The following is a 56652-nucleotide window of genomic DNA, read 5'->3' as shown; positions in this document are numbered from 1 at the left end:
GACACGGATGAGCAGGTCGTCCTGCATCAGCTCGCGGTCGACCTGTTCCAGCAACGGCTTCATGGCCTGCCTCTATGCGCGCGGTCGCGGCGAACGGCGATCGTCACCCGGATTCGTGTCGGGAGCTCGGCGTAGGTTCGACGCTGCGATCGCTGTCCGGTCCGCGGCCACGGCGCCGAGCCTTCCGGTCTCTAATTGTCGAAGGTAGCATTCTCCCGCCCGGGGCGCCGGCGCGCTCTTCGCTAGCCGATCCTATTGTCTCGTTCGTTGTCACAGACACGTCCTATGCTGTTCACCCCGTTCGTCACCGGGCCTTGGTGGACCTGCAGGCAGCCAAGCGCATCGAAGTCTCATAGGACGGGCTCGGCAGAGTGGAGTCCGAGATTGTGATGGGGATGTAGTTCGACCTCGCGGCGACCGTCGCAAGTTCGGACTCGTCTCCTGCGTGAAGTGAGCGGCAGCGAAGTCTGGGCAGGCTGCACTGCATTGGAAGGCATGTTGGCAAACCCACCGTCATTGCGAGCGCAGCGAAGCAATCCAGAGCTCTGCGCGTGACTCTGGATTGCTTCGTCGCTTCGCTCCTCGCAATGACGGTGGAGACACTTCGCGAGACATCAAAAGGATTCCCAATCGAGGTTGCGGTCACGATGAGCAGGTGCGGTCGGCCGGCCAAGGCCGGCGAGCGCGCTGCGCCTATCCCTTGTACCCCATCAAGAGCCGCGGCAGCCACAGCGAGAACGCCGGGACGTAGGTCACGAACATCAGGGCGGCGATCAGCGCGGCGTAGAACGGCAGGATGGTGCGCATGACGGCGCCGACCGAGATGCCGCCGATGGCGCAGCCGACGAACTGGGTGGTGCCGACCGGCGGGGTGTTGAGGCCGAGCGCGCAGTTGATCAGCATCAGCATGCCGAACTGCACCGGATCCATGCCGGCCTTCATCGCGATCGGCAGGAAGATCGGGGTGCAGATCAGGATGGTGGCCGCCATGTCCATGAAGGTGCCGAGCAGGAACAGGATGACGTTGATCAAGAGGAAGATCATCCAGGGCTGCGTCGAGACCTTGCTCATCAGGTCGCCGGCGAAATCGGCTACCTCGTAGAGTCCCATCAGGTACTGGAACATGGTGGAGACGCCGATCAGCAGCAGCACGACGCCGGTGGTCTTCACCGCCTTGGCGGCGGCGCGCAGGAAGTTGGCCAGGGTCATCGTGCGGTAGATGAAGAACGTCAGCAGGATCGTGTAGGTCACCGCGACGGCCGCGGACTCCGTGGCGGTGAAGACGCCGGACAGGATGCCAGTCAGGATGATGCCGACGATCAGAAGGCCGGGCAGCGCCGCCGCGAACGAGCGGAAAACTTCGGGCCAGCCTGGAAACTTGCCGGCGGGATAGCCGCGCTTCACGGCGACCGCGTAGGCGGCGACCAGCATGCAGACCATCAGCACCAGCGCCGGCAGGAGACCGGCGGCAATCAGGGCGCCGATCGACACCTTGCCGCCGGCGGCGAGCGCATAGATGATCATGTTGTGACTGGTCGGCATCAGCGCGCCGACCAGCGAGGCGTGGGTGGTGACGTTGACGGCGTAGTCGGTGTCGAACCCCTCCTTCTTCATCATCGGGATCATCACCGCGCCCATCGCCGAGACGTCGGCGACGGGAGAGCCGGAGACGCCGCCGAACAAGGTGCAGGCGACGACATTGGACATGCCGAGTCCGCCGCGGATGTGGCCGACAAGGCTCTTGGCGAGCTTCACGATCTTGTCGGCGACGCCGCCATGCAGCATCAGCTCGCCGCTGAAGACGAAGAACGGGATGGCGAGGAACGAGAAGATGTTCATCCCCGACATCATCTGTTGGAAGATGACGGCGACCGGCAGGCCTTCATACAGAATGGTGCAGATCGCGGAGAGGCCGATGGCGAAGGCGACGGGAACGCCGAGGATGAGAAAGCCGAAGAACGTGACGCCGAGAATGATCAGTTCCATGACGGGATGACCTCTTCACCGCGCAGGAGAGCAATGATGTGCTCGATCGAGAAGGAGACGATCAGGAGCCCGGAGACGACCAGCGGGACGTAGCGGACGAGCTCGGGCAGGCCGAGATTGGCGATCTTCACGGTGCCGACGGAGGCGCCGAGGATCCAGCCGTTGTAGGCCATGGCGATGCCGAACAGGGCGACCAGCACGTGAATCACGATCTCGATCTTCTCGCGCGTCGAGTCCGGCAGCATCACGAGGAGACTATCCATGCCGATATGTCCGGCGTCGCGGACGCCGACGGCGCCGCCGATCAAGGTGACATAGAGGATCAGGACCAACGCCAGGTTCTCGGTCCAGGTCGGGCTGGAGTTGAGCACGTAGCGGCCGAACACCTGGTAGAACACGATGGTGACGATGACGAGCAGGCCGGCGACGGACAGATACATGCCCAGCCGCGCGATGACGGCGTTGATCCGCGTCAGCGGGCCGCGTGACGGGCGTCCCTCCCCATGCTCGTGGTCGCCGACATGTGGGTCTGTCATTCCCGTCCCTCCCCTGGCCTTCCTCCGGCGCCGCCTGATGGCGGCGCCGGACCGTATGATTGTTGTTCTTGGTAGATGTCTTTGAAGTCGCGATTGTTACGTCGCCACTCTTACTTGGTATCCTGGATGCGCTTGACGAGACTCGAGAGCTTCTCGTCGCCGGCGAACTTCTGGTAGACCGGCTTCATCGCGTCGACGAATTCCTGCTTGTTGGCGATCGTCACGACCTGGACGCCGGCGGCCTCGACGGCCTTGCGGGAGGTCTGCTCGCGCTCGTCCCAAAGCTTGCGCATGACCGGCACCGACTCCTTGGCCGCCTTGCGGATCATCGCCTGATCCTCCTTGCTCAGGGTGTCCCAGACCTTCTTGGACATCACGAGGACTTCGGGCGCCAGCGAGTGCTCGGTGACGTTGTAGAACTTGGCGGCCTCGAAATGGCGCGAGGATTCGTAGGACGGCCAGTTGTTCTCGGCGGCGTCGACGAGGCCGGTCTTGAGCGCGGTGTAGACCTCGCCATAGGGCATCGGCGTCGGGTTGGCGCCGAGGCTCTGGATCATGCCGACCCAGAGGTCGGACTGCTGGACGCGGATCTTCAGGCCCTTGAGGTCGGCGAGCGACTTGACCGGCGCCTTGACCGTGTAGATCGAGCGCGCGCCGCTGTCATAATAGGCGAGGCCGATCAGGCCGGCGGGCTCCATGGCGGCCAGGATCTCGTCGCCGATCGGCCCGTCCAGCACGGTGCGCATGTGCTGGGTATCGCGGAACACGAAGGGCAGGCACAGCGCGACGGTTTCGGGCACGAAGTTGTTGAGCGGCGAGGAGTTGATCCGCATCATGTCGAGCGCGCCGATCTTGAGCTGCTCGATCGTGTCCTTCTCGGAGCCCAGCGCCCCGTTCGGAAACACCTTGACGCCGAGCTTGCCGCCGCTCGCCGCCGCGAGCTGCTTGCCCATGAACTTGACGGCTTCGACGGTCGGATAATCGGCGGGGTGCACGTCGGCGGAGCGGAAATCGCGCGCGGTCGCCAAGGGCGACGAGACCGCCAGCACAGCGGCCGCAATGATACCTGTAAGTGCCTTCATCCTGGCTTCCTCCTCATGTGATTATGTCGTTGTCGGCAGATGCTGCGGCCGCCTTGGGTCGCTGCACTTCAGATGCGAAGTCATGCGACAATATCACGCGTACGGCCAGGGGCATTTTCTGTCCAAGCCAAAGGCGGCATCGATCAATGCAAGAGTTGCATCGATCGACGGGGTGCGATCTGGCGCGATGCAACCGGCGGGTCGACCGCCTCATGAGGAGGGCGTCGCCTCGACCGGCCGCGTGGCACCTGCCGGCGCCAGCTCGGATGCGATCACCTGGCCCCGTCCGGCCCTTGCGCCGGGACGGCGGGGCTGGCATTCCCACGGCTGATCTCCGGACCGGCCCGGCGCGTTTGCCGGTTGGTTACCAGCGCCGGGCTAGAGCCGGTTCCCGAGCGCTTCCCGCGGCGTTGCTCCGGCCCGTCGCGTCCGATTTCGATTCGACCGAGGTTTTGACAGCCATGACCGTACGCCTGCACCGCGGCGACCTGCCCGATCTTTCCCGCTACACCTCGTCGGTCGCGATCGACACCGAGACGATGGGGCTCAATCCGCACCGCGACCGGCTGTGCGTGGTGCAGCTGTCGCCCGGCGACGGCTCGGCCGATGTGGTGCAGATCCCCAAGGGGCACACCGACGCGCCGAACCTGAAGGCGCTGCTCGGCAACCCGGACATCACCAAGATCTTCCACTTCGCGCGCTTCGACGTCGCGGCGCTGTTTCATGCCTTCGGGGTGATGCCGCAGCCGGTGTACTGCACCAAGATCGCCTCGCGGCTGGCGCGCACCTACACCGACCGCCACGGCCTCAAGGATCTCGTGCGCGAGCTGCTCAATGTCGATCTCTCCAAGCAGCAGCAGTCGAGCGATTGGGGCGCCGAGCAGCTCAGCGAGCCGCAGCTCGCTTATGCCGCCTCCGACGTGCTGCACCTGCATGCGCTGCGCGAGAAGCTCGACGTGATGCTCGCGCGCGAAGGGCGGCTGGCGCTGGCGCAGGCCTGCTTCGCGTTCCTGCCCCACCGGGCCACCCTCGATCTGGGCGGATTCGAGGCCGAGGACATCTTCGCGCATTCCTGACGGGGGCGAATCGCAGACGTGTTCACGATCATTAATGTCTCGTAATGATCGCGAGGCCCTTGCGTCGCGATTTCGCGCCAGTTCCAGGCTGCAATGGTGGGGCCCCCCATGGTAGGATGGGCGCTGTTTCGCGCGCATCCCGTGTCCGTCGGAGCCCTGGTGAACTCGGTCCACAACCCCGCCTATGATCCCACCCTGCAGGCGCGCTTTGCGGTCGCGGCGCGCCACAGCCGTTTCGTGCGCGTGCTGCGGGTCGCGGTGCCGGCGGCGGTCGGACTGGCGATGGCGGTCGTGATCGGCATCGCGCTGTTCAATCCGTTCCACATGGAGATCAACACCCCCAATCTCACCGGCAACCTCGTCATATCCGGCCGCAAGATCACGATGGAGACGCCGCATCTGACCGGCTTCACGCCGGACCAGCGGCCCTATGATCTCGTCGCCCGGAGCGCGGTGCAGGACCTCACCGATCCCGATCACGTCGAGCTCAACATCCTCCGCGCCAAGGTGCTGATGGAGGATCAGTCGACGGTGACGTTGAAGGCCAATACCGGCGTGTTCGACACCAAGCAGCAGCAGCTCGAGCTGAAGAAGGACATCCTGCTGACGACGTCGACGGGCTACGAGGCGCGGCTGAGCCGGGCCTCGGTCGACATGGCCAAGGGCACCGTGAGCTCGGACGAGCGCGTCGACGTCAAGCTCACCAACGGGACGCTGTCCGCCGACCGCCTGCGCATCACCGACAATGGCGAGGTCATCCGCTTCGAGGGCAACGTGATGATGAACCTCGACAACATCAATGCCGCTCCGGCCACGACCGCGAGCGCCGATCCCGGCCGTCCGGCCCGCAACGTGAAGTGAGCTCATGACGACGTATCGTTTGATTGCCGCGGTCCGGCGCGGCGCCTCGTTCGGTGCGCTGGCGCTGATCGCTTTCGCCGATCCGCTGCAGGCGCAGAGCGCGACCACCGGGGTGCCGAACGCGCTGCAGGGATTTTCGCAGAACCGCGACCAGCCGATCCAGATCGAGGCCGCTGCGCTCGAGATGCGCGACAAGAAGAAGGAGGCGACCTTCACCGGCAACGTCAAGGTCGTGCAGGGCGATACCACCATGACCTCGAAGTCGCTGGTGGTGTTCTACGACGGCGGCGCCCAGCCGGGCGGCGCCAAGTCGAGCAAGGCCACGCCGGCGGCGACGCCTGGGCCGGACGGCAGCTCGGCGATTCGCCGGTTGGAGGCGCGCGGCGACGTCAAGGTGACCCAGAAGGACCAGGTCGTGACCGGCGAGACCGCGGTCTACGACACCAAGACCAACATGATCTCGATGCAGGGCGGCGTGGTGCTGACCCAGTGCAAGAACGTGATGCGTGGCGACCGCCTGACGGTGGACATGACCACCGGCGTGTCGCGCGTCGAATCCGACAGCGGGCGCGGCGTGCAGGTGCTGCTGCCGCAGGCCGGCGCAGGCGCGGGCGGCGGCTGCGGTCCGTCGACCGCCTCGGCTCCGGGCAGCGCTGCGCCGCTGCAGCTCGGTCCAGGCAAATCGAAGTGACTTCAATTATTTAGCAAAACGCCGGCGGCCCAGTTGAACCGCGCCGCTGCTGCCTCTATCTAGCGGGCGGGCGGTTCTGTCGCAGGACCGATGTAACGGGAGGCCGTGGAGCCCGTTGCATGGCTGCGAAAGAGTGATGCCGGACACGATTGCGATCTTGCGATCGGTCGCCTGCGTGGCGACCGCGACTTCGCCGTCAGACGACAAACTCCGAAGCGCGGCCTGCCGCGCTTTGGCCGGCCTCGCGCTCCCTGTGATCCGCGAGAGAGGTGAGATGCGTTCGCTCGCGGTGAGCGGGCGAGCCAGCGCTGCGGTCGGTGACGGGCAGCCTCGAAGGGCGTAAGCGAAGCGGGGATGGTGGATCTACTCGGCATGTTTCGTGGGCGTCCCGCCAAGCGCGGCCAGCGAGGCTCCTCGCGCCGGCGCGACGACATCACGGCCATGGACGATCCGTTCGGCAATTCCTACAGCGATGATCCGCTCGCCGCGCTCGCCGACTCCGTGCGCGATGAAACGGTGCCACGCATCAATCCGCGCTCGCCGCAGAACACCGAGCAGATCCAGCGCAAGCGGCCGGCCTCACAGCCGGGACCGGCCAAGCCGCGCAACAATGGCGCAGGCGGTGGCCCGCAATTGCTGCGCCGGCCGGGCTTCCTTGCCGTGCATTCGATCGAGAAGAGCTTTGGCAGCCGCCAGGTCGTGCGTGGCGTCTCGATCTATGTCCGCCGTGGCGAGGCCGTCGGCCTGCTCGGGCCGAACGGCGCCGGCAAGACCACCGTGTTCTACATGATCACCGGCCTGATCAAGGCCGATCGCGGCGCCATCGAGCTCGACGGCCATGACGTGACGCGGCTGCCGATGTATCAGCGCGCGCGGCTCGGCATCGGCTACCTGCCGCAGGAGGCCTCGATCTTCCGCGGCCTCACCGTCGAGCAGAACATCCGCGCCGTGCTCGAGGTGGTCGAGCCGTCGCGCAAGAAGCGCGAGCGCGAGCTCGACGCGCTGCTGGAAGAGTTCACCATCACGCGGCTGCGCAAGTCGCCGTCGATCGCGCTGTCCGGCGGCGAGCGTCGCCGCGTCGAGATCGCGCGCGCGCTGGCGACGCGCCCGAACTACATGCTGCTCGACGAGCCGTTCGCCGGCATCGATCCGATCGCGGTCGGCGACATCCAGCAGCTGGTGCGCCATCTCACCAACCGCGGCATCGGCGTGCTCATCACCGACCATAACGTCCGCGAGACGCTCGGCCTCACCGATCGTGCCTACATCGTCTATGCGGGGCAGATTCTCACCGAAGGCAGCCCGGAGGAGATCGTCGCCGATCCCGACGTGCGCCGGCTGTATCTCGGTGAGGAATTCCGGCTGTAGGGTTGCCGACGCGCTGTTTGTCCGCTTTGTCGGACACAGGACGGGTCGCGGAAACGCTGCGAATACCGCTGTTTCCAACTGCTTTGCGAGGGCCGGTAACCTCGTCTTCCGCGCGCGCCATACTCCCTTTTTCTTATTCGTCAAGCCGTGTACATCGCGCGCAGATTAGGATAAGCAAGAATTGGACCAGTAAGGGAATGTTCTTGCTCCCATGGCGTTGACGCAGAGATTAGAATTCCGCCAGTCGCAGTCGCTGGTGATGACGCCGCAGCTGATGCAGGCGATCAAGCTGCTGCAACTGTCCAATCTCGACCTCTCCACGTTTGTCGAAGAGGAGCTGGAGCGCAACCCGCTGCTGGAGCGCGCGAGCGACGGTCCGGAAGCGCCGGTCGCCGGCGAGCAGCAGATGTCCGAGCGGGCCGAGTTCTCGGAAGGTGGCGAGGCCGGCGGCGACGATTTCGGCGAGGGCGCGAGCGGCGGCGAGAGCTTCGAGGGCGCCCAGGACGACTGGATGAGCCGCGATCTCGGCACCCGTACGGAGATCGAACAGACGCTCGATTCCGGGCTTGAGAATGTGTTCTCCGAAGAGCCCGCCGAAGCGGCCGCGCGGACCGCGCAGGACGCCGCGCCGACCACCTACACCGAATGGGGCGGTGGCGCCTCCGGTGATGAGGACTACAATCTCGAAGCCTTCGTCGCGGCCGAGACCACGCTGTCGGATCATCTCGCCGAGCAGGCGGCGGTGGCCTTCACCGCGCCGGCCGACCGCATGATCGGCCAGTACCTGATCGATCTCGTCGACGAGGCCGGCTATCTGCCCGCCGATCTCGGCCAGGCCGCCGACCGGCTCGGCGCCGAGCAGGCCGACGTCGATGCCGTGCTCGGCGTGCTGCAGACGTTCGATCCGCCCGGCATCTGCGCCCGCAATTTGAGCGAATGTCTCGCGATCCAGCTGCGTGAGCTCGACCGCTACGATCCGGCGATGCAGGCGCTCGTCGAGCACCTCGATCTCCTGGCCAAGCGCGACTTCGTCGCCCTTCGCAAGCTGTGCGGCGTCGACGACGAGGACCTCGTCGACATGATCGGCGAGATCCGCAGGCTTGATCCGAAGCCGGGGCTGAAGTTCGGCACCACGCGCACACAGACCATGGTGCCCGACGTCTACGTCCGCCCGGGTCCCGACGGCGGCTGGCTGGTCGAGCTCAACAGCGACACGCTGCCGCGCGTCCTGGTGAACCAGCACTATTACTCCGAGCTGTCGAAGACGATCCGCAAGGACGGCGACAAGTCCTACTTCACCGACTGCCTGCAGAACGCGACGTGGCTGGTGCGTGCGCTCGATCAGCGCGCCCGCACGATCCTGAAGGTCGCGACCGAAATCGTGCGCCAGCAGGACGGCTTCTTCACCCACGGCGTCGCGCATCTGCGGCCGCTCAACTTGAAGGCCGTTGCGGATGCGATCCAGATGCATGAATCGACGGTTTCGCGCGTCACCGCCAACAAATACATGGCGACCAATCGCGGCACGTTCGAGCTGAAATATTTCTTCACCGCCTCGATCGCATCGGCCGATGGCGGCGAGGCGCACTCGGCGGAAGCCGTGCGCCATCACATCAAGCAGCTGATCGATGCGGAAGATCCCTCCGCAATTCTCTCCGACGACACCATCGTCGAGAAGCTGCGGACCGCCGGCATCGACATCGCCCGCCGCACGGTCGCGAAATACCGGGAGGCGATGCGGATCCCGTCCTCGGTGCAGCGCCGCCGCGACAAGCAGAGCATGCTGGCGCATGCCCTGTCGGCCCCCGCCAGCGCCGACCGCACCCGGGATGCCGCGTCAGTTTGACCGCTGCGCAAGATTGCGCCTTAACCAAATAGGCTTAGTGTCACACTTGGTTCACATGAATCGAGGCGACACATGACCCTGCGGATTTCCGGAAAGAGCATCAGCGTCAGCGAAGCGCTGCGTGGGCGCGTCAGCGAGCGCACCGACGAAGTCTTGCGAAAATACTTCGACGGCAACTATTCCGGCCATGTCACGCTCTCCAAGGACGGTTTCGGGTTCAAGACCGATTGCGCCCTGCACCTCGATTCCGGCATCACGCTCGAGGCCGAATCGAATGCGCCGGACGCCTATGCCAGCGCCGACCAGGCGCTCCTGATGATCGAGAAGCGCCTGCGCCGCTACAAGAGCCGGCTGAAGGACCGTTCGGGGCGCAAATCCCATGCGGCCAATGCGGCGCTCGCCAATCTCGACGGCGCGGTGCTGGATGCGCCGAGCTATGTGATCGAGGCGCCGGCCGAGGGCGACGAGGAGATCACTGGCTACAGTCCGGTGATCATTGCCGAGAACACCACGGCGCTGAAGCGGCTGTCGGTGTCGGAAGCGGTCATGGAGCTCGATCTTTCGGGGGCGCCCTGCATGGTGTTTCAGCACGGCTCCAGCGGCCGGGTGAACATCATCTACCGCCGCGCCGACGGCAATATCGGCTGGGTCGATCCGCCGGCGGTGACACCGTAGTCGCGCGGATGCGTTCCAGGGATCTCCTGGCGGCGCGAAAACCGGTTCCCGATCAGGCGGTTGGCGGACGGGTTGCGACGTCACGCCACGGCAATGAAGGGATGCGACCAAGCGGTTGGGGCGCTGGCGCCTTCAGGCCGCCACGCTCCGGCGATCTTTAAGGATAGGCTGCGGGAACACGCTTGCGGGTGTTGGCACGGCCGTTGCGTTGGGGTAGAAGCCCCACCCATCGGACACGGGTTAAGCCCGCCTGCCGCCTCAGCTTCTTGACGCCGGTCTGTCCCGACCTATTTCGCACCCTGACGGTTCAATCACCTCGGAACGCCCTATGCCGATTACCGATCTGGTCGCACCCGAGGCGATCGTGCCGGCTTTGAAGGTCATCAGTAAGAAGCAGGCGCTGCAGGAGCTTGCCGCCCGCGCGGCTGCGCTGACCGGGCAGAACGAGCGCAACATCTTCGAAGTGCTGCTGCAGCGGGAGAAGCTCGGAACCACGGCCGTCGGGTATGGCGTGGCGATTCCCCACGGCAAGCTGCCGAAGCTGGAGAAGCTGTTCGGCCTGTTCGCCCGGCTGGAGCGGCCGATCGATTTCGAGGCCATGGACGGCCAGCCGGTCGATCTGGTGTTCCTGCTGCTGGCGCCGGAAGGCGCCGGTGCCGACCATCTGAAGGCCTTGGCGCGGATCGCCCGGCTGCTCCGCGACCAGGATGTCGCCAAGAAGCTCCGTGCCTCGCGCGACGCCCAGGCGATCTATTCGGTGCTGGCGCTGCCGCCCGCCTCCGCGGCCTGACGTCGTATCGCGCCGCCGCCCTGCAAGGACCGGGAAAGCCTGCTGGCGAGCTTCCGCGCCGCACTGAACCCGCTCGTCCGCGCGGGTGGGTGCAACGGCGTCGGCTCGTAGCCGAACTCGACGACGAGCTCCTGGAAGGCCTCGCTGCGGAGCAGGTCGAAATGATGCGGCATCATTCGCTCCTTGTAGATGCCGACCTTCCGGCCCCGTCCCGACGACGTCAGACCGCGGCCGAGCACATCGAGCTCCGCGGCCGTCTTCCGCGGCAGCCCCAGGTAGTCACAGATGCCGTGAAGGACGGGAAACGACGACCGCGCCACATCGTCGGCCGCGAGCTCTGCATAGAGCTCTTCGAACCTCACGGTCAGGCAGGCCGGCGAGTCCAGCCAGCTCATGAAGTTCTTGATGCCGGACCGGGGCAAAGAGAGGAGGGTCGACGTGATTCGGGAGGCGTCGTCGGGGTGAGCAGCCGATCCGGCCGCCCGCAGATAGGCGTTCCACTTCCGCATCTTCGGGTAGGCCGCCGAATGGTAGACGAAGTCGACCCAGCTCACGACGATGTCGCGGGGGTCGCGGACGATGAACAGCATCTTGTGGTCCGGTCTGCCCAGCAGATATTGCTCGAGATACGGACAGTACTCGGTGTGCGAGGCGCAGGAGTAGCCGGAGCTCAGGGCCGACGCCCAGAGCGGCGCCGGGAGCGCGCGTCCGTAGTCGAGCGAGCCGTCGGGATTCAGCCTGCTGATCGATGACGTGTAGGTGTGATAGCCGACATCGACGTGACCACCCAGCGCTCTGACGAGTTCGACCAGCAGGTACGTTCCTGCTTTCGGCACGCTGTTGCAGATGACGTAGTAAGGGCTCGGTCCCGGCGGAGGACTGTCCACAAAGACGTGCCGGTTGGGGAGGGTCCCGCGTGCAAGCTCTCGATAGACGCCGCCTGCATCAAGCCGTGATCCATGCATTTGCCATCCCTACACATGCTCGTCACACATCGGACTAGCGCGTGCCGCAACGGGGACAACTTAAGGATTGGACACCTTCGCCTTAAACCCGGTTGGATTGTATCTGGTTGTCAAATCGACCGTTCCAGACATCGATGGAAACAAATTTCTCAAAGGCGCTTTCAGCAGCCGCGTCGTCTGACGCCGGCTATCGCAACGATCTCGCCATGTAGCGCACCATCTTGGCGCCGCCATGGATGCCGGCCGTCGCCAACGGCGCGAAGCCGAGCGCAGCATGAAACGCGTCCGACTGCGGATTGGGCGGATCCAGATTGACCTCGCAGACGATGTGGTCGTGGCCCGCCGCGGTCGCCTCCCGAATCAGCTCCTCATAGAGCTGCCGCGCCAGGCCCCGGCCGCGGGCGGCCGGCGCCACCACGATGCGGTCGACATAGACGAACCGATCGTAGCGCGCCCGGAACCAGCGGTGATTCGGATTGTCATAGGCGGCGGCGTGATCCAGCGCGATCACCAGCGCGTCGGCCCAACCAACGCGCCGGGCGCGCCAGGCTCGATCGGCCAGCTGCTCCAGCGCATCGGGCGAGAGCCAGGACAGCTCCGAGGCATGCGCATTGTTGAGCGCGAGCAGTGCGTCCGCGAGCGCACGATCTGCGCTCAGCTCTGCGGCGCTCAGGGGTGTTGTCGGCAACGTCATGTGCGGCGCTCGCTCCGGGCAGAAAAAAGGGCCGCCCCCGTTTCCGGGGACCGCCCTCGTGTCAGTGCGTGAGCCACATGGATCTCGTGAGCATCAAGTCTCACGAGACGCGGTTGCCGCAGGCGCTGCGGCGCGGCCTTTGCGTCAGTGCACGCTCACGGCCTGGAGTTCGTGGCTCCAAGCATTCGCAATCGCGGCTTCGCGGCTGTCGGTGAGCATGATCGGCGTGCCGTCAGCGGCATGCAAGGCGAACAGCTTCAGTCCCGGCGCGATGTGCGGTGCCTGCGGAAACAGTCCCGGTACGTCCTCGGAGCGGATCTGCTTCACATAAGCAATGTGGCCCTCGCCCAAGGTAGCCAGCGACTCCAGGGAGACGGGGGATTCCGACGCAACATTACCTTCAGTCATGGTCTCGACTCCTTCTGAGACTCAAGCGGTCGAGTCCGCTACTCGTTCCATCAAACCATTATTCGTGTTCATTGATCGCTATTGTCTTAACGATCCGCTCAGGCTCCGGCCTGGCCAGATCGACCGACAACAACCCGTTCTTCAGGTCCGCACCGAGCACATGCATTCCCTCCGCCAGCACGAAGGTGCGCTGGAAGTGGCGCGCGGCAATGCCGCGATGAATGTATTGCCTGGTCTTGTCGTCCTGCTGCCGGCCGCGGATGACCAGCTGGTTTTCCTCAATGGTGACATCGAGTTGGTCGCGGGTGAAACCCGCCACCGCCAGCGTGATCCGCAGACGCTCGGGCTGGCCATTGGTGCGTTCGAACCGCTCGATATTGTACGGCGGATACCCGTCGGCACCTTTGACGACGCGGTCGAGCACGCGCTCGATCTCGTCGAAGCCCAGCAGAAACGGACTGGAGAGCGAAGGAACACGAGACATGGTTTACAAAGTCCTCTCGAAGCGACTTTGATGTATCAGGGCCCTGTCGGCACCCCTTGAGCAGCAATATGGGCACGATCCGGGGTGCGTTCAAGCACCCCGAATGCGCCGGAACGGTCAGCCTGTGGAAGGGCTTAAGCCGATAGCCGCTGCCGGCCGTCGGCCGAGAACAGGTGCAGCTTGGCCCGCGGCGCCACGGCGCGAATCCGCGCGCCGATCTCCGGCGCGGCCGTGCCCGGCAGCCGCACGATGATGTCGTTGGCGGTGGCGGAGAGCCGGTCGTCGCTGCCGGCGTCCTGGCGCGCGCCGTAGACATAGGTTTCGGCGCCGACGTGCTCGATCGCTTCGACGCGGAGGTCGAGCCCGACCCCGCCCGCCGGAACGGTGTCGCCGAGCTCGAAATCTTCAGGGCGGATGCCGAGCTGGCCGGCATCGGCGGGAACCGCGTCGGCACCGTGCAACTGGGGACGGAGGCCATCGACCGGCATCAGGTTCATCGGCGGCGCGCCGATGAAGGATGCGACGAAGGTGGTGGCGGGCTTCTGATAGATCTCGAGCGGATTGCCGATCTGCTCGACCTTGCCGCCGTTCATCACCACCAGGATGTCGGCGAGCGTCATCGCCTCGAGCTGGTCGTGGGTGACGTAGATCGCGGTGGTGTTGAGCCGGCGCTGCAGCTTGCGGATCTCGACCCGCATCGCGATGCGCAGCTTGGCGTCCAGGTTGGAGAGCGGCTCGTCGAACAGGAACACCTTGGGCTGGCGCACGATGGCGCGGCCCATCGCGACGCGCTGGCGCTGGCCGCCGGAGAGCTGGCGCGGCTTCCGCTCGAGCATGGTGCCGAGCTCGAGGATGCGAGCGGCGTCCTCGACGCGCGTCCTGATCTCCTTCTCGGCCATGCCGCGATTGCGCAGGCCGTAGGCCATGTTGTTGTAGACGGTCATATGCGGGTAGAGCGCGTAATTCTGGAACACCATCGCGATGTCGCGATCGGCCGGCTCGATCGCATTGACGATGCGGCCGCCGATGTCGATCTCGCCCGAGGTGATCGTCTCGAGCCCCGCGACCATCCGCAGCAGGGTGGATTTGCCGCAGCCCGACGGGCCGACCAGCACGCAGAACTGACCGTCGCCGACATCGATATCGACGCCTTTGATGGCTTCGAAACCGCCCTGGTAGACCTTGCGGACGTTGCGGAGGGTGACGTTGGCCATGGAATGATTACCGGTAGAGGTTGAGCAGCGGGCGGTGGCAGGCGAATGGTGAATGGGGTGTGGCGAGGAGGGGAAGGCGAACGGCTTCTGATACCCGGATGTCTCTATTCGCTATTCGCCACTCCCTATTCGCTGTCCTCACTTTTCCGTCTCCACCAGCCCCTTGACGAACAGGCGCTGCATGACGACGACGACGAACACCGGCGGCAGCATCGCGAGCACTGCGGTCGCCATGACGATCGGCCACTCCGTCAGCGCGTCGGTCGTCGTGATCATCTTGCGGATGCCGATCTGGATGGTCTGCATGTCGTCGCGCGTCGTGATCAGCAGCGGCCAGAGATATTGATTCCAGCCGAGGATGAACAGGATCACGAATAGCGCCGCCATGTTGGTGCGCGACAGCGGCAGCAGGGTGTCCCAGAAGAAGCGGAACGGCCCGGCGCCGTCGATGCGGGACGCCTCCAGCAGCTCGTCCGGCACGGTCATGAAGAACTGGCGGAACAGCAGCGTCGCAGTGGCGGACGCGATCAGCGGCAGCGCGAGCCCCGCATAACTGTCGAGCATATGGAGGTCGGCGACGATCTTGTAGGTCGGATAGATGCGCACCTCGACCGGCAGCATCAGGGTGATGAAGATGAGCCAGAAGATCGGCATGCGGAACGGGAAGCGGAAGTAGACGACCGCATACGCCGAGATGATCGAGATCGCGATCTTGCCGACGGCGATCGAGAGCGCCATGACCAGCGAGTTCAAAAGCATGGTCGCAACCGGCTCGCGGGTCGAGCCGCTCGTGCCGACGAAGATCGTCTGATAGTAGGTCGACAGGAAGTGCCCGCCCGGCAGCAGCGACATCTGCCCGTTGGCGATCACCGCATTGTCCTGCGTCGAGGCGACGAATGCGAGATAGACCGGGAACGCGACGATCGCGATTCCGATCCACAGGATGACATGCGCGACGTAGCGTCGAATGCCTTCTTGCTCGACCATCAGTAGGTCACCTTGCGCTCGACGAAGCGGAACTGGATCGCCGTCAGCACGATGACGATGACCATCAGAACGACGGATTGTGCAGCCGAGGAGCCGAGATTGCCGCCGAGCAGGCCATCGGTGTAGACCTTGTAGACCAGCGTCTCGGTGGACTTGCCAGGACCGCCGCGGGTCATCGTGTCGATGATGCCGAACGTCTCGAAGAAGGCGTAGACGATGTTGATCACCAGCAGGAAGAAGATGGTCGGCGACAGCAGCGGGAAGGTCACGGTCCAGAACCGCCGCATCGGCCGTGCGCCATCGATCGCGGCGGCTTCGAGCACGCTCTTGGGGATGCTCTGCAGCCCGGCGAGGAAGAACAGGAAGTTGTAGGAGATCTGCTTCCAGGCGGCCGCGAGGATGATCTGCAGTGCCGCCTGGTCGCCGTCGAGCAGCGGATTCCAGTCGATGCCCATGGCGCGCAGATAGCGCGAGATCACGCCGAGCGAGGGGTGCAGCATGAAGATCCAGAGCACGCCCACCACCGGCGGCGCCACGGCATAGGGCCAGATCAGCAGCGTCCGGTACAGCGTCACGCCGCGCAGCGGCTTGTCCGCCATGACCGCGAGCAGCAGCGCGACCGACAGCGACGAGAATGCGATGGCGAAGGAGAAGCCGAAGGTGCGGAGAATGGCTTCAAAATAGTCCGGCTGGCTGAGCAGGTCGGCGTAGTTCTCGAACCAGACGAAGCTCGTGGACAGGCCGAACGCGTCCTGCAGCAGGAACGACTGGATGACGGCCTGGATGGCGGGCCAATAGAAGAAGATCAGCACGATCGCGAGCTGGGGAGCGACCAGCACGAACGGCAGCAGCTTTGACTGGAAGATGGCGTTCTTCTGCATGATCGGTCGGCGAGCCGGCAGGCCGCGGGTGGCCTGCCGGCTCTTGGCCTTATTTCACGGCCGTCTTTTCGAACTGGCGCAGCATCTGGTTGCCGCGCTCGACGGCGGCGTCCAGCGCCTGCTTGGCGGTCTTCTTGCCGGCCAGAGCCTGCTCGATCTCCTCCGACCAGACGTCACGCAGCTGCACCATGTTGCCCAGGCGCAGGCCGCGGGAGTTCTCGGTCGGCTCCTTGTTGGTCAACTCGAGCAGCGGGGTCTCCAGATAGGGCTGATCCTTGTAGAAGCCCTCGGCCTTGGCCTTGGCATAGGCGGCCTTGGTGATCGGCAGATAGCCCGACGCCTTGTGGATGTAGACTTGGCGGTCGGTGTCCGAGAGGAAGGTCAGGAACTTGGCGACGCCCTTGTACTCATCGGCCGACTTGCCGCCCATGACCCAGAGCGAAGCGCCGCCGATGATCGAGTTCTGCGGCGCGCCCTTCACGTCGGGGTAATACGGCATCGGCGCGGCGGTGAAGGCGAACTTCGCCTGCGCCTTGACGTTGCCGAAGAACGCCGACGAGGTCAGGTAGATCGGGCATTCGCCCGAGGTGAAGCGGCCCTCGCCGGTGTTGGTGCGGCCGGCGTAGTCATAGGTCTTGTCCTTCTGCAGCTCGACCAGGTTTTCGAGATGCTTGACCTGCAGCGGACCGTTGAACTCGAGCACGGTGTCGAAGCCGTCGAGGCCGTTGGCCTTGCTGGCGAGCGGCACGTTGTGCCAGGCGGAGAGCTGCTCGAGATTGACCCAGGTTACCCACGAGCCGGAGAAGCCGCAGGTCGGGTGGCCGGCCGCGTGGAGCTTCTTGGCGGTCTCGAACAGCTCGGGCCAGGTCTTCGGGATCTCGGCGTTGACCTTCTTCAGCTCATCGAGATTGACCCACATGACGGTGGAGGACGAGTTGAAGGGGAAGGACAGCATTTCGCCCTTCGAGGTCGAATAGTAGCCGGTGATGGCCGGCAGGTAGCTCTTGGGATCGAACTTCTCGCCGGCGTCCTGCATCAGCTTGTAGACCGGCTTCACGGCGCCGGTGGCGGCCATCATCGTGGCAGTGCCGACCTCGAACACCTGCATGATATGCGGCGCATTGCCGGCGCGGAACGCGGCGATGCCGGCATTCATCGTGTCGGCGTAGTTGCCCTTGTAGGTCGGAACGACCTTGTAGTCGGTCTGCGAGGCGTTGAAATCATTGGCGAGCTTGACGATGACGTCGTTGTTGGCGCCGGTCATCGCGTGCCACCACTGAATCTCCGTCACCGCGTGTGCGGGTGCGGCGGCGCCAAGGACCAGCGTGGCTGCCGCAGCGGCGGCTGTCCAGAATTGTCGAAGTGACATTAAAAAAATTCCTCCCATGGAACGTCATCGGCGTCGCGGCCGTAGCAGCGCGAGATGACAGTTTTGTGAATGTATAACCGGTTGGATCGTCAGCGGAAAGCGCGTTCATCGCCGCGGAACGCAGCGACTTGCGGGAGACGGTAGCGGCGCCGGGGTGATGCCCGGGCGGCGCTAGCGTTGGGAGACGACAGGCTGATGGCTCCTCAGCGCTTGCGCTCGGCGCAGACCGTGCCCTCGGAGAGCAGGGCCTGGATCTCGGGCTCCGAGTAGCCGAACTCGCTGAGCACCTCCTGGGCATGCTGGCTGAACTTCGGCGGGGTGGAGCGCAGGCTCGGCTTGGTGCGTTCGAGCCGGATCGGCGAGGCGACGCCCTTGTACCAGTCCTTCTCGATGACATCGCCGCGGTGGATCGTGTGCGGATTGGTCAACGCCTGGTCGATCTTCTGCACGGGTCCCGCCGGCAGGCCGGCTGCGAGCAGCCGGTCGCACAGCGGCTCCGCCTCGAATTGGCTGAACACGGCGGCGAGCTCGGCGCGCAGCGCCTCGCGATTGGCGACGCGATCCTTGTTGCGCGCGAAGCGCGGATCGGTGCCGAGTTCCGGCCGGCCGATTTCCTTGGCGAGCTTGCGGAAGGTGCCGTCATTGCCGACGCCGATGAAGATATCGTCGGTCCTGGTCGGGAAGATCGCATAGGGCACGAGGTTCGGATGCTCGTTGCCGGTCAGCGACGGCGGCTTGCCATGCATGAAGTAGTTTGCGGTATGCGGATGCATGATCGCGAGGCCGGTCTCATACAGCGTGACCTCGAGGAACTGACCGAGCCCAGAACGCTGCCGTTCCGACAGCGCCATCAGGATGCCGATCGCGGCATAGAGGCCGGTGGTGATGTCGACCAGCGGCACGCCGATCCGCATCGGCCCGCTTTGCGGCGATCCGGTCGCGGCGATCATGCCGGTCATCGCCTGGATGATCGCGTCATAGCCGGGATTGCCGCCGCGCGGCCCGTCGGCACCGAAGCCGCAGATGCGGCAGTGCACCAGCTTCGGGAATTTCTCGCGCAGGGTGTCGCTGCCGATGCCCCATTTCTCCAAGGTGCCGGGCTTGAAGTTCTCGATCAGCACGTCGGCGGTCTCGAGCATCCGCATCAGCACGACGCGTCCGCCCTCGGACGCGAGATCGAGGCCGATCGAGCGCTTGTTGCGGTTGATCCCGACGAAATAGGCGGCGTCCTCGTCGTGGAACGGAGGGCCCCAGTCGCGCACTTCGTCGCCGGCCGGCGGCTCGACCTTGATCACGTCGGCGCCGTGATCGGCCAGGATCTGCGTGCAATAGGGCCCGCCGAGCACGCGCGTCAGATCGATCACGCGCAGTCCGGCCATGGCGCCGGGAGCAAATTGAGGTGTCATCGGATGTCGCGAGGTTGGTTACAGCTCGCGATCATTAAGCATTGCTGCGGCGGTGGCGCAAACGGGGGCTGCCATGCGGCAGGACAACGGAGGTCGTCCTGCCGCACGACGGAATTGAAGCTCAGACGACGGTCAGCTTGACGTCGACATTGCCGCGCGTGGCGTTGGAATAGGGGCACACCTCATGCGCCTTGGCGACCAGCGCCTCGGCGTCAGCCTTGGCGAGGCCGGGCAGAGAGACGGCGAGCTCGACGGTGATGCCGAAGCCGCCTTCCGAGCGCGGCCCGATGCCGACGGTGGAGGTCACCGACGTGTCGGCGGGAACCTTCGGGCCGCCCTGCGAGCCGACGAACTTCATCGCGCCGATGAAGCAGGCGGCGTAGCCGGCCGCGAACAGCTGCTCGGGATTGTTGCCGGCGCCGCCGCCGCCACCGAGCTCCTTCGGGGTGGAGAGCTTGACCTTGAGCGAGCCGTCGAGGGTCGCCGCCTCGCCGTCGCGGCCGCCGGTGGCCTTGGCGCTGGTCGTGTAGAGCACGTTCACGGACATGGAGTGTCTCCTGGTTGGACGAATTCAGTGAGTCCATGTTGCACACTATTATATTGTGCACAATATAATTGTTCGGTAGAAAATTCGTGATCGGTGCGCCGGGCCCGTTGTCGATGCGAGGCGTGCGGGCTCAAGATGCCGATGGGATCGACCTGTGGTGACCTCGATGCGAAAGAAGTCCGCGGCAGACCTGCCGCTCCAGCTCGGCAACCAGCTCTGCTTCGCCGTCTATTCGACCGCGCACGCCTTCAACCGCGTCTACAAGCCGCTGCTCGACCGCCTGGGCCTGACCTATCCGCAATATCTGGTCATGCTGGTGCTGTGGGAGCAGGACGGCCTGACGGTGAAGGACATCGGCGCCCGCCTGTTCCTCGATTCCGGCACGCTGACGCCGCTGCTGAAGCGGATGGAGGCTACGCATCTGGTGAAGCGGACCCGGTCGGCCGAGGACGAACGGCAGGTGCTGGTCACCCTGACGAGCCAGGGCGCGAGCCTGCGCGACAAGGCAAGAGCGATCGTGCCGCCGGCGATCCTGGACGCGACGGGATGCTCGATCGCGGAGCTCACGGATCTGCACGGCAAGCTGGTGAAGCTGCGGGAGCGGCTCGATGCGGCGGCGGAGGGGTGAGGATGGCCGTTCAGACCGGACCGAGGAGGCGCTTCTTCGCGAAGGCCCGGCCGGAATGCGATTTCAAGTAGGCCTCGAAGGCCAAGGCACGGTGTTTGTCCGGAAAGGCGCAGTACCAGACGAGCGTCCACGGCATGAACTTGGATGTGTGCGCTGAGTGGCCGGCGTTGTGATCCTTGAGGCGCTGCCGGATATCCGCGGTCGCGCCGATGTATTCCTGCTTGGGAAAGGCGACGCTACGGATGATGTAGACGTACCACATGTGAGGGGCTCGCCGCGAAAGATCGCAGGCGCGCATTCTGCAGTTGGAAAACGGAGTTGTCAGCCGAGCTGCGTCAGGCGTTACACGCTGGCTAAGTTCGAAGGTCGGACCTGAGCGTGATCAGCAGGCCTGCGGGCATGGAGAGGCGGCATCTCGTCGAGCCCGGGCTTCGCCAGGTGCCACGATTTTCGGAGAGAGTTTGCTTCCGAGTAGCCCGGCTTCGCCAAGGGGCTTCGCCGGGCACCACGCTTCGCCCTTCAGGCTCCGTCGTGGCTGCGCCACGCGTAGCCTGAAGGGCGAAGCGTGGTGGAGCCAGGCGGGATCGAACCGCCGACCTCTTGCATGCCATGCAAGCGCTCTCCCAGCTGAGCTATGGCCCCTGAACCGAACCGGCGGTCTGGGTGACCGCCGGGGAGCACCGTGAACCACAGTTCGCGGCTGATCTCAAGTGTCTTCGACGATTATTCTTCGTCGCCGCCGACATCACCGATGATGTCGGTCACGTCCTCGTCGCCTTCTTCCTCGTCGGCGATGAAGGTCGAGTCATCATCCTCGTCATCGTCGAGGGTCTCGTCGATCTCGATGTCGTCCTCCGATTCGGGAACGACGGCCTTGACCTTGCCGGAGTTCTCCTCGGCATCGGCCTCCTCGAGCGACACCAACTCCTCGGCCTCGGCGGGCTCAACCACGTCGGCCGCCGCAGCGGCACGCGCAGCCTCGCCGCGCATGGCGCGGGTCGGAGCCACGGGCGCGATCGGCACGACCTCGCCGGTGTAGGGCGAAATCACCGGGTTCTTGTTGAGGTCATAGAACTTTTTGCCCGTGGTCGGGCAAATGCGTTTGGTTCCGAGCTCGGATTTGGCCACGTGCAGGCGTCCTGGCAATGTCTGAAAAGCGGTGTCTCACTTGGCTAGTTGCCGCGCCGCTGTCAATAGCGCTGTCAACGGGAAAATCACCGCTCGTGACGGAGGGCGGGGGCTGTGATACCTGCCGCGTCCGAAACACGAGGATCCCGCCGTGAGCACGTCAGCCGCCCCGACTCCCCTGGAATCACGCGCCTCCGGGCCCCTCTCGGGCACGATTCGCGTGCCTGGCGACAAGTCGATCTCGCACCGGGCGCTGATCCTGGGGGCGCTGTCGGTCGGCGAGACCCGGATTTCCGGCCTGCTCGAGGGCGAGGACGTCCTCAACACCGCCGAATCGATGCGATCCCTGGGTGCCAAGGTCGAGCGCACCGGCGACTTCGCGTGGACCGTCCGTGGCGTGGGGGTCGGCGGCTTCGCCCAGCCCAGCACACCGCTCGATTTCGGCAACTCCGGCACCGGCTGCCGGCTGGTGATGGGCGCCGTCGCCGGTTGCCCGATCACGGCCGTTTTCGATGGTGATGCCTCGCTGCGCAGCCGTCCGATGCGGCGCATCCTCGACCCGCTGGCGCTGATGGGCGCGAAGGTGGTGTCGATCGCCGAGGGCGGCAAGCTTCCGTTGACCCTGCAGGGCGCCGGCAACCCGGTGCCGATCGAGTATCGCACGCCGGTGGCTTCGGCCCAGATCAAGTCGGCGGTGCTGCTCGCGGGCCTCGCCGCGCCCGGTGTGACCACCGTGATCGAGCAGGAGGCCAGCCGCGACCATACGGAGCTGATGCTGAAGCATTTCGGCGCGGAGATCGTGACCACGCCGGAAGGGTCTCATGGCCGCCGCATCGCACTGACCGGCCAGCCGGAGCTGTGTGGTGCCCCCGTGATCGTTCCCGCCGACCCGTCCTCGGCCGCGTTCCCGCTGGTCGCCGCGCTGATCGTCGATGGCTCGGACCTCGTGCTGTCGGACGTGATGACCAACCCGCTGCGCACCGGCCTGTTCACGACCCTGCGCGAGATGGGCGCCTCGATCGAGGAGGACGACGTCCGCGGCGATGCCGGCGAGCCCATGGCCCGGCTGCGCGTGCGCGCCTCGAAGCTGAGGGGCGTCGTGGTGCCGCCCGAGCGCGCGCCGTCGATGATCGACGAATATCTCGTCTTGGCCGTCGCCGCCGCCTATGCCGAGGGCACCACCGTGATGCGCGGCCTGCATGAGCTGCGCGTCAAGGAATCCGACCGGCTGGAGGCCACCGCGGCGATGCTGCGTGTCAACGGCGTCAAGGTCGAGATCAGCGGCGATGACCTGATCGTCGAGGGCCGCGGTCACGTGCCGGGCGGCGGCATCGTCGCGACCCACATGGACCACCGCATCGCGATGTCCGCCCTCGTGATGGGCCTCGCGTCCGACAAGCCGGTCACCGTCGACGACACCGCCTTCATCGCCACCAGCTTCCCGGATTTCATCCCGCTGATGTGCAAGGCGGGCGCGGATTTCGCATGATCATCGCCATCGACGGCCCGGCGGCCTCGGGCAAGGGCACCATGGCCAAGCGTCTCGCGGCGCATTACGGCCTCAGGCACCTGGATACGGGCGTGATCTACCGGGCCGTTGCCCATGCGCTGCTGACCGCCGGCATCGACCTCAAGGACGAGGTGCGGGCGGCGGACGTCGCCATGAGCCTGGATCCCTCGACCTTCGACAATCCGGCGCTGAGGTCGCACCAGGTCGGGTCCGCGGCCTCCGTGGTCTCGGCGTTGCCGAAAGTGCGCGAGGCGCTGGTGGCCTTCCAGCGTCAGTTCGCAAGCCAGCCACCCGGTGCCGTGCTCGACGGCCGTGACATCGGAACCGTGATCTGCCCGGACGCCGAGGTGAAGATCTACGTCGTCGCCGATCCCCGCATCCGGGCGCATCGCCGCACGCTCGAGGCGCTTTCGCGGGGGGAACCGGCCGACGAGGCGGCCATTCTGGCCGACATCCTGGCGCGCGACGAGCGTGACCAGAACCGGGCCGTCGCGCCTTTAAAACAAGCCCCGGATGCTTACTTGCTTGACAACTCCCATTTGGATATAGAGAGCGGCGTCCGGGCCGCCATCGACATCGTCGAGGCCGTTCGAGCGGGCCGCCAGCGGGTTTGATTTCCGCCGGCGTCATTGGAGGAAAGCCCGCTCCCGCCCTTGACCGTCGATAGCTCGATTGCGGTTCAATCGAGTCCGATCAGCCGGACGCACTTCATACGTATCGCATGTGCAGGCACTGCCGGCCCGCGCCGTTTGCGCTTATCGCGCTGACAGCGCGGACGTCTGGGGATTTGTGGACCTCCAGGCACTGTCCATTCGATGCGCCGATCAACCCAAGCTGGCGAGAATGTCCGCATCTGGAGAACAAATGGCTTCGAGTACCTCTGCTTCTTCCTACAATCCCAGCCGCGATGATTTCGCCGCGATGCTGGATGAGTCCTTCACCAAGGGCAACCTGCAGGAAAGCTCTGTCGTCAAGGGCAAGGTTGTTGCGATCGAGAAGGACATGGCCGTCATCGACGTCGGCCTGAAGACCGAAGGCCGCGTGGCGCTGCGCGAATTCGCCGGGCCCGGCCGTGACAGTGAATTGAAAGTCGGCGACGAGGTCGAAGTGTTCCTCGATCGCATCGAGAACGCGCTCGGCGAAGCGGTGCTGTCGCGCGACAAGGCGCGCCGCGAAGAGAGCTGGGGCAAGCTCGAGAAGGCGTTCCAGAACAACGAAAAGGTCAACGGCGTCATCTTCAACCAGGTCAAGGGCGGCTTCACCGTCGACCTCGACGGTGCCGTGGCCTTCCTGCCGCGCTCGCAGGTCGACATCCGTCCGATCCGCGACGTCGCGCCGCTGATGAACAACTCGCAGCCGTTCCAGATCCTCAAGATGGACCGTCGCCGCGGCAACATCGTCGTGTCGCGCCGGACCGTGCTGGAAGAGACCCGCGCCGAGCAGCGCCAGGAGCTGGTGCAGAACCTCGAAGAGGGTCAGGTGATCGACGGCGTCGTCAAGAACATCACCGATTACGGTGCGTTCGTCGACCTCGGCGGCATCGACGGCCTGCTGCACGTCACCGACATTGCCTGGCGCCGCGTCAACCATCCGACCGAGGTGCTGAGCATCGGTCAGACGGTCAAGGTCAAGATCATCAAGATCAACCACGAGACGCACCGCATCTCGCTGGGCATGAAGCAGCTGCTCGACGATCCGTGGCAGGGCATCGAGGCGAAGTACCCGCTGCAGGCCCGTTTCCATGGCCGCGTCACCAACATCACCGACTACGGCGCGTTCGTCGAGCTCGAGCCGGGCATCGAAGGCCTGATCCACGTCTCCGAGATGTCGTGGACCAAGAAGAACATGCACCCCGGCAAGATCGTCTCGACCTCGCAGGAAGTCGAAGTGCAGGTGCTCGAAGTCGACAGCGTCAAGCGCCGCATCTCGCTCGGTCTCAAGCAGACCATGCGCAACCCGTGGGAGGTCTTCGTCGAGAAGCATCCGACGGGTTCGGTGGTCGAGGGCGAGGTCAAGAACAAGACCGAGTTCGGCCTGTTCCTGGGTCTCGAAGGCGACGTCGACGGCATGGTCCATCTGTCGGACCTCGACTGGAAGCAGCCGGGCGAGCAGGTCATCGACAACTACAAGAAGGGCGACATGGTCAAGGCCGTGGTGCTCGACGTGGACGTGGAGAAGGAGCGCATCTCGCTCGGCATCAAGCAGCTCGAAGGCGATCCCTTCGCCGAGCCGGGCGATGTCAAGAAGGGTGCGGTCGTCACCTGCGAGGTACTCGACGTCAAGGACGGCGGCATCGACGTCAAGATCACCGGCACCGACTTCACCACCTTCATCAAGCGCTCCGAGCTGGCGCGCGATCGCAACGATCAGCGCACCGAGCGGTTCGCCGTCGGTGAGAAGGTCGATGCCCGCGTGATCCAGTTCGACAAGAAGGCCCGCAAGGTCCAGGTGTCGATCAAGGCGCTGGAAGTCGCTGAAGAGAAGGAAGCCATCGCGCAGTACGGCTCGTCCGATTCGGGCGCGACGCTGGGCGACATTCTGGGCACCGCGCTCAAGAACCGCGACTCGAAGTAAGCCTTCGATCCGCGTGACGAGATCAAAGCCCCGGCTTCGGCCGGGGCTTTTTTGTGCCCCCAGGGCATTTCGACCCGCCCCTCGCCATCGCATATGTGGATAGGGTCGAACCTGCAACTTAGTTGCTCCGTCGTGGCCGGGACAAGCCCGGCCATGACGACGTGGAGAGATGAGAGCAAGACTCCGATCATCGAATACGCTAGCCCTGCGGCCTGCTCGGAGCCCGTCGACCCTTTGACGGCTTCGTGGCGGAGCCTTCCTTTCTTCAAATTGCGCCGCGATTGATGTAATCGGATAACGAGATATTCAGGCTGCGGATGCAAAACGCGCCGAGACTTCCAGGAGCTGTCCATGTCGCTTGATTCGGATGTGATCGTCGATCGCCGCAGGCTGCGCCGCAAGCTGACGTTCTGGCGGGTGGTCGCGGTGCTGATCGCGGTCGCGGCTCTTTCCGCCATCGGCCTCGCCATGTCGCCGCGCGGCCGCACCGTGCTGTCGACCACCGGCTCGATCGCCCGCGTCAATATCGAGGGCCTGATCCGTAGCGATCATGAGCGCGTCGAGGCGCTGGAGCGGCTCGAAAACTCCTCGGCCGAAGCCGTCATCGTCCACATCAATTCGCCGGGCGGCACCACCGCCGGCTCCGAGCAGCTCTACGATTCGCTGGTCCGGCTGAAGGCGAAGAAGCCGCTGGTCGTCGTCGTTGAAGGTCTCGCGGCGTCCGGCGGCTATATCGGCGCGATCGCTGCCGATCACATCGTCGCGCAGCAGAGTTCGCTGGTCGGTTCGATCGGCGTGCTGTTCCAGTACCCCAATGTCGGCGAGCTGTTGAAGACGGTCGGCGTGAAGATCGAGGAGGTCAAATCCTCGCCGCTGAAGGCCGCCCCCAACGGCTACGAGCCCACCAGCCCGGAAGCGCGTGCGGCGCTCGACGCCCTGGTCAAGGATTCCTACGCCTGGTTCCGCGGACTGGTGAAGGATCGCCGGGCCATGAATGATGAGCAGTTGGAGAAGGTGGCCGACGGCCGCGTCTTCACCGGCCGGCAGGCGATCGAGCTGAAGCTGATCGACGAGCTCGGCGACGAGAAGACCGCGGTCGCCTGGCTCGTCGCGAACAAGAACGTCAAGAAGGACCTTCCGGTGCGTGACTACAAGCTCACGCCGCGGTTTGGCGACCTCACCTTCCTGCGAACGGCCACCTCGATCGCGCTCGACGCCGTCGGCCTGTCCGGAATCGCCCGCCAGCTCGAGCACACCGGCGTGGTCCAGGCGGTCGATCGCATCGGCCTCGACGGCATGCTCGCGCTCTGGACGCCCGCGCCGGGCAATTGAACTCGCCAAGACCATCCTCGGGACGATCTTCCCGTTTCGCGTGTGCCATGGCGAGGCCCCGTACCCGGCCTCGCCCCCCGATTCACGGCCGCGATGAATGATTTAGCGTCTTGACAGTCCAGCATATTTTCACGGAAATGGGACCTGTCTCCCCGGGTACATTTTCTCGATGATCAAATCCGAGCTGGTTCAGCGTATCGCCGAGCACAACCCGCATCTCTACCAGCGGGATGTCGAGAACATCGTCAACGCGATCCTCGACGAGATCGTCGCGGCGCTCGCCCGCGGTGACCGCGTCGAGCTGCGCGGCTTCGGCGCCTTCTCGGTCAAGCATCGGCCGGCCCGCGCCGGTCGCAACCCGCGGACCGGGGCGCATGTCCCGGTGGACCAGAAGAGCGTCCCGTTCTTCAAGACGGGCAAGGAAATGCGCGAGCGGCTGAACCGGGACAATCCCGCGGGCGCTGCGGCTGACGACTCAGACGATTGAAGCATCTCGCGCCGGCCGTGCTAGTCGTCGGCGGCTGATTTCGAGGCGAATCCGGCCTGACTGACACGAGCGAGCGCATGCGAAAATTCTTCACTGTCGTGGTCGTCCTTCCGCTGCTGGTGCTGTTCGTCATCTTCGCGGTCGCCAATCGGCATTTCGTTACCGTATCGTTTGATCCGTTCAACGCGACCGATCCGGCGCTCGCGGTATCGGTCCCGTTGTTCGCCTTGATCATCGCCGTCGCGATCCTGGGCGTGATCGCAGGTGGTTGTGCCACCTGGATCGGCCAGCGCCGCTGGCGGCGGGCCGCGCGCCGTCATCAGGCCGATGCCGAAGCGGCCCGTGCGCAGGTGGTGCAGTTGAGCGCCGCGGCGCGTGAAAATCAGGGCTCGGCACAATCTCTGGTTCCGGCGGCGCCGGCGCGGCTTTTCGCCCCTTATGGGCGAGACAAGCAGGGCGCCGCGTTGTAGAAGGCGCCCAAGCTCGGCGGCCTTGGAAGCCGCCGGCTTCTGGTGATCCTTTCCGCCCGGACGTGCGTTGTTCATCGATGTCCCTGCTCGTCAAAATCTGCGGCCTGACCACGCCCGATACCCTCGCTTCGGCGCTCGACGCGGGCGCCGACATGGTGGGCTTCGTGTTCTTTCCGCCGTCCCCACGCCATGTCGACCTGACGGCCGCGCGTGAGCTGGGCCGTGACGTCAGGGGGCGCGCGCTCAAGGTGGCGCTGACCGTCGATGCCGACGACGCGATGATCGAAAATATCGTCGAGACGCTGCGGCCTGATCTCCTGCAGCTGCATGGCCGCGAAAGCATCGCGCGCATCCGCGACCTCAAGCAGCGCTTCGGCCTGCCCATCATGAAAGCCATTCCGGTCGCGACCGACGCCGATCTTGCGCCGCTGGCGGGCTACGCCGATGTGTGCGACCGCATCCTGTTCGACGCGCGGGCGCCGAAGGATGCGACCCGTCCCGGCGGACTCGGGGCTACCTTCGATTGGCGTCTGCTGCAGGGCCTGAAACTCGATCGCCCGTTCATGGTGTCCGGCGGCCTGAGCGCCGACAACGTCGCCGAGGCCGTGCGGATCACGCGCGCCGGCGGCGTCGACGTGTCATCCGGCGTCGAGCGAACGCCGGGTGTGAAGGATTGCGACATGATCCGGGATTTCATTCGCGCGGCGCGGGCCGCTGAAGAGTTGAGCGTTCAATGACGACAGCCATTCCCAATTCCTACCGCAGCGGTCCTGATGACCGCGGTCACTTCGGCATCTTCGGCGGCCGCTTCGTCGCCGAAACCCTGATGCCGCTGATCCTCGACCTGGAAAAGGCCTATGCGGAGGCCAAGGCCGATCCGGCATTCCATGCCGAGATGAACGGCTACCTGAAGAACTACGTCGGCCGGCCCTCGCCGCTGTATTACGCGGAGCGGCTGACGGAGCATCTCGGCGGCGCCAAGATCTACTTCAAGCGCGAGGAGCTGAATCACACCGGCTCGCACAAGGTCAACAACGTGCTCGGCCAGATCATGGTCGCGCGCCGGATGGGCAAGAAGCGCATCATCGCCGAGACCGGCGCCGGCCAGCATGGTGTGGCCACCGCAACGCTGTGTGCGCGTTTCGGATTGGACTGCGTGGTCTACATGGGCGCGGTCGACGTCGAGCGGCAGCAGCCGAATGTGATCCGCATGGAGATGCTCGGCGCAAAGGTGGTGCCGGTGCAGTCCGGCGCCAAGACGCTCAAGGATGCGATGAACGAGGCGCTGCGTGACTGGGTCACCAACGTCCACAACACGTTCTATTGCATCGGCACCGTCGCCGGCCCGCATCCCTATCCGATGATGGTGCGCGACTTCCAGTCGGTGATCGGCAGCGAGACGCGCGCGCAGATGCAGGAGGCCGAAGGCCGCCTGCCGGATTCGCTGATCGCCTGCATCGGCGGCGGCTCCAATGCGATGGGCCTGTTCCATCCGTTCCTCGATGATCCCTCCGTCGAGATCTACGGCGTCGAGGCCGCGGGCCACGGCCTCACGCAGCTGCATGCGGCATCGATCGCCGGTGGCCGTCCCGGCGTGCTGCACGGCAACCGCACCTATCTGCTGATGGATGAGGACGGACAGATCGAGGAGGCGCATTCGATCTCGGCCGGTCTCGACTATCCCGGTATCGGACCGGAGCATTCCTGGCTGCACGAGGTCGGCCGCGTGAACTATTTGTCGGCGACCGATGAGGAGGCGCTGGCCGCGTTCCAATTGCTATCGCGGCTCGAAGGCATCATCCCGGCGCTGGAGCCGGCGCATGCGATCGCCAAGGTCATGGACCTCGCGCCGAAGAAGCCGAAAGACCACCTGATGGTGGTCAACATGTCCGGCCGCGGCGACAAGGACGTGCCGCAGGTGGGGGACATCTTGCGAGGAAGGGCGAAGGCATCGTGACCAGCCGGATGGATGCGCGTTTCGCGCAATTGAAAAAGGAAGGCCGCTCGGCGTTCGTCACCTTCGTGATGTCAGGCGACCCTGATCCTGAAACCTCGCTGGCGATCGTCAAGGCGCTGCCGCAGGCTGGCGCCGACATCATCGAGATCGGCATGCCGTTCACCGATCCGATGGCCGACGGTCCGTCGATCCAGGCGGCGGGCCTGCGCGCGCTCAAGGCCGGCATGACCTTGAGGAAGACGCTGCAGCTGGTGCGCAGCTTCCGCGACAGCGATGCCGACACGCCGATCGTGCTGATGGGCTACTACAACCCGATCTACATCTACGGCGTCGACAGGTTTCTCGACGATGCCAAGACCGCCGGCGTCGACGGCCTGATCATCGTCGACCTGCCGCCGGAAGAGGACACCGAGCTCTGCATCCCCGCGCTGAAGGCCGGGCTCAACTTCATCCGGCTGGCGACGCCGACCACCGATGACAAGCGGCTGCCGGCGGTGCTCGCGAACACCTCCGGCTTCGTCTACTACGTCTCGATCACCGGCATCACCGGCGCGGCGGCCGCGGATTCGTCGGCTGTGGGCGCCGCCGTGGCGCGCATCAAGCGCCATACGGCGCTGCCCGTCTGCGTCGGCTTCGGCATCCGGACACCGGAGACAGCCCGCGCCATCGCAGCCCATGCCGATGGCGCCGTGGTCGGCACCGCCCTGGTCGACGCACTCCGCGCCAGCCTCGATGCTGAGGACCGCGCGACCGCCAAGACCGTCAGTGCGGTCGCCGATCTGGCCGCCGCTCTCGCCCAGGGCGTGCGCGGCGCGCAACAGGCCGCGGAATAGGCCGTCAACCACTATCCGAGCGGATGTCGCGGCCGTCTTGCCGTGACCCCGCCGTCCCGCCATATATCCGGGCGACCGCAACACGGAGCGACACATGAACTGGCTTACCAATGTGGTCCGGCCGAAGATCCGCAACATCCTGCGCCGCGAGACGCCGGAGAACCTCTGGATCAAGTGCCCGGATTCCGGACAGCTCGTGTTCTACAAGGACGTCGAGGCCAACCAGTTCGTCATCCCCGGCTCCAACTACCACATGCGCATGGGCGCGGTGGCGCGGCTGAAGTCGATGTTCGACAACGAGACCTGGTTCGACGTCGCGCTGCCCGAGGTCACGCCCGACCCGCTGAAATTCCGCGACGAGCGCCGCTATGCCGACCGCATCAAGGATGCGCGGGCGCGGACAGGCATGAACGATGCGGTGAAGGTCGGCTTCGGCAAGCTCGAAGGCATGGGCGTCGTCATCGCCGTGCAGGATTTCGATTTCATGGGCGGTTCGCTCGGCATGGCCGCCGGTGAGGCGATCGTACGTGGCCTGGAGCTCGCGGTCGAGAAGAAGTCGCCGTTCATCGTGTTCGCGGCCTCCGGCGGCGCGCGCATGCAGGAAGGCATCCTGTCCCTGATGCAGATGCCGCGCACCACGGTCGCGGTCCAGATGCTGCGCGAGGCCAAGCTGCCCTACATCGTCGTGCAGACCAATCCGACCACCGGCGGCGTCACCGCGTCCTACGCGATGCTCGGCGACGTCCACATTGCCGAGCCCGGTGCGCTGATCGGGTTCGCCGGCGCCCGGGTGATCGAGCAGACCATTCGCGAGAAGCTGCCCGAAGGTTTCCAGCGCGCGGAATATCTGCTCGACCACGGCATGGTCGACATGGTCGTGCACCGTCATGACCTGCGCCCGACGCTGGCGCGGCTGTGCCGATTGCTGACCAAGGCGCCGGCCATCGAACACGCCAAGCCCGCGCCGCAGCTGCCGCCGCCGGCCAAGCCCGCCGAAGCCGCGGAAGCGCCGGCGGTCGCAACGAGCGCGTGAACGATTCTGCCGCCCAGCCAAGACCGTCGCTCGACGAGCTGATCACGCGGCTTTCTGCCCTGCATCCGAGCCGGATCTCGCTCGGGCTGGATCGCATGCACCGGCTGCTGGCGCAGCTCGGTCATCCCGAGCGCAAGCTGCCGCCGGTCATCCACGTCGCCGGCACCAACGGCAAGGGCTCCACGGTCGCATATCTGCGCGCAATGCTCGAGGCCGCGGGGCTGCGCGTCCACGTCTTCACCTCGCCCTGGCTGGTGCGCATCAACGAGAGCTATCGGCTCGGCCGCGCCGGCGGTGGCGTCCTGGTCGAGGACGACGAGCTGATCTCCGCGCTCTTGGAGTGCGAGCGGGTCAATGCCGGCGCGCCGATCACCTTCTTCGAGGTCAAGACCGTCGCGGCCTTCGTGCTGTTCGCAAGGCATCCAGCCGATGTCGTGCTGCTCGAAGTCGGCCTCGGTGGCCGGCTCGATTCCACCAATGTTGTCGAGCAGGTCGCGGCCTCCGTGCTGACGCCGATCAGCATGGACCACATGGAGTTTCTCGGCGACACCCGCGCGCTGATCGCGGCCGAGAAGGCCGCCATCATCAAGCGCGGCTGCCCGGTGATCTCGGCGGCGCAGGAGCCCGATGCGATGGCCGTGATCGAGCGCGAGGCCAGGCGACAGCGCGCGCCGTTGTTTGCCGCGGGCGAGAGCTGGCACGTCAGTGTCGAGCGCAACCGGCTGGTCTATCAGGACGACCGTGGTCTTCTTGATCTTCCGGCGCCAAAACTGTTCGGCCGGCATCAGTTCGACAATGCGGGCCTCGCGATCGCGACCTTGCGCGCGGTCGATCAGTTCAAGCTCGCCACCAAGGCGTTCGAGGATGGCATCGTCGGCGCCGAATGGCCGGCGCGCATGCAGCGGCTGTCGAGCGGCGCGCTCACCGCGATCGCGCCGCAGGGCGCGGAGATCTGGCTCGACGGCGGCCACAATGCCGAAGGCGGCCGTGTCGTCGCCGCGGCGATCGGGGATCTCGAGGAGCGCGTGTCGCGGCAGCTCGTCGTCATCGTCGGCATGATGGGCAACAAGGATGCCGCGGGCTTCCTGGTCAACTTCGCCGGCCTGACGCGCCACATCATCGTCGTGCCGATTCCGAACGAGAGCAAGGCGATGGCACCGGCTGATCTGGCCGCCGCCGCGCGCACGCTCGGCATGCGCGTCGAGATCGCCGATGGCGTCGCGTCGGCGCTCGCCGGCATCGCGCGGCTTGCCTATGAGGTCCCGCCGCGTATCCTGATCACGGGGTCGCTCTATCTCGCGGGCCACGTGCTCGACCTCAACGGCACCCCGCCGACCTGAGAGGAATGGCGCATGCGCTTTGCCGCGATCGCAGATGTCCACGGCAACCATCTCGCGCTGGAGGCCGTGCTCGCGGATATCAGTGCGCAAGGCGTGACCGAGATCGTCAACCTCGGCGACATGGCGAGCGGCCCGCTCGACGCGCGCAAGACGATGGACATGCTGATGCCGCTCGAGGCGGTGCATGTGCGCGGCAATCACGATCGCTGGCTGATCGATCGACCGCCGGAGAAGATGGGCGCATGGGAGCGGCCTGCTTACGCCCAGCTCGAAGCTGATCATCTCGACTGGCTGCGCACGATCCCGGCGACGGCCGTGTATCAGGACGAGGTGTTTCTATGTCACGCGACGCCCGATGACGACAACATCTACTGGCTCGAGCGCGTCGCTCAGGACGGTGCGATCACTTGCGCGCTGCTCGACGACATCGAGCGACTGGCCGCCGGCATTTCGCAATCATTGATCCTGTGTGGCCATACCCACACGGCCCGTGCGGTGCGCTTGCGCGACGGTCGGCTGATCGTCAATCCGGGCAGCGTCGGCAGCCCCGGCTATTCCTATAACGCGCCGCATCCGCATGTCGTGCAGGCCGGCACGCCTGATGCGCGCTACGCGATCCTTGAGCTGACGTCGTCCGGCTGGAGCGTGAGCTTCCGCCACGTGCCCTATGATCACCGATCCATGGCTGCGCTCGCGCGCGCCAATGGCGACGAGGAATTTGCATCGGCGCTTGCGACCGGCTGGATCCGCTGAGCTCACGCGAGCAGTTTCCAGGGATCGGCGACCCTCTGCTCGAGCTGCTCGAACGTGCATTGCCTCGGCGATTTGTCGGGCCGCCAGCGCAGGATCGAGGTGCCGTGGCGAAAGCGCTCGCCGGAGAAATGGTCGTAGCAGACCTCGATCACCAGCTTCGGTTTCAGCGGACACCACTCCGCGGAGCGCTCGGTCGACCAGCGGCTCGGCCCGCCCGGCGCATTGCCGGTGAAGCCGGGTGGCGAGATCAGCGGCTCGAGCTTGTCGGTCAGCGCGGGCTTCTCGTCCTTCTTGAGCGCGGAGGTGAAGCCGACGTGATGCAGCAGGCCGTCATCGTCGTAGAGCCCGAGCAGCAGCGAGCCGACCAGCTTGCGCCCCTGGGCGCCCTTGTTGGTGGCGTAGCGGAAGCCGCCGATCACGCAATCGGCCGAGCGATAGCGCTTGATCTTCTGCATGCCGTCGCGGTTGCCTGCCTGGTAGGGCAGGTCGATGCGCTTGGCGATCACGCCATCCGAGCCGCCGCCGGATTGCGCCAGCCAGTCTTGCGCGGTCGCAAAGCGCGTCGTCGCCGGCGACAGCCGAAACGTCGGGTGCCCGGCGAAGTTCGCTTCCGCAAACGCCTCCAGCGCCGGCCGCCGCTCGTGCAGCGTGTGCGTCACGAGCTCCTTCTTGCCACTCGCCAGCAGATCGAAGGCGAGGAACAGCGCCGGCGTCTCCACCGACAGCTTCTTCACCCGGCTGGCGGCGGGATGAATCCGCTGCAGCAACGCATCGAACGAGAACGACTTCACCTGCGGCACCACCAGCTCTCCGTCGAGGATGAAGCTGGTTGCCTTCAGTTGGCGTGCCGCAGCGACCACCTCGGGGAAGTAGCGGGCGAGATCTTCGCCGGCTTTCGACTGCATCGTCACCTGAGCGCCCTCGCGCGCGAGCAGGCAGCGGAAGCCGTCCCATTTCGGCTCGTATTGCCAGTCCTCGCCGCGCGGGATTGCATCCACCGAGCGCGCCTCCATGGCCAGCAAACCGGCTTTGCGGGAGGGCGAACGATGGGCGCGGGCGGGCATGGCGACATCCAAAACGTTGAAACACACCCCCTCAACGCAAACGGCCGGCGATTCCGCCGGCCGTTCGACAAAAATCCTGGATCGTGGAGCGTCAGACCGCCGACGAGATCCACTGCTGCAGCTTCGCCTTCGGCGCAGCGCCGACCTGGCGCGAGGCCATCTCGCCGCCCTTGAATACCATCAGGGTGGGGATCGACATCACGCCATACTTCGAGGCCGTCTTCGGGCTCTCATCGACGTTGAGCTTGACGATCTTGACCTTGTCGCCCATCGCGCTCGAGATCTCGTCGAGGGCGGGCGCAATCATGCGGCACGGGCCGCACCACTCGGCCCAGAAGTCGACCACGACCGGGCCGTCGGCCTTGAGCACTTCGCTTTCGAAATCGGCGTCGGAAACCTTGCCAACGGCCATGGGATTACCTCGTTCGGTTGGAGGGAGCGGCGCGGACGCGCCGCCTCAGCGTGGGTGTGAAAGTAGGAATGGCGTGATGCCGGGTCAAGCGGGCTCACTCAGACGTGCTGGGATGGCAGCATGGCGTCCAGCGCGGAGGCCGGAAGCTCCATGAATTCAGCGGCTTCGGTCCAGAGCAACGCGGCGCGGACGTTTCGTCCGGGGTACAACTGGCCGAGCACGGCGCGGTACAGCGCGAGCTGCCGGACATAGGCCGGGGGCACGTCGGCGAGTCCCGAGGGCGGCTGCTGGTTGGTCTTGAAGTCGACGATCAGCACCTCGACCTCGGTCACCACCAGTCGGTCGATCTGGCCGGAGACCAGCGCCGGAGGCTGGCCGGCCAGTGCGAGGCGGCCCACGATCGAGACTTCCGCCCGGCTCCCGGCCGCGAACATCGCGGCAAAGCGCGGGTCTTCGACCACGGCGAGCACGCGTTCCGCGAGTCCCGCGCGCTCGTCCTCCGGCCAGTCGGCGGCGTTGCGAATCAGATATCGCAGCGCGGCATCGCGCCGCCGCTCCGGCGGCACCTCGGGCAGCGACTGCAGCAGGCGATGCACCAGCGTGCCGCGCTGCATCGCGAGGCTGCGCGCGGCCAGCGATTCGCCCGTGCGCACCGGCCGCTCGTCGGCGGACGGATCGGATGGCCGGAGCACGGCGACCTCGCCGGGCGCCTCCGCCGCCGCCGTGCGCAGCCACGCCGGCAGCTCGACGGCCGTCTCGACCATGCGCTGCGTTTCGTCAGCAGCGGTTTCCGCGATGTCCTCGGCCCGCGCGTAGCGCTTGACCGGCCCGTCCTCGGTTTCGGTCACCTCGACCTGCAGGCCCGCCGCGTCAAGGCCGCGCGCCATCAGGTCGTACCAGCTGCCGCCGCGGACGTTGTTCATGTTGCCCGGCATGCAGCCGCCGATGACCAGCCGATCCGCGGCGCGCGTCATCGCGACATAGAGAAGCCGCCGATATTCGTCCTCGGTTTCCTTGAGCATCGCCGTGCGCGCCGCAGCCACGGCTTGCGGATCGTCGGCCTTGCGGCCGGCCCAGACCACGATCTCCTGCTCGCCATGCGGCACGTGGATCAGCCGCAGCCGCTGCGAATCCGCCGGCGATGACGTCGTGTCGACCAGGAAGACGACGGAGGCTTCGAGGCCCTTGGCGCCGTGCACGGTCATGACGCGCACCTCATCGCGCGAAATCTCCATGTCGCGCTTCACCTCGGTGTCGGCGGCGCGCAGCCAGGCGATGAATCCCTGCAGCGAGGCCGGCGCCTTGCGCTCATAGGACAGCGCCAGCTCCAGGAATTCGTCGAGCGCGTCATTGGCCTCGTGGCCGAGTCGCGCCAGGATGCGGCGCCGGCCGCCATCGCCGCCAAGCAGCCAGGCATAGAACGCGAACGGCGTGTCCTCAGACGCACGGCGCTCGCATTGCTGCAGGCGTCGGACGACCGCCTGCAGCCGCTCGTCGTCAGCGGCATGTGCTGTGAGAGCATCATGCAACGAGCCGCGGCGCTGCCACGCCAGCTTGAACAGATCGTCATCGTCGAGGCCGAACAGCGGGCTCTTCAGCGCCGTGGCCAGCGCCAGATCGTCCTGCGGCAGCAGCAGCGCGTCGGCGAGGTTCATCAGGTCTGATATCGCGATGTGCTCGGTCAGCTTGAGCCGGTCGGCGCCGGCGACGGGGATGCCGGCGTGCTTCAGCGCCTGGATCACGGCATCGAATGCGTTGCCGCGCCGGCGCACCAGGATCAGCATGTCGCCATAGCTGAGCCGCCGCCGCGCGCCGTCATGGCCGGTCATCGTGCCTGTCAGGATCAGCCGCTTGATCTCGGCCTGGATGCGGCGCGACAGCTTCACCTCGGGGCTGGTGACGGAGACGCCGTCGAACGGCGCCCGCCAGCCCTCGATCTCCTTGCGGTCGTCGCGTTCGCACAGGCTCCAGAGCTCGACCATGCTCGGCCCGGCATCGGTCAGCGCGTTGTGGATGGGATGGCCGATGTCAGGCGAGTGGATGCTGCTGTAGACCTCGCGCTCGCGGAATACATGGTCGACCGCGTGCAGCACCGTCGGCCCGGAGCGGAACGAATAGGTGAAGGACACCGGATCGAACAACAGCCCGGCGTCGGTGAAGCGCTTCTGCAATTGCCGCCGGCGCGCATCGAACTCGTGCGGGTCGGCGCCCTGGAACGAGAAGATCGACTGCTTCTCGTCGCCGACCGCGAAGATCGTCCGCGTCAGGCCGTCGCGCGCGCCGGCGCCGGCGGTGAACTCCTCGATGATGTGGGCAACGATGTCCCACTGCCGTGGGCTCGTATCCTGGGCCTCGTCGATCAGCACGTGATCGACGCCGCGGTCGAGCTTGTAGTGGACCCAGCCGGCGGAGACACGGTTGAGCATCGCCAGTGTCTTGTCGATCAGGTCGTCATAGTCGAGCAGCCCGCGCTCCTCCTTCTCGCGGCGATAGTTCGCGGCTGCCGCTGTCGCGATCTGCAGCAGCGCCTCGGTGCGGTCGCGCACGACAGCGGCGCGGCGCTTCTCGATCAGGCGGTCGAGCCGGGCGGCCTCGGAATCGAACAGACCCGCCAACCCCGGATTGGCGTCGGCGAACTTCTTGGTCAGCAGCGATTTGCGCGGCTGCTTGTCGTCGGTGAGAAACAGCCGGAGATATTCGTCGACCTGATCGGCTCCAGAGAACGCCAGTGCAGCGCGAAGTTGCTCCGCCTGCTTCTGGTCGGTCTTGGCGCCGCCATCCAGCCGACCGGCGATCTCGGTCCAGTCCGCACGCGGCAGGTTGGGACCGTCAAGAATGTCGCGCTCGATCGCCTCCAGCGTCTCATCAGCGCCGATGCCAAGTACTTCGCCGAGATGCTGCGCGGCGATCTCGACGCGGCCGGCGCCATCGGTCCAGGCCATGAAGTGATCGCGGCTGAGACAGGCCTCACGGACGACGTCCTTGAAGGTCGAATCGGCCGCATTGGTCATCGCCACCTGCAGCGCGCGGCCGACCGCGCTGTCGGGGGCCCTGGAGGCATCGAGCAGCACCTTGAGATTGGCGCGCTCCATCATCTCGGTCTGGTCGCGCTCGTCGAGCACCGAGAACCGCGCGGGAACGTTGGCCTCGAATGGAAACTGCTGCAGCAGCCGGGTGCACAGCGCGTGGATGGTCTGCACCTTCAGCCCGCCCGGCGTCTCCAGCGCGCTGGCGAACAGCTTCCGCGCCGAGGCGCGCAGCTTCTTGTCGGGGTTTGGGATGCCGGTGGATTGGATCGTGCTGTCGAGCGCGTCGTCGTCAAGCGTCACCCAATGGCCGAGCGTCGAGAACACGCGCTCGGCCATGTTGGCGGCGGCGGCCTTGGTGAAGGTGATGCAGAGGATCTTCTCCGGCGGCACGCCGTCGAGCAGCAGCCGGATCACGCGCTGCACCAGCACATGCGTCTTGCCCGAGCCGGCATTGGCCGACACGAACGCCGAGGCCGCCGGGTTCGATGCGCGCGTCTGCGCCTCGCGCACGGCCTGCGGAATGGGGCGGGGCGCCTTCACCATTCCTCCACTCCCAGGCCGCCGGCCGCCGACCATTCCTTGATGCGGGCGAGGTCGTCATAGCTGCCGTAGCGGTTGGCCCACATCGACAGGTTCAGCGAGGTGTAGCCCTGATTGACGTCCTCGAAGCTGCGGATCAGCGCTTCGAGTTTTTCGCGCGCCTCCTGCGCGGCCTGGTCCGGATGCTGCGGCGGGTCGCTCTTGTTGATCTTCAGCTCGAGAATGCGCTCCTCGCCCGGCGGGTTGTTGCCGGACAGCCGGACATAAACGAGCTGGCTGATCAGGCTGCCGGCCGGAATGCCGTCGAAGCCGCCCTCGCGGAGGATCGCGGCTTCAAGCGTGAGCTGCGGCGACAGGCCCATGCGCACCTGCTTGGCCGTTGGTGGCTGCCCGGTCTTGTAGTCGAGAATGGCGTAGGTGCCCTCGGCACGCTGCTCGATGCGGTCGGCGCGCGCCGACAGCATGAAGGTACGGCCATTGTCGAGCGGAATGCCGATTTCGCCGCGGATCTCCGCGGTGATCGCGCCGATCTGCGCGCGTCGCGCACTCTCCCACGCCGCAAACCAGCCGGCGATGCGCTGGAAGCGAGGCCACCACAGCGCCCGCGCCTCGGGACGCTCCATCAATGGTGCAAAATGCTTCTCGCCGATCACGCGTAGCGCATGCGCCGGATGCAGCGGCAGCGCATCGGCATAAACTTGCGTGAACTCGCCGATCGCCTCGTGGATCGCCGAGCCGCGATCGGCGGCCGACAGCGGCATGTCGACGGGATCGAGCGGATCGAGCCGCAGGATGTAGCGCGCGAAGATGGTGTAGGGATCGCGCAGCCAGTCCTCGATCGCGGTCACCGACATGCGCAGCGGCCGTGCTGCCAGCGGCGGCTTCGGCGCCGGCTGCTCGATCGGCTTCACGGTCGCGGGCTGGTCGAGCACCTCGGCATAGCGGACGTAGATGTCACCGCGCGCCTCCGCCGCCTTCCAGCGCTCGGCGCCGGCGACGGCTTCGAGCCGATGCAGGAAGCGCGAGGCCACGGCGGGCGCGCCGCCGGACTTTGCGGCGTGGGTCAGGATCACCTCGGGCGCGCCGAGCAATTGCGCGAAATCGTGTGCTGATAGTCCGATGCGGCGCTCGGGCAGGTCGAGGCCGAGCTGATGCCGCATCGGGCGGCTGAGCCAGGGATCGATGCGCGGCGCCGGCGGCCAGATGCCCTCGATCAGGCCGCCGACGATCATGCGGTCGGCCTGCATCAGCCGGGCTTCGAGCGGACCGTAGATCTGCAGCTGCGCGCCGTGGCGCTCGGGGCGGCGCACCGCGCGATCGGAGAAAGCGGTATGGAACAGATCCGGATAATCCGCCAGCGGCGCCATCAGGCCGCAGCGCTCGCCGGACGCGAGCAGGTCGTCGAAGCAGCGCGCCAGCGCGGCGCCGTCGCGATCGGTGAAGGCGGTGCTGAGGCCGACATCGTCGGTCGACAGCGCAATCAGCACCTCACGATGCCGCGCCGCGAGCTCAGCGAAATCCTGCGGGCGCGGCGAGGCGAGGTTTTCCAGCGGCGCCAGCGCCGTCTGCAATTGCGCGATCAGCGCGCCGGCGCGGTCGAGCTGCTCGGGACTGAGGCGCGCGCGTGGCTCGGCCTTGTGCAGCGATGATACCTCGCCCTGGTGCAGCTTGGTGTGCTCGTCGCGGAAGCGCGCGAAGTCGCGCGCGAGCCCGCCGGTTCCGGCTTGCGGCCGCGTGCCGCGCAGCACCGCGAGCTCCAGCGTCTCGATGGCACTCTTCCAGCCATTCGCGGCGCGGCCGAGCCGGCACAGCGGATGCTTGAGCAGCGCCAGCAGGGTCGGCGGCTCCAACCCGCGCGCGGCGGCTTCGGCGGCGAGGCGCGCGAAGATGCCGGCGGGCGTCTCCAACAGCGCATCACCGCCGGAGTCGTCGAAGGTGAGGTGCCAGCGCGCTAGCGCCGCCATCACGCGGCGGGCCAGCGCGCGGTCCGGCGTCACCAGCGCGGCCGATTTGCCGAGATGGCGCGCCTCGCGCATCGCGATCGCGATCGCCAGCGCCTCCATCTCCGGATTGGGCGCAGCGACGACCGCGAGGTTGTCCATGGCTTCCGCGATGTTGGCGGCGATGTCGAACTGGCGCAGCCGCTCGTGCCAGACGGCGGTCGCCTCCGACGGCCGCATCGCCTCTGAGATCAACACCTCCCGGCCGCCGCGGCCGGTTGGGACGAGACGGACCACGTCGCGCCGGTCCAGGCCGAAGCGCTTGAGCAGCAGATGCATGGCATATTGCGGATGGTTGACCGCGGGCGGCGTCAACACGCGGCCGGCGCGGTCCCTGGCACCGCCGATCGAATTCCACGCGGCTTCGTCGAGATCGGTGTCGAGCCCAGGCAGCACCACCGCGCCATGCGGAAGCTTGGCGACGGCGAGCAGGAATTTTGCCGTCGCCGGCATCGAGCCGGTGGAGCCGGCGGCAATGACGGGACCATCGGCATGCGCCGACAGCCGCGCGGCTTCGGCCGCGATCAACAGATCGCGCCGCGCCGCCGGCTCGATGCGCTCGATCTCCTGCAGATAGGCCGGCCACGCGGTCCGCGCGATGCGCAGGAACTCGAGCGAATACTGCCAGTATTTGTCGAGCTGATCCGGCACCAGCGCGTCGAGCGCGTCCCACGACACGCCGCGCGTCACCATGTCGTCGATCAGCCGTGCGAGGTCGCCGGCCAGCGCGAGCGTCGAGGCGGGCCCGCCGATCACCAGCGGCGCCGACACCGGCGTCTTGGCCCAGGCCGCCACCAGCCGTGCCAGCGTAAGCCGGCGCTGCAGGTCGTCGAGCCGTTCCGGGATCTCCAGCGGCGCGGGCCCGAGGAACGCGTCGCGATCCTCGGCGAAGGCAAGCTCGTCCTCATCGATGTCGCCGAGCGCGACGAGGCGCGGCAGCACCGCGGCATCGGTCTTCAGCTCGTCGAGGAACATTTCGCGCGCGACACGGAGCGAACGGCGCGTCGGCAGATACAGCGTGGCGGTCGCGAGTCGGGCCGGATCGCTGCGCGCCTCGAAGCCGTCGACCAGCCGGCCGTCGACCAGCGCCGCGATCACGCTGCGCAGGAACGGCGCCGAGATGGGAACGGTGAAGACGCGCATGGCCTGCGATTCGGGTTGCCCAGGCCGTCTATATAGGGAGCGATCGGGCGGAGGTCATATCCGGGGTGTGGATGGGTGTTGATAGCGCCGCGACCGCTCCGATGTTGGACGCCGCACGCGGGGAGCCGCTCTGCGGCCGCGATCTCAGCTGTCGTAACCCGCTTTCGCGGGCGGTGAGAGCTGAGTTGCTGGAACCATCCGCCCACCTTCATCGTCACCGACAGCGCGGCGAAGCAATCCACGGCTGAGCACGGGACTCTGGATTGGGTCGCTGCGCTCGCAATGACGGAGAAAAGCCGCTGCGCTCCGGATGACACCGAGTGTGAGGTGATGGCTTCGCCCCGGGGGTCTACGCCGCACTCTCCAGCAGCGCCTCTTCGGCTTCCATCACAGCAGCCGGCGTCCCGACATGCATCCACACGCCTTCGAGGCGGAGGCCGAACAGGCGGTCCTGCTCGTTCGCCTTGTCGAACATCTTCGTCAGCGAGAACTCGCCCTTCGGCGCGCCGTCGAAGATCGCCGGCGAGATGATCGCGGCGCCCGCATAGACGAACGGCACCACCTGATGCTCCCGCCGCTTGCGCAAGGTGCCGTCGGCGAGCATCGCGTAGTCGCCTTGACCCGCGTAGCCGATCGAGGTCGCGGTCGGCGCCATCAGCAGCATGATGTCCATGCGTTCGGGATCGAACGCGTCGGCGAGCCGGGACAGGTTCTGGCGCACGCCCTCGATCCACATCGTGTCGGAGTTGACGTGGAAGAACGGCTCATGGCCGAGCAGCGGCAGCGCCTTGACGACGCCGCCGCCGGTGCCGAGCACCTGGTCGCGCTCGTCGGAGATGATCACGCGGGGCGTGCTGCGCGCGGCCGTGTGCTCGATGATCTGGTCGGCGAGATAGTGGACGTTGACGACGGCTTCGGTGACGCCGGCTTCGGCGAGGCGGTCGAGCACATGGTCGAGCAGCGGGCGGCCGGCGACGCGCACCAGCGGTTTGGGCATCGTCTCGGTCAGTGGGCGCATGCGCAATCCGAGACCGGCGGCGAGGACCATGGCTTTGTGCGGTTTGACGGGCATCTTCAGGGCATCTCGATCAACGGTGGTGCGAATCATACCACGCAAGAACATCTATCGTCTCGGCCGGTTGCGATAGCCTGGGCCGATGACGAATATGCGACGGCTGCCCGGCCGTCGTGATGCAAGATGCCGCAGGCTGTCGTGGCTCGGTCAGGCTTCGGCCGTGGCGCGCTTGTTGGTCTTCTTCTTGCCCTGCTTCAGGAAGGTGACGCCGATCTGGTCGCCATTGACCCAGGCCAACTCGCAGCGCCGGTAGGCCAAGCCGGTCGACGACAACAGCAGGAAGAACTCCTTCAGGTGCAGGCCTTCGACCGAGCCCTCGACCGTCAGCTTCGCCCCGGTCTCCGAGACGTCCTCGATGGTGCAGTTGCGGCGCCAGGTGCCGTCGATGCCCATCATGAAAGCCGGGATGCCGCGCTCGAAGACGACGCGTTCGCCCTTCATCCGCTCTGCCATCGCAACCTCCATTCACGCGCGGTGCGCAACCGGCGCCGCGGGCGCAAGGTAAGGGGGGATGGCTAAGAACCGGTAAAGCTACGGTGTGAGAGCGATGGTGCGAGCTTGCCATGGCGACGGTCGGCTCCCCTGCCCGCATGGGGGAGGGGAGTGGACCGTCGGTGCCATGAGAGGATGCTTCAAGCTATGCCCGCCGGCGGCGGCACGTTCGCCGCGTACCAGTCGCGCAGCGGCTCCAGTGCGGGATGGGCCAGCGACCGGTGGAGATAGTCCCAGATGCGGGGCTGGTGCTTGAGGTAATGCGGCTTGCCGTCGCGGCGGTTGAGGCGGGCGAAGGTGCCGAGCAGGCGGGTGTTGCGCTGGGCCGACATGATCGCGTAGTGCGCGCTGAATTCGTCGGCGTCGAACTCCGTCGACGCAGCTTGGCGCGCGGCGATGTAGCGCTCTCGGAGCGCCCGCTCGATCTCGGGCGACACGTCGATCCGGGCGTCCTGCGCCAGGGAGACCACGTCGTAGGCCGGTGGTCCCATCACCGCGTCCTGGAAGTCGATCACGCCCACGCGGGCGATGCCGTCGCGCGCGGGCAGCCAGAGCAGGTTGGGCGAGTGATAGTCGCGGATCACCCAGGTCGGCTGGGATGTCGGCTTGGATGTCGGCTTGGCCGCGAGCGGCGCCTCCAGCAACTCGCGCCAAATTTCCAGAAATTCGGCGCGCAGCACCTCCGACAGCTCCACACCACGGTCGGGCAGGTACCATTCGAGCATCAGGCCGATCTCGATCAGCATCGCGTCGATGTCGAAGGTCGGAACCTTGTAGGTCACCTGCGGCGCCAGCGGCAGCACCGCGGGGACGTCCTGCGCGTGCAGCGCGGCCAACAGATCGGTCGCGGCCTCGTAGCGCTCCACGATCGGTCGTGGCGGGTCGCCCTCGATCACGCCCTCGCGTCCGAGATCCTCGGTGATGAGAAAGCCTTGGCCGAGATCGGCGTCGTTGATCTTCGGCGCCGAGATGCCGCGCCCGCGCAAGGCGGCGGCGATCGCGACGAATGGGCGGACGTCCTCGGCGAGATGCACGGCGCCGCTATAGGGTTTGCCGTTGTAGGTCGCCGGGCCGTCGGGCCGCTTCGGCGAGTTCATCAGGATGGAGACGCGCTCGCCCTTGTGGAGCCGCGCATAGGAGCGGGTCGAGGCATCGCCGGCCATGCGCTCGCGGCGCGATTTGGCGTGCCCGGCCTCGGCGAGGAATTCGCGCAAGGCTTTCAGCCGTGCAACCACCGCGGCCGCCTTGCCGCAGCCGGTGACCTCGGCGCTGCGGGCGGTGTCGCCCTGCGATGGATCGTGGCGCAGCGCGATGTCGACGCGGTCCAGCGGCAGAGCGTTGCCGGCGCGCTCCGGCCATTCGATCAGCACGACGGTCGCCTCCGGCAGCGGCGACAGGCCGATCTCCTCGAGCTCCGATGCATCGCTGATGCGATAGAGATCGGCATGCACCAGCGGGAAGCTCGGCAGGTCGTAGCTCTGCGCCAGAGTGAAGGTCGGACTGGGCACCTCCAGCTCGTCGTCGCCGGCGAGGTAGCGGATCATCGCCCGCGCCGCCGCGGTTTTGCCGGCGCCGAGATCGCCGGTGAGCGTGATCAGCGCGCCCGGGCCGATCAGCAGCGCGAGGTCGGCCATGAGAGCGGCGGTGGCGGCTTCGTCCGCGAGCGCGGTGGTGAATGTCAGCTGGTCCGTCATTCCGCGGCGTTGCGTTGCGCGACGTGGTCGGTCGGGAAGTCACAGGTGACCGTGGTGCCCTTGCCGACCACCGAATCCATCCGCACCCTGCCGCCATGCAGCTCGACGAAGGAGCGCACCAGCGACAGGCCGAGGCCGGCGCCGCGATGGCGCGAGCCCTGCGAATGGCTCTCGAACCATTCGAACACCTTGTCCTTCACCTCGGGCGGAATGCCGGGGCCGGAATCGGTGACCGCGAAGGTGACGCTGTGATCGGTGCGGCGGGCGCTGACGACGACGCTCGAATCCGGCGGCGAGAAGCCAACCGCGTTGGCGAGCAGATTGTAGAGCACCTGCACGACGCGGCGCTCGTCGCCGACGAAGGAGCCGACATCGGGGTCGACCGCAATCGTCAGGCGGATGCGATCGGTGGCGAGGCGGTCCTGCACGCCCTCGGCCGCGGCCTCGATCGCCTTGGCGGCGTCGACCGGCCCGAGCTCGAGCTTCATGGCGCCGGCATCGATGGTGGCGAGGTCGAGAATGTTGTTGGTGAGCGCGAGCAGCGCGTTGGTAGATTTGGTGACGTAGTCGAGATACTCGGCCTGCTTCGGCGTCAGCGGTCCCGTGGATGGATCCGACAGGAAATGCGCGAAGCCGATGATCGTCGTCAGCGGCGCGCGCAGCTCGTAGGACACGTGGTGGACGAAGTCGATCTTCATCTGGCCGGCGGCTTCGAGCGCCTCGTTGCTCTCGCGCAACGCCCGCTCGACATTCTCGGTATCGGTGATGTCCTGGAAGGTGAGCATGGTCGCGCCGTCGGGCAGGGGACGGCTCATGCAGTCGAGCACGCTGCCGTCCTTGCGCTCGAGCTTCAGCGCCGCGTCGAGCCGGTTCTCGATCGAGGTGATCGCCTCGCGGATGGTGCGCCAGGCGACGGCGTCGTCATAGAGCTGATGGCACCAGGATTCCACGGTGTCGATATGCGGATGCTCGCGCAACTGATCCGGCGACAGCCGCCACATCTTGGCGAAGGCCGGATTGAACAGCTCGACCCGGCCGTTCGAGCCGAACACCGCGACGCCTTCGGCGAGGCTGTCGAGGGTCTCGCGCTGGACCCGGATCAGGCCGTCGAAGCGGCGGGCAAGCGCGAAGCTCTCGGTGACGTCGTCGAACAGATAGGTGACGCCGCCTTCCGGGTTCGGCGTGGTGACGACCGATAATGCGCGGCCGTCGGGCAGGAACCAGGTGTCCTTGGCGGCCTCGACGGCGCGATAGGCCTCGTGAAGCTTGGCCTTCCAGGCCCGGAAGTCGGCCTGCTCGGGCAACTTGCGCGCGGCGCGAAGACGGTCGAGCACCGACGAGTCATCCGGCTGACTGTCCAGGAACGTGGGATCGAGACCCCACAGCCGCCGATAGGAGTCGTTGTAGAAGGCGAGCCGGCGCTGGCCGTCGAACACGGCCACGCCTGAGGACAACTGGTCGAGCGTGCGCCGGTGTGCTTCCCGCATCCGCACCACGGCCGCATCCAGCGCCGCCGCCTCGCTGGCGTCGATGGCGACACCGGCGCTGCCGTGGCCCAGCATGAAGGCGCGCACGTCATACATGCGGCGCTCGCCGCCGGTCACGATCGGCAGCCGGCCCTCGAAACGGCCGTTGGCGCCGAGCGCACGCTGCAGGTCGATACGGTCGGCCGAGTCGAGCAGCTCGATGTTGCGGCCGATCGCGTCCGGCACGTCGCGGGCGTCCGCGGCGCGGGCATAGGCCGGGTTGACGTAAGCGAGGGCGCCATTGGCCTGCCGCGCCCAGATCGGCCACGGCAGCGCCGATGCCAGCGCGCGCAGCGACTCCGTCTCCTCGCCGAGCGCCTTGAAGCGGAGCTGCGTCTCGGCGAGCTCGCGGCGCAGGCCGGACAATTCGCGGATGCGCACGATGGCCTGCCCGCCGATGGCGCGGCCCATCGCCTCGATCGCATGGCCGTGCGAGGTGGTGAGATTGAGCATGAAGCCTTCGCCCGCTTCGCGCAGCGCGTCGACGGCGCGGTCGAGCTGCAGCGCGGGCTCCGGCGGCAGCCAGGTTCCAAAGGCGAGAATGCGCTGCGGCTGATCCTGCGGCACCAGCATCGAGGTGTCGCCGGAGATCTGCGGGCGATGGCCGCCGGCCGGCCAGGCGATCAGGATCTGCGGCTCGGCGAACAGCAGCGCACGGTAGCGATCGGCCTGCAGTTGCAGCTCGGCGACATTGGCACGCAGCCGCGCTTCCTTGCGCGCGGCCGCCAGACGCGTGCGCACCAGCGCGACTGCAGCGACCACGGAGAAGCCGAGCAGCGCCAGCATCGCCGTGACCTCGGCGATATCAGGACGGCTCAGCTCGAACAGCGTCGTGATCGCATCCGGCGGCACGCCATCGCCTGCGAAGCCCGGTGTCGCCGGCGCAAGCGCAGCGAGACCCATCAGGCCTTTGCGCGCAAGTGACGTGCACGACAGCAGCGTCTGACGCATCACCACGATCACGCCCGACATATTTGCCCCAAACCGCACGAAGTTCCGCGCGGCGCCGATCGCGTCGACCGCGCCGTCTCACGAATCAATCAACCATAACCGCTTCGGGACTCCAGCGGTAAGAGTCCAGACCGTGAACGGTGGTTGCGCCTGAGGAAAATGCGTCCGCCGATCGACTCTTTCGAGTCGGAACAGTGGCAAGCCCGTAGTTCAACGGCCCGTCGAGCCGAAGCCGCCGCTGCCGCGCGCGGTCGTCGTCAAGCTTGTCGCGAGGCTGAGCTCGGCGCGCACCACGGCGGCGATCACCATCTGCGCGACGCGCTCGCCGCGACGGATCGTAAACGGTTCCTTGCCGTGGTTGATCAGCAGCACGCAGATCTCGCCGCGGTAGTCCGCGTCCACCGTGCCCGGTGCGTTCAGCACCGTGACGCCGTGGCGTGCAGCGAGCCCCGAACGCGGCCGCACCTGGGCCTCGTAGCCGTCGGGCAGCGCGATCGACAATCCCGTCGGCACCATCGCGTGGCCGCCTGACGCAAGGACGAGCGGTGCATCGGCCGGAACCGCGGCGAGCAGATCGAGCCCCGCGGCATGTGCGGTCTGATAGGCCGGCAGCGGCAGGCCTTCGCCATGCGGCAGGATCTGCACGTCGATCGCGATCGTCTGTGTCACGCAACGGGTCCCATGGTTCTGGCAATCTCGGCAACGAGCGCCGTCGCGACCTCGTCCTTGGTCATGATCGGCCAGGACGCGACATGGACGCCATCGGCGTCCTTCGTCAAGAGATGCACGGTGTTGCGGTCGCCGCCCATCACGCCGGTCGCAGGCGAGACGTCGTTGGCGACGATCCAGTCGCAGCCCTTGCGGGCGAACTTGGCCTTCGCGTTGTCGATCAGGTGCTCGGTCTCGGCGGCGAAGCCGATCACGAGACCTGGCCGCTTGTCTTTGAGCTTCGAGATCGTTGCGAGGATGTCGGGATTCTCAACCAGCGCGAGCGGCGGAATCGCCTTGTCCGTCTTCTTCAGCTTCTGGCCGCCCTCATTGGCGACGCGCCAGTCGGCCACCGCCGCGGCGAAGATCGCGACGTCGGCCGGCAGCTCGGCCTCGACCGCTTCCAGCATCTGCCGTGCCGACTCGACATGCGTGACGTTGACGCCCTTGGGATCGGCGAGCTCGACCGGCCCCGCGATCAGCCGGACGTCGGCGCCGGCGGCCTGCGCGGCGGCGGCGATCGCAAAGCCCTGCTTGCCGGAGGAGCGGTTGGCGATGTAGCGCACCGGATCGATCGGCTCGTGCGTCGGTCCGGCCGTGATCAGCACGCGGCGGCCGGCGAGCGGGCGCGGCGTCGGCGGCTTGAGCATGGCGACGACGGCGTCCGCGATCTCGATGGCCTCGGCCATGCGGCCGACGCCGGCCTCGCCCTTCTCGGCCATCTCGCCGGCGTTGGGGCCGATCATCTGGACGCCGTCGCGCTGCAGGGTGGCGGCGTTGCGGCGCGTGGCCGGGTTGCTCCACATCATCGGGTTCATCGCCGGCGCCAGCAGGATCGGCCGGCTCGCCGCGAGCAGGATGGCGCTGGCGAGGTCGTCGGCGGCGCCGTGCGCCATCTTCGACATCAGGTCGGCGGTGGCCGGCGCGACCACGATCAGGTCGCAGTCGCGCGCGAGGCGGATGTGGCCGACGTCGAACTCGCTGCGCGCGTCGAACAGATCGGTGAACACGCGGTCGCCCGACAGCGCTGACGCGGCCAACTCGGTGACGAACTGCGTCGCCGCCTTGGTCAGCACGCAGCGGACGCGGATGTGGCGTTCCTTCAGACGGCGGATCAAGTCGAGCGACTTGTATGCCGCGATGCCGCCGCCGATGATCAGGGTGACGCGCGCTTCACGGGCGGCGCCGGGCTGAGGGAGACCAGGCTCAGGCAGAGCGGCTGGAGCTGGCGCTGCCGTCGTCGGCTCGGACGGATCGACCGGCTCGATCAGCGCGCGCAGGATGACCCGGACTTCCTCCTCGACGGAGCGCCCGTTCTGCGCCGAGCGCAGTCGTAGATAGGTTTTGAGCGAGTCGTCGAGCTTGCGGATGGTCAGGCTGGCCATGTCCGCCTCCCCAGCAGGGTCCAGATGCAAGCAATGCTAGCAGAAATTGATCGCAGTGCAATCAATGTAGGGTGGGCGAAGCGGCCCGCCGTAGGCGGCAGCGTGCCCACCGTCGATCGGCAGGCTCCAGGGTGAGACGGTGGGCACGGCGTCACCGCCATCTCGTACGACGAGACAGCACGGCTGCGCCTTTGCCCACCCTACGAATCTACAGCCTGAGCACCGCGAACAAAATGCCGATGAAGGTCAGCGCGATGACCCACAGCGCGATCGCGCGCCAGCGGCTCTTCTTGCCTTCGGTGCGGCCCATGGCGGCGATGGTCTCGGGCGACAGGCGGAGGCCGTCGCGGGTCATGGTCTCCATGTGCTCGAGCACGGCGGCGGCGCGGGCGGCGAGCACCGGCAGGGTCGCGGTCAGCCGGGCCAGTTCGCCGATTCCGGTGACGGCGCCCTCGATCCGGCCGATCGGCCCGAGATTGCGCTCGATCCATTCTCGCACCACGGGGTCGGCGACCTTCCAGATGTCGAGCTTGGGATCGAAGCCGCGCGCGACGCCCTCGACCACCACCATGGTCTTCTGCAGCAGGATCAGCTCCGGCCGGGTGCGCATGTCGAACAGGCCGGTGACCTCGAGCAGCAGGGTCAAGAGCTTGGCCATCGAGATTTCTTCGGCCGTGCGGTTATGGATCGGCTCGCCGATGGCGCGGATGGCCTGTGCGAAATTCTCCACCGAATGATGCGGCGGCACGTAGCCGGCCTCGAAATGCACTTCGGCGACGCGGCGATAGTCGCGGGTGATGAAGCCGAGCAGGATCTCGGCCAGGAAGCGCCGCTCCTTCATCCCGAGCCGGCCCATGATGCCGAAATCGACCGCAACCAGCCGTCCCTGCTGGTCCAGGAACAGGTTGCCCGGATGCATGTCGGCATGGAAGAAGCCGTCGCGCAGGGCGTGGCGGAGAAAGCTCTGGATCACCTTGCGGCCGACGTCGGGCAGATCGACATTCGCCTCCGCGAGCCGGGCGTGATCGTTCAGCGCGATGCCGTCGATCCACTCCATCGTCAGCACGGTGTTGGCGGTCCGGTCCCAGTCGACCGCGGGCACGCGGAAATCCGGATCGTCCTTGATGTTCTCCGCCATTTCGGAGAGCGCAGCGGCCTCCAGGCGAAGGTCCATCTCCATCGCGACCGAGCGCGACATCGTGTTGATGACCTCGACCAGCCGCAGCCGCCGCGCCTCCGACGAATGCGCCTCGGCCTTTTCGGCGACGAAGAAGAAATCGGAGAGGTCGCGGCGGAAGCGCGCAGCGACGTTCGGTCGAAGCACTTTCACCGCGACCGGACGACGAATGCCGTCGCGCTCGACCTCGCCGCGATGCACCTGCGCGATCGAGGCGGCGGCGACCGGCGGACCGAGATGCGTGAACAGCTGGCTGATCGGGCGTTCGAGCGCGGTGGCGATGACGGCCTCGGCCTCGGCCTGCGGGAACGGCGGCAGCCGGTCCTGCAGCGATTCGAGATCCCGCGCCATGATGACGCCGACGACGTCGGGCCGGGTCGCCAGGAACTGGCCGAGCTTGAGATAGGCCGGGCCCATCCGCTCCAGCGCGCGCGACAACCTTGGCCCGGACTTGGCGCCGGGGCGCTCGATGAGCCGCGCCAGCTTCAGCGCGAGCTGGCCCGGCGGCGGCGCCAGGCTCGGATCGACGGCGCCGAACACGCCCTCGCGCGCGAACACCAGGGCGGCCCGGGCGAGCCGCGTAATGTGGGTGAGTGCGGAGATCACAAACGCCAGCCGGAATGAAGCGCGACGATGCCGCCGGAGAGAGTCTGCCAGGACACGCGGGAGAAGCCGGCCGCCGAGATCATCTCGGCGAAGGCGTTGGGCCGCGGAAACTGGCGGATGGATTCGACGAGGTAGCGGTAGGACTCGGCATCGCCGGTGACGGCGCGGCCGAGCTGCGGGATCACGTTGAAGGAGAACAGGTCATAGAGCTTGTCTAGCCCTGGCATCTCGACGGTGGAGAACTCCAGGCACAAAAAGCGGCCGCCATGCTTGAGCACGCGGAATGCCTCGGCCAGCGCCAGCTCGATCTGCGGCACGTTGCGGATGCCGAAGGCGATCGTATAGGCGTCGAAGGAGCGGTCGGGGAAGGCGAGCTTCTCGGCGTTGCCCTCGACGAACGAGACCTTGTCGTCGAGATATTGCTTCAGCGCGCGCTGGCGCCCGACCTCGAGCATGTCTCCGTTGATGTCGCACACGGTCGCATGGAAGCCGGCGCCGGCCTTCCTGGCGGCGCGGAAGGAGATGTCACCGGTGCCGCCGGCCACATCGAGCAGCGCAAACGGCGCATCGCTCTTCGGCGGGTTCAGCGCGTTGATCATGATGTCCTTCCAGACGCGGTGCAGCCCGCCCGACATGAGGTCGTTCATGAGGTCGTAGCGCTGTGCCACGCTGTGAAACACGTCGTTCACCAGCGTCTGCTTCTCGCCCAGAGGCACGTCCCTGAAGCCGAAATGAGTGGTTTGGTCCGGCTGATCCATCACCCTTACTCCGATACGGCACCATAGCGCTGATGCGGCCAAGGCGCTATCACGTCAGCCGGACAAGGTGAATGGTCGCGGATGCAAAAGGTGAAATGAGCAGGGATGCCTGAGCTGCCCGAAGTCGAGACCGTCCGGCGCGGGTTGCAGCCGGTCATGGAAGGCGCTGTCATCGTCAAGGCCGAGGCCCGGCGCGGCGATCTCAGGTTTCCGTTTCAGCCCGATTTTGCCAAGCGCCTGCAGGGCCAGACCGTCACCGGGCTCGGCCGGCGTGCCAAATATCTGCTGGCCGACCTCGACTCCGGTGACGTGCTGCTGATGCATCTCGGCATGTCCGGCTCGTTCCGGGTGATCAAGCCGGAGCACGAGGAGACGCCGGGCGAGTTTCACTATCCGCGCGGCAAGGACAGCGTGCACGACCATGTCGTTTTTCACATGTCGTCGGGCGCCGACATCGTCTTCAACGATCCGCGCCGCTTCGGCTTCATGAAGATCATCGGCCGCGGCGACATCGAGACCGAGCCGCATCTGAAGGGCCTCGGGCCGGAGCCGCTCGGCAATGAATTCGATGCCGCGATGCTGGCGCGCGCCTGTGCCGGCAAGAAGACCAGCCTGAAGGCCGCGCTGCTCGACCAGCGCGTGGTCGCCGGGCTCGGCAACATCTATGTCTGCGAGGCGCTGTTTCGCGCCCATCTGTCGCCGCGGCGTCTGGCGGCGACGCTGGCAACGAAGAAGGGCGAGCCCACGGATCACGCCACGCGTCTGGTGGAGGCGATCCACGCCGTGCTCAACGAGGCGATCCGCGCCGGCGGCTCGTCGCTGCGCGATCACCGCCAGACATCAGGCGAACTCGGCTATTTCCAGCATTCGTTCCAGGTCTATGACCGCGAGGGTGAGCCATGCCGGACGGACGGCTGCAGCGGCGTGGTGAAGCGCTTCGTGCAGAACGGCCGCTCGACCTTCTGGTGCCCGAAGTGCCAGAAGTGATGTCGCGGCCGAGGAGCCGGCACGGCCGGCCATCCCCGGTCTGCTTGTGGCGGACGGGAGTGGGCGTATACTGCCGCCATGGCTGTCAGCTCGCCCGACCTGAAAGCATTTCTGCTCGCGACGCCGTTCTTCGGCGGCCTGCTTGATGCGAGCCTCGATCTGCTGGTCTCGATGCTGGTCGAGCGGCGCTTCGACAAGGGCGCCGTGGTCGTCGCCGAAGGCGAGGCGGGGCGCTCGATGTTCGTCGTGCATAGCGGTACGCTGGAGGTCAGTGAGCGCCTGGAGACGGGTGCCGCGATCCATATGTCGCGTCTCGAGCCCGGGGATTTCTTCGGCGAGATGACCCTGCTCGACATGCAGAACAGATCGGCCACCGTGGTCGCGGAAGCGCCGACCGTGCTGTACGAGCTGACGGCGCAAAAGCTGTATGCCTTCTACAAGGCTGACATCCACGCCTACGTGATCGTGCTGCAGAACATCAATCGCGAGCTGTGCCGCCGCCTGCGTCGCGCCGATGCGCGGATCAAGATGCGGGAGGGTGGGTCGCGGTAGGCGAGCGGGCGGCGAAGCAGTGCGAAGCGTGCTCGATCTACGGCTGGGCTACTCCTTAACCTCGCCCCGCTTGCGGGGAGAGGTCCGATTGCATCGTGAGATGCAATCCGGGTGAGGGGGTACAGGTCTCACCACGAACACTTCCCGCGTGTCTGCCCCGCGTCTGCCCCTCACCCCAACCCTCTCGCCGCAAGAGCGGGGCCAGGGAGCGCACCGCCGTCGCGGCAGAAGCTCGGGTCTAACTAACGAGGACTACAATCCCGCCTTCCAGTTGATGCCGTTGTCGGCCCAGGTCGGATACACCCGCGCCACCGGCAGTTTCGCTTCCTCGGTGGGCGGCGTCAGCATGATCGGGAATTCGACCTCGGCGTGCTCGCTCGCGTCCTTCAGTTCGCCCGCGTCGTGCATGACGTGATCGCCTGCAAGCTTGCCGGCGGTCCAGCGCCACAGGCTGCGAATCTCCTGCGCCGATTTACCGGCCGCATCGAACTCGCTGACGCCGAGACCGGCGGCGAGCGCGTCCTGGTGGTCGTTGCGCATCATGATGAAGGGCTGCGCCAGCACCTCCGCGATGTCGCGTGGCGCGTCGGCGTCGAGCGCCGTCGTCGCATCGGTGACGCGATGGCCGCCGCGGATCGGGGCCTGGTTGAGCACGAAGGCGAACGGCTTGCGCCAGGCGCGCACGATGCTCAAGGTCGGTGCTGTCGCTTCGATGTCGGCGACGCTCGGACGCGCCGGAATGAGGCACAGATCGCAGTGGCGGATCGCGGCCGTCGTGGACGCCGTGATGCCGGCCCCGGTGTCGATCACGCAGACAGTGAAGCCGTCGCGGGCCAGCGCTTCGAGGCGAGGCTCGATCATCTTGGCGTCGTAGCCGGCTTCGACGATCGGCTCGCCCGCGGCGCGGCGCGCCTGCCATTTGGTCAGCGTGCCCTGACGATCGGTCTCGATCACGCGCACCTTGTGGCCGGCCTGCTGCGCGGCCACGGCCAGACCAATCGCCAGCGTGCTCTTGCCGCTGCCGCCCTTCTGCGTGGCCAAAACGATCGTGTACATCGGGAGACAGTCCTTCGGATGTTGACGGAACTTATGAGAACGCCAAAGCTGAGTGCATCGCGGTTGCGCGGTGCGGAGCTATTCTCGCTCAGGACAGTCCCGGCCCGATCCAACTAACAGAGGGATCGCGGTGGTCCGAATCAGCACGCCGACAAAACTGTTCGAACTATCTCACGCTCGGCCTGTGCCTGCACAGACCGGTTGACTACGGCGGGAGCCGTTCCGAGTTGATAGCAAGGTGCTAGGAAGTTGAGCGGCAGCGAGCCGCGGACGAGCGATCGGCATCGCCGAGCATCATCCCATGCAGTCGCGATGCTGCACGTCCGATCCCCGCCGGCCGCCGTTGGGCCCTTAATTTTTTCTAAAACGACATGCTTAACATTGCGTAAACGCTGCCGCGCCGCAGTGCACAGCGGCACGATCGGCGATGCCGAACCGGTTTGGCGCAGGCTCTACTTCCGCACGCAGATCACGCGCACCGTGGCCGCCTTGGCGTCGAGCGAGGTTCCGTCGGGCTTGACACCATGCGAGGCGAGAAACGCACGCGTCGCATCGGCGCTGACCATCACGACCTGTGTCGATGGGATCAGTGCCGTGCCCGCGAGGACGCCGGGCTTGAGCAAGGTGACGCCGGCGAACTTGCCGTCGCCGTCGAGCGCTGCCGCTCCGGAAAAGCCGAGCCCGGGCGCCGGCGCCAGCGAGGCGTCGCCGGTGCCGTTGGCGGCGAGCTGCGCCTTGACGGTGCTGATCGCGGCACCGCCGCCCTGGCTCTGCGGATCGGGGATGCCGACGATGTCGACCGACGATTTCGCACTGCCGCCCGACAGCGCCAGCGGCTTCAGGCCGCGCCCGCCGTAGATGCGCAGCAGCGCCAGGCCGCGCTCCTTGTCCTCGGCCACGCGCTCGGCATGGCCGAACCCGGGAATGGTGATTGCCACGCAGCCGTCGGTCACCTCGCGATCGGCGATGATGGCGCCGTCCTGGGTGGCGACGATGCCGGTGCCGTAATCGACGCGGCGCCGTGGCGCGGGCTGCGCGGCCAATGTCGACGGAAACGCGGTGAAGGCGCTCGACATCGCGATCACGACCGGCTCGACCGTGTTCTCGGTGGCCTGATCGTAGAGGATGGTCAGGATACGCACCTCGTCGCCCCGAAAGGTGCCGCGGATGTAGAACTTCTTCAGGTTCTGCAGGCCCGAGAGCACGAAGAAGTCGGGCTTCACCACGCTGTAGTCGACGGTGCGGCCGGGCTCTTTCTTCTCGCGGTCGGCCAGCGCCGCGGACGTCGGGTTCGCCTCCTTGCGGCGTGACAGCACGACCTGCACGGTGCCGGTGGGCGAGGTCCATTTCGAGCCGTTGCCGTCGCTGGTCTGCTGCGGCACCAGCTTGGTCGGGATGCCGAGCCGGGCGCCGCTGACCGGCTCGGTCACGAGCTTCCAGCCGACGCCCTCCTGCTTGCGGCGCGCAGTGTCGGCGAGCACGGCGCGCTCCTGCGGGTTCAACACACCGGTCGGCTTGCCGCCGGATAGCTTCTGGTACTCCTTGATCGCATTGACCATGCGCTCGCTGACGTCGCCGGTGATGGC

General features: G+C 66.5%; 52 protein-coding genes and 1 tRNA gene (2 of these 53 only partly in view). 22 read left to right on the top strand and 31 right to left on the bottom strand.

What is annotated here, in order from left to right:
- The 4 genes from ACQR1F_RS13390 to ACQR1F_RS13375 all read right to left on the bottom strand — a co-directional run.
- Positions 1 to 63, bottom strand: partial view of a hypothetical protein gene (locus tag ACQR1F_RS13390; RefSeq protein WP_434913202.1) — the 5' end (the start) only. 324 nt of this gene lie to the left of the window's left edge; the window shows 63 of its 387 coding nt (coding positions 1–63); its start codon is at positions 61 to 63; its stop codon lies off the left edge, out of view.
- Positions 64 to 693: 630 nt separating this feature from the next.
- Positions 694 to 1986 carry a TRAP transporter large permease gene (locus ACQR1F_RS13385; RefSeq protein ID WP_434913200.1) on the bottom strand — a complete coding sequence of 431 codons (1293 nt, stop codon included), beginning with the start codon at positions 1984 to 1986 and terminating at the stop codon, positions 694 to 696.
- Complete coding sequence (locus tag ACQR1F_RS13380; RefSeq protein ID WP_434838710.1) at positions 1977 to 2522, bottom strand: TRAP transporter small permease; 546 nt, start codon at positions 2520 to 2522, stop codon at positions 1977 to 1979. The genes ACQR1F_RS13385 and ACQR1F_RS13380 overlap by 10 nt, the downstream gene beginning before the upstream one ends.
- 110 nt (positions 2523 to 2632) lie before the next feature.
- Positions 2633 to 3604 (bottom strand): TRAP transporter substrate-binding protein, encoded by a 972-nt coding sequence (locus ACQR1F_RS13375; RefSeq protein WP_315805643.1) that lies wholly within the window; start codon positions 3602 to 3604, stop codon positions 2633 to 2635.
- A gap of 461 nt (positions 3605 to 4065) precedes the next feature.
- On the opposite strand from ACQR1F_RS13375, the gene ACQR1F_RS13370 reads away from it, so the two are divergent.
- The 7 genes from ACQR1F_RS13370 to ptsN all read left to right on the top strand — a co-directional run bounded on the left by ACQR1F_RS13370 (position 4066) and on the right by ptsN (position 10911).
- Positions 4066 to 4680 carry a ribonuclease D gene (locus ACQR1F_RS13370; RefSeq protein ID WP_315758171.1) on the top strand — a complete coding sequence of 205 codons (615 nt, stop codon included), beginning with the start codon at positions 4066 to 4068 and terminating at the stop codon, positions 4678 to 4680.
- Between the two features lie 159 nt (positions 4681 to 4839).
- The gene (lptC, locus tag ACQR1F_RS13365; protein ID WP_315805645.1) at positions 4840 to 5541 is read left to right on the top strand and encodes an LPS export ABC transporter periplasmic protein LptC; all 702 of its coding nucleotides are present in this window, start codon (positions 4840 to 4842) and stop codon (positions 5539 to 5541) included.
- 4 nt (positions 5542 to 5545) lie between these two features.
- Entirely contained in the window at positions 5546 to 6232 is a 687-nt protein-coding gene (locus ACQR1F_RS13360; RefSeq protein WP_315805646.1) for an LptA/OstA family protein, read from the top strand.
- 354 nt (positions 6233 to 6586) lie between these two features.
- Positions 6587 to 7600 carry an LPS export ABC transporter ATP-binding protein gene (gene lptB, locus ACQR1F_RS13355; protein ID WP_316178968.1) on the top strand — a complete coding sequence of 338 codons (1014 nt, stop codon included), beginning with the start codon at positions 6587 to 6589 and terminating at the stop codon, positions 7598 to 7600.
- A gap of 211 nt (positions 7601 to 7811) precedes the next feature.
- Complete coding sequence (gene rpoN, locus ACQR1F_RS13350; RefSeq protein ID WP_316178970.1) at positions 7812 to 9446, top strand: RNA polymerase factor sigma-54; 1635 nt, start codon at positions 7812 to 7814, stop codon at positions 9444 to 9446.
- 72 nt (positions 9447 to 9518) lie between these two features.
- Positions 9519 to 10121 (top strand): ribosome hibernation-promoting factor, HPF/YfiA family, encoded by a 603-nt coding sequence (gene hpf, locus ACQR1F_RS13345; RefSeq protein ID WP_316178971.1) that lies wholly within the window; start codon positions 9519 to 9521, stop codon positions 10119 to 10121.
- Positions 10122 to 10449: 328 nt separating this feature from the next.
- A complete protein-coding gene (gene ptsN / locus ACQR1F_RS13340; RefSeq protein ID WP_315805649.1) occupies positions 10450 to 10911 on the top strand; it encodes a PTS IIA-like nitrogen regulatory protein PtsN in 462 nt (153 codons plus the stop codon).
- Here the strand turns inward: ptsN and ACQR1F_RS13335 are convergent.
- From ACQR1F_RS13335 to ACQR1F_RS13290, 10 genes are all read right to left on the bottom strand, one after another.
- A complete protein-coding gene (locus tag ACQR1F_RS13335) occupies positions 10872 to 11876 on the bottom strand; it encodes a sulfotransferase domain-containing protein (RefSeq protein WP_434848399.1) in 1005 nt (334 codons plus the stop codon). The two genes, ptsN and ACQR1F_RS13335, sit on opposite strands and share 40 nt — an antisense overlap.
- A 187-nt stretch (positions 11877 to 12063) precedes the next feature.
- Positions 12064 to 12570: a GNAT family N-acetyltransferase gene (locus tag ACQR1F_RS13330; RefSeq protein WP_434913199.1), complete on the bottom strand. Its 507-nt coding sequence runs from the start codon at positions 12568 to 12570 to the stop codon at positions 12064 to 12066.
- Between the two features lie 144 nt (positions 12571 to 12714).
- Positions 12715 to 12978 (bottom strand): DUF1150 family protein, encoded by a 264-nt coding sequence (locus ACQR1F_RS13325; protein ID WP_009026315.1) that lies wholly within the window; start codon positions 12976 to 12978, stop codon positions 12715 to 12717.
- A gap of 58 nt (positions 12979 to 13036) precedes the next feature.
- Complete coding sequence (locus ACQR1F_RS13320) at positions 13037 to 13462, bottom strand: Hsp20 family protein (RefSeq protein ID WP_006613108.1); 426 nt, start codon at positions 13460 to 13462, stop codon at positions 13037 to 13039.
- Positions 13463 to 13596: 134 nt separating this feature from the next.
- A complete protein-coding gene (locus ACQR1F_RS13315) occupies positions 13597 to 14676 on the bottom strand; it encodes a sn-glycerol-3-phosphate import ATP-binding protein UgpC (RefSeq protein WP_315805652.1) in 1080 nt (359 codons plus the stop codon).
- A 138-nt stretch (positions 14677 to 14814) separates the two neighbouring features.
- Positions 14815 to 15663, bottom strand: coding sequence for a sn-glycerol-3-phosphate ABC transporter permease UgpE (ugpE, locus tag ACQR1F_RS13310; RefSeq protein WP_315805653.1), 849 nt, complete (start codon positions 15661 to 15663; stop codon positions 14815 to 14817).
- A complete protein-coding gene (gene ugpA / locus ACQR1F_RS13305) occupies positions 15663 to 16544 on the bottom strand; it encodes a sn-glycerol-3-phosphate ABC transporter permease UgpA (protein WP_315805654.1) in 882 nt (293 codons plus the stop codon). Before ugpA ends, ugpE begins: the two co-directional genes overlap by 1 nt.
- A 49-nt stretch (positions 16545 to 16593) precedes the next feature.
- Positions 16594 to 17913: a sn-glycerol-3-phosphate ABC transporter substrate-binding protein UgpB gene (gene ugpB, locus ACQR1F_RS13300; protein ID WP_316178976.1), complete on the bottom strand. Its 1320-nt coding sequence runs from the start codon at positions 17911 to 17913 to the stop codon at positions 16594 to 16596.
- Between the two features lie 203 nt (positions 17914 to 18116).
- On the bottom strand, positions 18117 to 19319 hold the full coding sequence (locus ACQR1F_RS13295) for a CaiB/BaiF CoA transferase family protein (RefSeq protein ID WP_316178978.1): 1203 nt from the start codon (positions 19317 to 19319) through the stop codon (positions 18117 to 18119).
- 121 nt (positions 19320 to 19440) lie between these two features.
- Complete coding sequence (locus tag ACQR1F_RS13290; RefSeq protein WP_316178980.1) at positions 19441 to 19866, bottom strand: organic hydroperoxide resistance protein; 426 nt, start codon at positions 19864 to 19866, stop codon at positions 19441 to 19443.
- Between the two features lie 166 nt (positions 19867 to 20032).
- Here ACQR1F_RS13290 and ACQR1F_RS13285 point away from each other — a divergent pair, with 166 nt between their 5' ends.
- Entirely contained in the window at positions 20033 to 20494 is a 462-nt protein-coding gene (locus ACQR1F_RS13285; protein WP_315805658.1) for a MarR family winged helix-turn-helix transcriptional regulator, read from the top strand.
- Between the two features lie 10 nt (positions 20495 to 20504).
- Here the strand turns inward: ACQR1F_RS13285 and ACQR1F_RS13280 are convergent, their stop codons facing one another.
- The 3 genes from ACQR1F_RS13280 to ACQR1F_RS13270 form a co-directional block, all read right to left on the bottom strand.
- Complete coding sequence (locus ACQR1F_RS13280) at positions 20505 to 20756, bottom strand: GIY-YIG nuclease family protein (protein WP_434882286.1); 252 nt, start codon at positions 20754 to 20756, stop codon at positions 20505 to 20507.
- 304 nt (positions 20757 to 21060) lie between these two features.
- Positions 21061 to 21136 (bottom strand) — tRNA-Ala (locus ACQR1F_RS13275).
- A gap of 81 nt (positions 21137 to 21217) precedes the next feature.
- On the bottom strand, positions 21218 to 21622 hold the full coding sequence (locus ACQR1F_RS13270; RefSeq protein WP_315805660.1) for a TIGR02300 family protein: 405 nt from the start codon (positions 21620 to 21622) through the stop codon (positions 21218 to 21220).
- Between the two features lie 151 nt (positions 21623 to 21773).
- Here ACQR1F_RS13270 and aroA point away from each other — a divergent pair, with 151 nt between their 5' ends.
- The 12 genes from aroA (at position 21774) to ACQR1F_RS13210 (ending at position 33911) form a co-directional block, all read left to right on the top strand.
- A complete protein-coding gene (aroA, locus tag ACQR1F_RS13265; protein ID WP_316178984.1) occupies positions 21774 to 23111 on the top strand; it encodes a 3-phosphoshikimate 1-carboxyvinyltransferase in 1338 nt (445 codons plus the stop codon).
- Complete coding sequence (cmk, locus tag ACQR1F_RS13260; protein WP_316239368.1) at positions 23108 to 23746, top strand: (d)CMP kinase; 639 nt, start codon at positions 23108 to 23110, stop codon at positions 23744 to 23746. The genes aroA and cmk overlap by 4 nt, the downstream gene beginning before the upstream one ends.
- A 250-nt stretch (positions 23747 to 23996) precedes the next feature.
- Complete coding sequence (gene rpsA, locus ACQR1F_RS13255) at positions 23997 to 25706, top strand: 30S ribosomal protein S1 (protein WP_315741235.1); 1710 nt, start codon at positions 23997 to 23999, stop codon at positions 25704 to 25706.
- Positions 25707 to 26057: 351 nt separating this feature from the next.
- Complete coding sequence (sppA, locus tag ACQR1F_RS13250) at positions 26058 to 27038, top strand: signal peptide peptidase SppA (RefSeq protein WP_315803968.1); 981 nt, start codon at positions 26058 to 26060, stop codon at positions 27036 to 27038.
- 169 nt (positions 27039 to 27207) lie between these two features.
- Positions 27208 to 27525, top strand: coding sequence for an integration host factor subunit beta (locus ACQR1F_RS13245; protein ID WP_315803967.1), 318 nt, complete (start codon positions 27208 to 27210; stop codon positions 27523 to 27525).
- A gap of 77 nt (positions 27526 to 27602) precedes the next feature.
- Positions 27603 to 27995 (top strand): lipopolysaccharide assembly protein LapA domain-containing protein, encoded by a 393-nt coding sequence (locus ACQR1F_RS13240; protein WP_434913198.1) that lies wholly within the window; start codon positions 27603 to 27605, stop codon positions 27993 to 27995.
- Between the two features lie 77 nt (positions 27996 to 28072).
- A complete protein-coding gene (locus ACQR1F_RS13235; protein ID WP_434888194.1) occupies positions 28073 to 28732 on the top strand; it encodes a phosphoribosylanthranilate isomerase in 660 nt (219 codons plus the stop codon).
- The gene (trpB, locus tag ACQR1F_RS13230; RefSeq protein WP_434913196.1) at positions 28729 to 29952 is read left to right on the top strand and encodes a tryptophan synthase subunit beta; all 1224 of its coding nucleotides are present in this window, start codon (positions 28729 to 28731) and stop codon (positions 29950 to 29952) included. Before ACQR1F_RS13235 ends, trpB begins: the two co-directional genes overlap by 4 nt.
- Positions 29949 to 30785 carry a tryptophan synthase subunit alpha gene (gene trpA / locus ACQR1F_RS13225; protein ID WP_434913194.1) on the top strand — a complete coding sequence of 279 codons (837 nt, stop codon included), beginning with the start codon at positions 29949 to 29951 and terminating at the stop codon, positions 30783 to 30785. Before trpB ends, trpA begins: the two co-directional genes overlap by 4 nt.
- 94 nt (positions 30786 to 30879) lie before the next feature.
- Complete coding sequence (accD, locus tag ACQR1F_RS13220; RefSeq protein ID WP_315803962.1) at positions 30880 to 31818, top strand: acetyl-CoA carboxylase, carboxyltransferase subunit beta; 939 nt, start codon at positions 30880 to 30882, stop codon at positions 31816 to 31818.
- Positions 31815 to 33158 (top strand): bifunctional folylpolyglutamate synthase/dihydrofolate synthase, encoded by a 1344-nt coding sequence (locus tag ACQR1F_RS13215; RefSeq protein WP_434908116.1) that lies wholly within the window; start codon positions 31815 to 31817, stop codon positions 33156 to 33158. Before accD ends, ACQR1F_RS13215 begins: the two co-directional genes overlap by 4 nt.
- A 12-nt stretch (positions 33159 to 33170) precedes the next feature.
- A complete protein-coding gene (locus tag ACQR1F_RS13210; protein WP_434913192.1) occupies positions 33171 to 33911 on the top strand; it encodes a metallophosphoesterase family protein in 741 nt (246 codons plus the stop codon).
- Between the two features lie 2 nt (positions 33912 to 33913).
- Here the strand turns inward: ACQR1F_RS13210 and ACQR1F_RS13205 are convergent, their stop codons facing one another.
- From ACQR1F_RS13205 to ubiE, 12 genes are all read right to left on the bottom strand, one after another.
- Positions 33914 to 34924, bottom strand: a complete 1011-nt coding sequence (locus ACQR1F_RS13205) for an ATP-dependent DNA ligase (RefSeq protein ID WP_316179411.1) — start codon at positions 34922 to 34924, stop codon at positions 33914 to 33916.
- A gap of 142 nt (positions 34925 to 35066) precedes the next feature.
- Positions 35067 to 35387, bottom strand: a complete 321-nt coding sequence (gene trxA / locus ACQR1F_RS13200; RefSeq protein ID WP_015663255.1) for a thioredoxin — start codon at positions 35385 to 35387, stop codon at positions 35067 to 35069.
- Between the two features lie 98 nt (positions 35388 to 35485).
- Positions 35486 to 38959: a double-strand break repair helicase AddA gene (gene addA / locus ACQR1F_RS13195; RefSeq protein ID WP_434913190.1), complete on the bottom strand. Its 3474-nt coding sequence runs from the start codon at positions 38957 to 38959 to the stop codon at positions 35486 to 35488.
- Positions 38953 to 42099, bottom strand: coding sequence for a double-strand break repair protein AddB (addB, locus tag ACQR1F_RS13190; RefSeq protein WP_316215377.1), 3147 nt, complete (start codon positions 42097 to 42099; stop codon positions 38953 to 38955). Before addB ends, addA begins: the two co-directional genes overlap by 7 nt.
- Positions 42100 to 42448: 349 nt before the next feature.
- Complete coding sequence (locus ACQR1F_RS13185; RefSeq protein WP_315803957.1) at positions 42449 to 43171, bottom strand: nucleotidyltransferase family protein; 723 nt, start codon at positions 43169 to 43171, stop codon at positions 42449 to 42451.
- Between the two features lie 150 nt (positions 43172 to 43321).
- The gene (locus ACQR1F_RS13180; protein WP_008963143.1) at positions 43322 to 43627 is read right to left on the bottom strand and encodes a PilZ domain-containing protein; all 306 of its coding nucleotides are present in this window, start codon (positions 43625 to 43627) and stop codon (positions 43322 to 43324) included.
- A 179-nt stretch (positions 43628 to 43806) separates the two neighbouring features.
- On the bottom strand, positions 43807 to 45360 hold the full coding sequence (gene tsaE / locus ACQR1F_RS13175; protein WP_434913189.1) for a tRNA (adenosine(37)-N6)-threonylcarbamoyltransferase complex ATPase subunit type 1 TsaE: 1554 nt from the start codon (positions 45358 to 45360) through the stop codon (positions 43807 to 43809).
- Positions 45357 to 47858: a PAS-domain containing protein gene (locus ACQR1F_RS13170; RefSeq protein ID WP_434913187.1), complete on the bottom strand. Its 2502-nt coding sequence runs from the start codon at positions 47856 to 47858 to the stop codon at positions 45357 to 45359. The genes tsaE and ACQR1F_RS13170 overlap by 4 nt, the downstream gene beginning before the upstream one ends.
- Before the next feature lie 189 nt (positions 47859 to 48047).
- Positions 48048 to 48506, bottom strand: a complete 459-nt coding sequence (dut, locus tag ACQR1F_RS13165; RefSeq protein WP_434913185.1) for a dUTP diphosphatase — start codon at positions 48504 to 48506, stop codon at positions 48048 to 48050.
- On the bottom strand, positions 48503 to 49930 hold the full coding sequence (coaBC, locus tag ACQR1F_RS13160) for a bifunctional phosphopantothenoylcysteine decarboxylase/phosphopantothenate--cysteine ligase CoaBC (protein ID WP_434913183.1): 1428 nt from the start codon (positions 49928 to 49930) through the stop codon (positions 48503 to 48505). The genes dut and coaBC overlap by 4 nt, the downstream gene beginning before the upstream one ends.
- Positions 49931 to 50138: 208 nt before the next feature.
- A complete protein-coding gene (gene ubiB, locus ACQR1F_RS13155; RefSeq protein WP_316179009.1) occupies positions 50139 to 51713 on the bottom strand; it encodes a 2-polyprenylphenol 6-hydroxylase in 1575 nt (524 codons plus the stop codon).
- Positions 51710 to 52471, bottom strand: coding sequence for a bifunctional demethylmenaquinone methyltransferase/2-methoxy-6-polyprenyl-1,4-benzoquinol methylase UbiE (gene ubiE, locus ACQR1F_RS13150; RefSeq protein ID WP_434913181.1), 762 nt, complete (start codon positions 52469 to 52471; stop codon positions 51710 to 51712). The genes ubiB and ubiE overlap by 4 nt, the downstream gene beginning before the upstream one ends.
- A 105-nt stretch (positions 52472 to 52576) precedes the next feature.
- Here ubiE and mutM point away from each other — a divergent pair, with 105 nt between their 5' ends.
- Together mutM and ACQR1F_RS13140 are read left to right on the top strand one after the other, a co-directional pair.
- Positions 52577 to 53458 (top strand): bifunctional DNA-formamidopyrimidine glycosylase/DNA-(apurinic or apyrimidinic site) lyase, encoded by an 882-nt coding sequence (gene mutM / locus ACQR1F_RS13145; RefSeq protein ID WP_315803950.1) that lies wholly within the window; start codon positions 52577 to 52579, stop codon positions 53456 to 53458.
- Positions 53459 to 53536: 78 nt separating this feature from the next.
- Entirely contained in the window at positions 53537 to 54010 is a 474-nt protein-coding gene (locus ACQR1F_RS13140; RefSeq protein ID WP_315803949.1) for a cyclic nucleotide-binding domain-containing protein, read from the top strand.
- Between the two features lie 252 nt (positions 54011 to 54262).
- Here the strand turns inward: ACQR1F_RS13140 and ACQR1F_RS13135 are convergent, their stop codons facing one another.
- Positions 54263 to 55066: a ParA family protein gene (locus ACQR1F_RS13135; RefSeq protein WP_316179014.1), complete on the bottom strand. Its 804-nt coding sequence runs from the start codon at positions 55064 to 55066 to the stop codon at positions 54263 to 54265.
- Positions 55067 to 55518: 452 nt separating this feature from the next.
- Positions 55519 to 56652 carry the 3' portion of a peptidoglycan-binding protein gene (locus ACQR1F_RS13130; RefSeq protein ID WP_434913180.1) on the bottom strand. The gene runs 219 nt beyond the window's last position, so 1134 of the gene's 1353 nt are visible here — the last part of the coding sequence; its start codon lies beyond the right edge, outside the window; its stop codon occupies positions 55519 to 55521.

Source organism: Bradyrhizobium sp. HKCCYLS3013 (assembly GCF_051167615.1).
In the GTDB taxonomy this organism is placed as follows: domain Bacteria; phylum Pseudomonadota; class Alphaproteobacteria; order Rhizobiales; family Xanthobacteraceae; genus Bradyrhizobium.
This window is presented reverse-complemented; position numbering and strand designations above follow the sequence as displayed.

Coding starts and splice junctions, on each gene's coding strand:
- ACQR1F_RS13385 (WP_434913200.1), bottom strand. CDS start 1,986: ATGGAACTGATCATTCTCGGCGTCACGTTCTTCGGCTTTCTCATCCTC.
- ACQR1F_RS13380 (WP_434838710.1), bottom strand. CDS start 2,522: ATGACAGACCCACATGTCGGCGACCACGAGCATGGGGAGGGACGCCCG.
- ACQR1F_RS13375 (WP_315805643.1), bottom strand. CDS start 3,604: ATGAAGGCACTTACAGGTATCATTGCGGCCGCTGTGCTGGCGGTCTCG.
- ACQR1F_RS13370 (WP_315758171.1), top strand. CDS start 4,066: ATGACCGTACGCCTGCACCGCGGCGACCTGCCCGATCTTTCCCGCTAC.
- ACQR1F_RS13360 (WP_315805646.1), top strand. CDS start 5,546: ATGACGACGTATCGTTTGATTGCCGCGGTCCGGCGCGGCGCCTCGTTC.
- lptB (WP_316178968.1), top strand. CDS start 6,587: ATGGTGGATCTACTCGGCATGTTTCGTGGGCGTCCCGCCAAGCGCGGC.
- rpoN (WP_316178970.1), top strand. CDS start 7,812: ATGGCGTTGACGCAGAGATTAGAATTCCGCCAGTCGCAGTCGCTGGTG.
- hpf (WP_316178971.1), top strand. CDS start 9,519: ATGACCCTGCGGATTTCCGGAAAGAGCATCAGCGTCAGCGAAGCGCTG.
- ptsN (WP_315805649.1), top strand. CDS start 10,450: ATGCCGATTACCGATCTGGTCGCACCCGAGGCGATCGTGCCGGCTTTG.
- ACQR1F_RS13335 (WP_434848399.1), bottom strand. CDS start 11,876: ATGCATGGATCACGGCTTGATGCAGGCGGCGTCTATCGAGAGCTTGCA.
- ACQR1F_RS13330 (WP_434913199.1), bottom strand. CDS start 12,570: ATGACGTTGCCGACAACACCCCTGAGCGCCGCAGAGCTGAGCGCAGAT.
- ACQR1F_RS13325 (WP_009026315.1), bottom strand. CDS start 12,978: ATGACTGAAGGTAATGTTGCGTCGGAATCCCCCGTCTCCCTGGAGTCG.
- ACQR1F_RS13320 (WP_006613108.1), bottom strand. CDS start 13,462: ATGTCTCGTGTTCCTTCGCTCTCCAGTCCGTTTCTGCTGGGCTTCGAC.
- ACQR1F_RS13315 (WP_315805652.1), bottom strand. CDS start 14,676: ATGGCCAACGTCACCCTCCGCAACGTCCGCAAGGTCTACCAGGGCGGT.
- ugpE (WP_315805653.1), bottom strand. CDS start 15,663: ATGGTCGAGCAAGAAGGCATTCGACGCTACGTCGCGCATGTCATCCTG.
- ugpA (WP_315805654.1), bottom strand. CDS start 16,544: ATGCAGAAGAACGCCATCTTCCAGTCAAAGCTGCTGCCGTTCGTGCTG.
- ugpB (WP_316178976.1), bottom strand. CDS start 17,913: ATGTCACTTCGACAATTCTGGACAGCCGCCGCTGCGGCAGCCACGCTG.
- ACQR1F_RS13295 (WP_316178978.1), bottom strand. CDS start 19,319: ATGACACCTCAATTTGCTCCCGGCGCCATGGCCGGACTGCGCGTGATC.
- ACQR1F_RS13290 (WP_316178980.1), bottom strand. CDS start 19,866: ATGTCCGTGAACGTGCTCTACACGACCAGCGCCAAGGCCACCGGCGGC.
- ACQR1F_RS13285 (WP_315805658.1), top strand. CDS start 20,033: ATGCGAAAGAAGTCCGCGGCAGACCTGCCGCTCCAGCTCGGCAACCAG.
- ACQR1F_RS13280 (WP_434882286.1), bottom strand. CDS start 20,756: ATGTGGTACGTCTACATCATCCGTAGCGTCGCCTTTCCCAAGCAGGAA.
- cmk (WP_316239368.1), top strand. CDS start 23,108: ATGATCATCGCCATCGACGGCCCGGCGGCCTCGGGCAAGGGCACCATG.
- rpsA (WP_315741235.1), top strand. CDS start 23,997: ATGGCTTCGAGTACCTCTGCTTCTTCCTACAATCCCAGCCGCGATGAT.
- sppA (WP_315803968.1), top strand. CDS start 26,058: ATGTCGCTTGATTCGGATGTGATCGTCGATCGCCGCAGGCTGCGCCGC.
- ACQR1F_RS13245 (WP_315803967.1), top strand. CDS start 27,208: ATGATCAAATCCGAGCTGGTTCAGCGTATCGCCGAGCACAACCCGCAT.
- ACQR1F_RS13240 (WP_434913198.1), top strand. CDS start 27,603: ATGCGAAAATTCTTCACTGTCGTGGTCGTCCTTCCGCTGCTGGTGCTG.
- ACQR1F_RS13235 (WP_434888194.1), top strand. CDS start 28,073: ATGTCCCTGCTCGTCAAAATCTGCGGCCTGACCACGCCCGATACCCTC.
- trpB (WP_434913196.1), top strand. CDS start 28,729: ATGACGACAGCCATTCCCAATTCCTACCGCAGCGGTCCTGATGACCGC.
- accD (WP_315803962.1), top strand. CDS start 30,880: ATGAACTGGCTTACCAATGTGGTCCGGCCGAAGATCCGCAACATCCTG.
- ACQR1F_RS13210 (WP_434913192.1), top strand. CDS start 33,171: ATGCGCTTTGCCGCGATCGCAGATGTCCACGGCAACCATCTCGCGCTG.
- ACQR1F_RS13205 (WP_316179411.1), bottom strand. CDS start 34,924: ATGGAGGCGCGCTCGGTGGATGCAATCCCGCGCGGCGAGGACTGGCAA.
- trxA (WP_015663255.1), bottom strand. CDS start 35,387: ATGGCCGTTGGCAAGGTTTCCGACGCCGATTTCGAAAGCGAAGTGCTC.
- addA (WP_434913190.1), bottom strand. CDS start 38,959: ATGGTGAAGGCGCCCCGCCCCATTCCGCAGGCCGTGCGCGAGGCGCAG.
- addB (WP_316215377.1), bottom strand. CDS start 42,099: ATGCGCGTCTTCACCGTTCCCATCTCGGCGCCGTTCCTGCGCAGCGTG.
- ACQR1F_RS13185 (WP_315803957.1), bottom strand. CDS start 43,171: ATGCCCGTCAAACCGCACAAAGCCATGGTCCTCGCCGCCGGTCTCGGA.
- ACQR1F_RS13180 (WP_008963143.1), bottom strand. CDS start 43,627: ATGGCAGAGCGGATGAAGGGCGAACGCGTCGTCTTCGAGCGCGGCATC.
- tsaE (WP_434913189.1), bottom strand. CDS start 45,360: ATGACGGACCAGCTGACATTCACCACCGCGCTCGCGGACGAAGCCGCC.
- ACQR1F_RS13170 (WP_434913187.1), bottom strand. CDS start 47,858: ATGTCGGGCGTGATCGTGGTGATGCGTCAGACGCTGCTGTCGTGCACG.
- coaBC (WP_434913183.1), bottom strand. CDS start 49,930: ATGGCCAGCCTGACCATCCGCAAGCTCGACGACTCGCTCAAAACCTAT.
- ubiE (WP_434913181.1), bottom strand. CDS start 52,471: ATGGATCAGCCGGACCAAACCACTCATTTCGGCTTCAGGGACGTGCCT.
- mutM (WP_315803950.1), top strand. CDS start 52,577: ATGCCTGAGCTGCCCGAAGTCGAGACCGTCCGGCGCGGGTTGCAGCCG.
- ACQR1F_RS13140 (WP_315803949.1), top strand. CDS start 53,537: ATGGCTGTCAGCTCGCCCGACCTGAAAGCATTTCTGCTCGCGACGCCG.
- ACQR1F_RS13135 (WP_316179014.1), bottom strand. CDS start 55,066: ATGTACACGATCGTTTTGGCCACGCAGAAGGGCGGCAGCGGCAAGAGC.